The following is a 57671-nucleotide window of genomic DNA, read 5'->3' as shown; positions in this document are numbered from 1 at the left end:
GCCGGCTTCGAGGCGTACGCGGTGGCCAAGGGAAACCAGGCGCTTCTCAACGCGTTGAACTCCGGCTTGGATGCGGTGATCGAGGACGGCACCTGGCCGCAGCTCTACACCGACTGGGTGCCGCGGCCGTTGCCGCCGGACTGGCAGCCCGGCTCCAAGTCGGCGGCCACCCCGCACCTGCCGGACTTCGCCGCGATCGCCGCACGTCACCACAAGCCCGAGTCGGAGCCGTACGCGCCCAAATCGACACTGGCGCAATTGCGCGACTCCTTCTTCGACTGGGAGCTGTACCGGCAGGCGCTGCCGGACCTGCTCAAGACCGGCTTGCCCAACACCGTGCTGCTGACCCTGAGCGGCGGCATCATCGGATTGGTGGCCGGGCTTGGGCTGGCCGTGGCCGGGATCTCACACACCCGATGGCTGCGCTGGCCGGCCCGGGTCTATACCGACATCTTCCGGGGATTGCCCGAGGTGCTGATCATCCTGCTGATCGGCCTGGTGGTCGGGCCGCTGGTGGGCGGGCTGACGCACAACAACCCCTACCCGCTGGGGATCGCGGCGCTGGGGCTGACGGCCGCGGCCTACATCGGGGAGATCCTGCGCTCGGGCATCCAGAGCGTGGAGTCCGGTCAGCTGGAGGCATCCCGGGCGCTGGGTTTCGGCTACTCCGACGCGATGCGCCTGGTGGTGATCCCGCAGGGCATCCGGCGGGTGCTTCCGGCACTGGTCAACCAGTTCATCGCATTGCTGAAAGCCTCAGCGCTGCTGTACTTCCTGGGTCTGGTCGCCGGCCAGCGAGAGCTGTTCCAGGTGGGCCGCGACTTCAACGCGCAGACCGGCAGCCTGTCGCCACTGGTGGCGGCCGGCGTCCTGTACTTGGCGCTGACCATCCCCTTGACGCACCTGGTGAACGTCGTCGACCACCGGCTTCGGCGCGGCAGGCCCGCCGAGGCCGATGATTCCGTCGAGCTGAGCCCGGCTATCTCCAGTCAGGAGATGACGTGACGGCCGGGTCCTCGCGTGAGCCGGTATCGTTGGCGGCCAAGGGAATTCAATTGTCCTTCGGCAAGCATGCCGTGTTACGCGGGATCGACCTCGACGTGCCGGCAGGCAGCACCGCCGCGGTGATCGGGCCCTCCGGCTCGGGCAAATCGACGATGTTGCGCACGTTGAACCGGCTGCATGAGCCCGATGACGGCGACATCCTGTTGGGCGGCCGATCGGTACTGGACGACGATCCCGATGAACTGCGCCAACGGATCGGCATGGTGTTCCAGCATTTCAATCTCTTTCCGCACCGCAGCGTGCTGGACAACATCGCCCTGGCCCCGCGCAAGCTGCTCGGGATGTCCGGCGACGCCGCGCGCGACCTCGCACTGGCACTGCTGGATCGAGTCGGGCTGAAGAACAAGGCGGCGGCACGTCCCTCGGCGCTCTCCGGCGGCCAGCAACAGCGGGTCGCGATCGCCCGGGCACTGGCGATGCAACCGCAGGTGATGCTCTTCGACGAGGCGACCTCGGCGCTGGACCCGGAGTTGGTCAAGGGCATCCTGGCGCTGATCGCCGAGCTCGGTGCGGACGGCATGACCATGGTGGTGGTCACCCACGAAATGGCGTTTGCCCGGTCGGCGTCGGACACCGTCGTGTTCATGGACCGCGGGAAAGTGGTCGAATCCGGCCCCCCGGAGCAGATCTTCGACAACGCCGGGACCGAGCGGCTGCAGAAGTTTCTTTCCCAGGTGTTGTGACAGCAACTTTCGCGACCCATCCCCCCTCGTGAGAGCCACCGGTTAGACTGGCGAACTATGGCGGAGAGCAAAGCCGATACGCCGCAGGTGACGGCGATCGCGGAGGGCTTGCATCGTTCGCTGTCGAAACTGTTCTCGATACTGCGGCGCGGTGAAATCAGCGGCGGTGCGAAGACCGGCGAGCTCACCCTGGCTCAGCTGTCGATCCTGATCACGCTGCTGGATCGCGGACCGATCCGGATGACCGAGCTGGCTGCCCATGAGCGGGTGCGCACCCCCACCACCACCGTGGCGATCCGGCGCCTGGAGAAGATCGGCCTGGTCAAACGCAGCCGGGATCCGTCGGACCTGCGGGCGGTGCTGGTTGACATCACCGAGGAGGGCCTGGCGAGTCACCGTGCGTCGCTGGCCAACCGGCACTCGGCCCTCGCGGCGATGCTGAGCAAGCTCAGCCCCGAAGACTTGGACACCCTGACCCGTGCGCTGGAACCGCTGGAGCGGCTGGCCGCCAGCGGTGCGGTAGGTCCGGCCCCGAACGAGGGGCCGGACTGCCCGCTGGATTGCGGTTGATGCCGACCGCCCTGATCACCGGCGCCGGCGGCGGGATCGGTTCGGCGATCGCGACCGCACTGGCACCCACCCACACGTTGCTGCTGGCCGGCCGGCCGTCGGCGCGCCTGGATGCCGTGGCCGAACGGCTCGGAGCCACCACCTGGCCGCTGGACCTCGCCGACGCCGACGAGATCGAGTCCGCCACCGAGATCGTCGACCAACTCGACGTGCTGGTGCACAACGCCGGGGTGATGCTGCCCGGCCCTGCCGGAGAGTCCTATATCGAGGAGTGGCGAGCCACCTTCGAGGTCAACGTGTTCGGCGCGGTAGCGCTCACACTGGCACTGCTCCCGGCGTTGCGGCAGGCCCGCGGGCAGGTGGTGTTCATCAACTCCGGTGCCGGGCAACGGGTTTCCCCGGGGATGGCATCGTACTCGGCCAGCAAGTTCGCGCTTCGGGCGTTCGCGGACTCGCTGCGCAACGACGAGCCGGCCCTACGGGTCACCACGGTCTACCCCGGCCGCGTCGACACCGACATGCAACACGAGCTGGTCGCGTATGAGGGCGGCGAATACGACCCGGGCCGCTTCCTGCGCGCCGACACCGTCGCCGAGGTGGTGGCCGCCGCGGTCCGCACTCCGGCCGAGGCGCAGCTTCAGGAAGTGGTGGTCCGGCCGCGCTGACCTAACGGCTGCCCTGTCGGCGCACCCGGAAGAGCTCGGTCTCGCCCCCCACGCCCTTGAGTGCGCGAGCGCCGACAAAGGACCAGGCGTATCCCGGTGCATCGCCGATAGCCGCACGGGCTTCGCCCTCCAGCAAGATCGTTCCCGGTTCGGCGACATTGGTGACCCGGCTCGCGACGTTGACCGGACTGCCGAACCAATCTCGGGCCCTGCTCACCGCCCATCCCGAGGCGACGCCGATCCGCAGCTTCGGGAGAGTTTCGTCTGCCGCTGCCGTCTCGAGCAGCGTCAGCGTCGTATCGAGCAGCTTCACCGCATCTGACGAAACCAACATCACGGCATCGCCGATCGTCTTTACCAGCCGGACCGGAGGGTTGACCACTTCGCGTGCCAAATCGGCAAGGCGCTCAACGAGTCCCACCAGTTCCTCCGGCGGCACCGCCTCCCCCAACCGGGTGAACTCGACCATGTCAGCGAAGGCCACTGCGAGCTGCCGCGCCCCAGGGAGCGCCACCCCGGCCGCCCGCTCTCTGGCGTTGACCGCCTCGCCCTCCAGCACGCGCCGCAGCTGAACGAACAAGATGTCCCGGATCATCGGTCCCAGCAACGGGATCACAGCTCGTACCATCTCCTCGTGGGCCTTCGCGACCTCGAGTTCGGTCATACCCGGCCGCATGATCGCCGATATCGTGCTGTACCGGAATGCCGGGACTGCGCGGGAAATGCCGTCGGAGAGCCGGCGGATCATCAGGAACACCTGACCCGGGTCGAGTCCGACCTCGATGAGTTGCTGCAGTCGCAGAGCGGCCTCGGCGTCGGCCTGAAGCAGCAGGGCAGCGTCGGGATCGTCCAGCCGGGGTAGCCCCAGAGCGCGCTCGATGCCCTGCAGAACGGCCAAATCGATGCCGTGGGTGGCGCTCACCTCGCGTTCTGACACATACCTGGCGTCGTCGCCCAATTCACGGTGCGCGGGCATCAGCATCGGGGCGACCTCGGCCCTGATCTGTTCCAAACCGAAGCCCTGCTCCAGCAGCCATGTCACGAGCTCGGCCCGCTCTTCGGAGGCGCTCTCATCGAGACCGGCGAGCAGACCCAGCTCCGCCAATACTTCTCGGAACGCGTCGTTGTCCGCCCACATGCTCTCACCCAAAACCGGTGTCACACCACCAGGTTCACCAGCCGTCCGGGTACCACAATCACCTTCTTCGGGCTGGCCCCGGACAGAAACGCTTGGACTTTCTCATCGGCCAGGGCCGCGGCCTTGATCGCGTCGGTGTCCGCGTCGGTGGCCACCGTGACCAATCCCCGCTTCTTGCCGTTGACCTGTACCGGATAGTCGACGGTGTCGGTGACCAGATACGCCGGGTCGGCCACCGGGAACGGCCCGTGCGCCAGTGAGGATTCGTGGCCGAGCCGCCGCCACAGCTCCTCGGCCAGGTGCGGGGCCAGCGGCGCGAGCATCAACGCCAGCGGCTCGGCCGCCGAGCGCGGCACCCCTGCCCGATGCTGTTTGGTCAGATGGTTGGTGTATTCGATCAGCTTGGCGGCTGCGGTGTTGTTGCGCAGTGCCGCATAGTCCTCCGACACCCCGACGATGGTCCTATGCAGCAGGCGCAGTGTCTCGGTGTCCGGCTCGGCGTCGAGCACCCGCGTGTCGCCGGTCTCCTCGTCGACCACCAGCCGCCACACCCGCTGCAGAAATCGATGTGCGCCGACGACGTCTTTGGTGGCCCACGGCCGTGACATCTCCAGCGGGCCCATCGACATCTCGTAGACCCGCAGCGTGTCGGCGCCGTAGCTGTCGCAGATCTCGTCGGGGGACACGGAGTTCTTCAGGCTCTTACCCATTTTCCCGTATTCGGCGAAAACCTCGATGTCGCCGTCGGCGCCCGGGAGATGGAACTTTCCGTCGCGTTCCACGACGTCGGCGGCGGGCACATATGACCCACGGCTGTCGGTGTAGGCGGCGGCCTGGATGTAGCCCTGGTTGACCAGCCGACGGTAGGGCTCACGCGAGCTGACATGCCCGAGGTCGTGTAACACCTTGTGCCAGAAGCGCGAATACAGCAGGTGCAGCACCGCGTGCTCGACACCGCCGACATAGAGATCCACCCCGCCCGGATCGTCGGGGCCGTGTTCGGCCGGTCGCGGCCCCATCCAATAGGCCTCGTTCTCGGGGGCGCAGAACCGCTCGGCGTTGTGCGGGTCGGTGTAGCGCAACTCGTACCAGGAACTGCCGGCCCACTGCGGCATGACGTTGGTGTCGCGGGTGTAGGGCCGCAGACCGTCGCCGAGATCCAGTTCGACGTGCACCCAGTCGGTCGCCTTGGCCAACGGCGGCGAGGGTTCGCTGGCGGCGTCGTCGGGGTCGAACAGCACCGGCGAGTAATCGCCGACCTCGGGCAGTTCGACCGGCAGCGCCGCGGAGTCCAGCGCGTGCGGGCGGCCGTCGCTGTCGTAGACGATCGGGAACGGCTCACCCCAGTACCGCTGCCGGGCGAATAGCCAGTCCCGCAACTTGTATTCGACGCGCTGCCAGCCGCGGCCCTGTGCCGCCAGGCGCTGCGTCATCGCCGACTTGGCCTCGGTGACGGTCATGCCGTCCAGCGCGCCGGAATTGACCAGGGCACCGTCGCCCGCGTAGGCGGCTTCCGAGATGTCGCCGCCGGCAATGACTTCGACGACAGGGAGGCCGAACTCGACGGCGAACTCCCAGTCCCGCTGATCATGGCCCGGCACGGCCATGATGGCGCCGGTGCCGTAGCCGGCCAGCACATAGTCCGCGATGAAGATCGGCACCTGCTGGCCGTTGGCCGGGTTGGTTGCGTAACTGCCCAGGAACACACCGGTTTTAGTCTTGTTCTCCTGGCGTTCCAGATCTGACTTCGCCGCGATCGCCTTCCGGTAGGAGGCGACGGCCTCGGCGGGCGTGGTGGCACCGAACGTCCAGCGTTGATCGACCGATTCCGGCCACTCGGCGGTGGTCAGCAGGTCGACCAGATCGTGCTCGGGCGCCAACACCAGATAGCTGGCGCCGAACAGGGTGTCGGGACGGGTGGTGAACACCTCGATGTCCACCGCCACGCCGTCGATCGTGTCGGCGCCGAACAGTGCCGCTGCGCCGGTGGAGCGTCCGATCCAGTTGCGCTGCATCGTCTTGACCTTCTCCGGCCAATCCAGCACATCGAGGTCGTCGAGCAGGCGGTCGGAGTACGCGGTGATCCGCATCATCCACTGCCGCAGCCGCTTCCGGAACACCGGGAAGTTGCCGCGGTCACTTCGCCCGTCGGCGGTGACCTCTTCATTGGCCAGTACCGTGCCCAGCCCCGGGCACCAGTTGACCATCGAGTCGGAGCGGTAGACCAACCGGTGACCGTCGACGACGTCGGCCCGCTCCCCCGCCGACAGCGACGCCCAGTCACGCCCGTCGTCGAGTGTGCGTGCACCGGAGTCGAATTCGGCGATCAACTCTGCGATGGGCCGGGCCTTGTTCGCCGCGGTGTCGAAGAAGGCGTTGTAGATCTGCAGGAAGATCCATTGCGTCCACTTGTAGAAGTCGACGTCTGTGGTGGAGAAACTGCGCCGGCCGTCGTGGCCGAGCCCGAGGCGTCGCAGTTGCCGGCGGAAGTTCTCGATGTTGGCCTCGGTGCGGATGCGCGGGTGGGTGCCGGTCTGCATCGCGTACTGCTCGGCAGGCAGTCCGAACGCGTCGAAACCCAGCGCGTGCAGCACGTTGTGGCCGGTCATCCGGAAGTAGCGAGCGTAGACGTCGGTGGCGATGTAGCCCAGCGGATGGCCGACATGCAGGCCGTCGCCGGACGGGTAGGGAAACATGTCCTGGACGAACATCTTGTCGGCCGGGACCGCCGAGCCGTCATCCGGCGCCAGCGAGCCGACCGGGTTGGCGACGTTGAAGGTCCCCGCCCGCTCCCACTGCTCCTGCCAGGCGTCTTCGATACGCCCGGCCACTGCGGCCGTGTAGCGGTGGCGGGGCGCCTGGTCGCTGGGTTCAGGCGACGGTCCCAGCTTCGCCTCTCCTCCGTCGTGCCTCGCTGAACCGCCGGGTTCAAGCGACGGTCCCAGCTTCGCCTCTCCTCCGTCGTGCCTCGCTGAACCGCCGGGGTCGCCGGGTACCTGGGTGGTCGGGGCTTCGTTCACCTCAACAGGGTAATGGGCCTGGCTTTTCGGGCCGCTCGCCACAGCTTGATATCGGCTGCATCGCAGGCTGGTGAGGACTTCGTTCCAGGTCGGTTGCGGCGCTGGCGGGGTGACCGCCCGGCTGGTTACCGTCGAATCGAGGCCGGGGGCACCATGGCTCGGCCCGTCCCGGAAGGACCCCTGAAGATGACGAACACCCTCCGCCGCTGGCGGCTACTGGTCGGCTGCGCGGCTGTCACAGCGGCGGGCTTCGGCGGCCCGATGGGGATCCCGACCGCCATGGGCGACCCGCTGCTGCCGACGCCGCCCAATCCCTACGGCCCCTACGGCCCCGCCGCCCAACCGGCTGCCCAGCCGGCAGCCCAACCGGCCGCAGCGCCGGTGACCCCACCCCTTCCGGCTGGACCGCAGCACGCGGTCCCCCGGCCGGCAGCGCCGGGGCAGGCCTTGCCCGGACCGGCCGTCGTCCCGGGATCTCCGGTGGCGCCGGCGCCGAGCGCCCTGGTTCCGGCCACGTCCGGCACGTTGCGCGAGTACTTCGCCGCCAAGAACGTGCAGTTGGAACCGCAGCAGGCCGCGGGCTTCACCGCGTTGAACATCACCCTGCCGATGCCGGTGGGCTGGACCCACGTTCCCGACCCCAACGTGCCCGATGCGTTCGCGGTGATCGCCGACCGGCGCAGCGGAGCGCTCTACACCCCCAACGCGCAGGTGGTCGTCTACCGCCTGGCCGGGCAATTCGACCCGAAAGAGGCGATCACCCACGGGTTCGTCGACAGCCAGAAGCTGATGGCCTGGCAGACCACCAACGCCTCGTTGGCCGACTTCAACGGATTCCCCTCCTCGGTGATCGAGGGCACCTACCGCGACGCCGACATGACGCTGAACACCTCCAGCCGCCACGTGATCGTGCCGACCGACGACGGCGCCTACCTGGTATCGCTGACCGTGACCACCGGTGCCGGTCGCGCCGTCGGCAATGCCCCGGCGACCGACGCGATCGTGAACGGATTCAGTGTCAGCCCACGCGGCGTCACTCCACACGGCGTCAGTCCGAGCGGCGTCGAGCCGCCCAACGTGGCCCCGCAGCCCGCCGCCCCAGCTGCTCCGGTGCAATCGGGCACGCTGCGGCACCAGGTGGGCTACACCACCGACGATCCGGTGGAATCAGGCACGGTGCGCCACCAAGTGGGCAGCACCACCGACGATCCGGTGGAATCAGGCACGGTGCGCCACCAGGTAGGTAGCACCACCGACGATCCGGTGGAATCAGGCACGGTGCGCCACCAGGTGGGCAGCACCACCAGCTGAACAGCCGCCTCGTATCCTTGAGCCCATGCTGATCATGGGTGTGCTGTGCCTGGTTTTAGCCGTCGTGTCCCTGGTGTTCGGAGTGCGGACCCTGGCGCGGCCGTTCACCGGCGATCCTGAGCAACTGGTGCTGCGCGCCGTCGCACCCGCCCAGGTCGCGGTCGGAGTGATCCTGGCCGTCGGCGGGACACTGGTGCTGGCCGGCCCGCCCGCGCTGGCGCTGCTGGCGCTGATCATCTCGATCACCGGTGCGATGGCCACCCTGGCAGCCGGCGCCTGGCAGGGAGCCCGCTACGCGGCGCGGCAGTCCGCTGGAGGCGGGGCGGCCACCGAATCCGGCTGCGGGTCCGGCTGCGGCTGCGGCGACAGCACTCCCGCAGAGGACCTCGGCTGCGGTCCCGGCTGCGGTTGCGCGGGCAGCGCACCCGCGGAGCCCGCGTCGGGTTGCGGCAGCGGTTGCGGCTGCTCGTAACCGGCTGGGGCTGGGAACCGCCGTTCAGTTGCGGCTGATGTCGATCGGGTGGGTGGCCAGCAGCGCAGTAGGCCAGGGCTGGCGCCGTAGCGCCCTACCCCACAGATCGACCCGAGGCGGCACCATCACGTCAGACGGCAACGCCGACAGCACAATCCAGTCGTCGCGCTCGATCTCTCCCTCGAGTTGGCCGATGGTCCAGCCGGCGTAGCCGGCAAAGATCCGCACCCCCTCCACGTGGGGAGCGATCGTCTCCGGCTCGGCGTCGAGGTCGACCATCACCATCCGGCCGTTGATATGGCGCAGGCCCGGCACGCCGTTGGGTTCCGTGCCGACCCGCAACAGACCGACACACAGTGCAGCGTCACGTTTCACCGGGCCGCCGATGAACATCGTCTTGGGTTTGACGGCCAGGTCGGACCACTGCGGCAGCACGTTGTAGACGGCGGTCTCACTGGGGCGGTTGAGCACCACACCCAGCGTCCCACCGTCGTTGTGCTCGACCACGTAAATCACGCTGCGGCGAAAGGTGGGTTCGAGCAGGTCGGTGTTGGCCAGCAGCAGCGTCCCGGCCCGTACCCGATGCGCGGCGGGCGCGATGTAGTCCTCGGGGTCTTCGGGTTGCGCCACCCTTCCATCATGGCACCCGGACCCGGCGTTCGTCCTGAGCTGTGCCGAACGTCGACCGACCACGAAGATTTGTACTCTGGTCTGGGGCCGGTGCCGCGCCGCCGCCCGCGTCCGGAAGTAGGTCTTGTGGTGGACACCCGCGCACCCGTATCGCTGTGGCGGTCCGCGCGCAGCCTGCCGGAGTTCTGGCGCCTGCTGGAACTGCGCGCCGCAAGCCAGTTCGGCGACGGCCTGTTTCAGGCCGGCTTGGCCGGCGCACTGCTTTTCAACCCGGACCGGGCCGCTTCGCCCTGGGCGATCGCAGGGGCGTTCGCGGTGCTGTTTCTGCCGTATTCCGTCTTGGGACCGTTCGCCGGCGCGCTGCTGGACCGCTGGGACCGACGATTGGTGCTGGTGGTGGCCAACCTCGCCCGCCTGCTGCTGGTGATCGGAGTCGCCGCACTGTTGGCGACCGGTGCCGGTGACCTGCCGGTGCTGTGCGCCGCCCTGATCGCCAACGGGTTCACCCGGTTCATCGCCTCCGGACTGTCGGCGGCACTGCCACACGTGGTGCCACGCGACCAAGTCGTCACGATGAACGCGCTCGCGATCGCGACCGGCGCGGTGGCGGCCTTCCTGGGCGCCAACTTCATGCTGGTGCCGCGCTGGCTGGTGGGCGCCGACGATCGCGGCGCGGCATCGATCATCGCCGCGGTGGCGCTCCCGGTCACGATCGCCCTGGTGCTCTCGCTGCGCTTCCCCGCCCGCGCGCTCGGCCCAGACGACACCAAACGCGCCATCCACGGATCGGTGCTCTACGCGGTGACGACGGGCTGGCTGCACGGCATCCGCACGGTGCGGGCCCGGCCCACCGTCGCGGCGACGCTATCCGGGCTGGCCGCGCACCGGATGGCGTTCGGCATCAACACCCTGCTGGTGCTGGTGATGGTGCGCCACGTCGGTGAGCACGCGGTGGCCGGCCTGGGAACCACGGCGTTGTTCGTCGCCTCGGCCGGCGCCGGATCGTTTCTGGCCACCGTGCTCACCCCGCCTGCGGTGCGACGCTGGGGCCGCTACGCCACCGCCAACGGGGCACTGGCGGCCGCGGCGGTGATACAACTGGCCGGGATCGGCCTGTACCTGCCGGTGCTGGTGCTATGCGGATTCCTGCTCGGGGTGGCCGGACAGGTGGTCAAACTGTGCGCCGACACCGCAATGCAGATAGACGTCGACGACGCCCTGCGCGGACATGTTTTCGCGGTGCAGGATTCGCTGTTCTGGGCGACCTTCATTATTGCCGTGGCCGCCACCGCGGCGGTGGTCCCCCCCGATGGGCAGGCACCGGCGCTGATCGCCGCCGGGACGCTGCTGTACCTGGCCGGCCTGGCCGGGCACAGCCTGATCGGACGGCAGCGCGATCCGGTGGGCGGCATACAGTACGAACATGGCAGAAACTGAACCGATCGTCGCCGATCTGAGTGCCGAAAGCGACGACCTCGACACTCTGGTGGCACCCCTCACCGACGGCCAGTGGGGTGCGCCCACGCCGGCCGCAGGTTGGTCCATCGCCCATCAGATCGCTCATCTGCTGTGGACCGACCGGCTCTCGTTGACCGCCATCACCGACGAGGCCCGCTTCGCCGACGAACTCGCGGCAGCGATGGGCGATCCGACCGGCTTCGTCGACGCTGGTGCGGCCGGTTTGGCGAAGCTCCCGCCGGCTGATCTACTGGCGGACTGGCGGTCAACACGAGCGCAGCTGCACGAGGCCCTGCTGGGTGTCGCCGACGGGCGCAAGCTGCCGTGGTTCGGCCCGCCGATGAGCGCGGCGTCGATGGCCACCGCACGGCTGATGGAGACCTGGGCGCACGGCCTGGACGTCGCCGACGCACTCGGGAGGCGACGGACCGCCACCGCGCGGTTGCGCTCGATCGCGCACCTGGGGGTGCGGACCCGCGACTATGCGTTCGCCGTCAACAACCTGACGCCGCCGGCCGAACCGTTTCACGTGGAACTACACGCACCCGGAGGCGGTGTCTGGGCGTGGGGTCCGGTGAACGCCGAGCAGCGGGTGACCGGGCCGGCCGAGCATTTCTGCTTCCTGGTCACGCAGCGTCGGGCGCTGGCTGATCTGGACATCGCGGCGCACGGGGCCGACGCCCAGCGCTGGCTGGAGATCGCTCAAGCCTTCGCCGGGCCTCCCGGCTCCGGGCGCTGAGCGCGCCAGCGCGAAGAGAGCCGGAGCCAAATCAGCACGGCTCCGGGCGCTGAGCGCGCCAGCGCGGCCCCTCACAGCACGGTGGCCCCGTCAGCGGCGCCGTCGCCGTCGGTGTCGGTTAGCTTGATGTCCCACCGGCCGTCGCCATCGGTGTCGACGTAGGCCGCGCTGTAGCCGCCAGTGCCTTCCAAGTCAGTGCCGATCAAGACCCGGTCGGCGTGCCCGTCGCCGTCGGCATCGAGTAGTCGGTCGTTGAGGCGTCCATCGCCGTCGAAATCCACCAGAGGCCCGCCGGTGTGCTCGACACCGTCGAGCCCCAGCCAACGCAGGCCACCCGACCGCCCCGCTGAGCTCGCCGCGCCACCGTGCCCCCAGGTACCCGAGCCATCGTCGGTGAAGTAGGCCTCCGGGGTGCCGTCGTCGTCGAGGTCCAGCATCAAGTGGTCGGCCACCCCGTCACCGTCGAGGTCGACCAACGCGTCGTCACGCAATCCATCCCCGTCGAAATCGAGGCTGATCGCATCGGCGAACCCGTCTCCATCCAGATCGAGATCGGGAGGACCGGTCCACATCGTCGCCGCGCCGTCACCGTCACCCAGGCAGTAGTCCATACCCGGGTCAGACGTGATGGTCCGGCTATCGGTTCCCCTGGGTCTGCCACCACGCCAGCAGTTCGGCCGTCGCCTCCTCGCGCGTCAGCGGTCCGCGATCCAGGCGCAGCTCCTTGAGATAGCCCCAGGCTCGCCCCACCTGCGGGCCGGCCGGGATACCGAGCAGCGTCATGATCTCGTTGCCGTCCAGGTCGGGCCGCACCCGCTGCAGGTCCTCCTGCTCGGCCAGCACCGCGATCCGCTCTTCGAGCTGGTCGTAGCTGGCCTGTAGCCGCGCCGCGCGCCGCTTGTTGCGGGTGGTGCAGTCGGCGCGGACCAGCTTGTGCAGCCGGCCCAGCAGTGGTCCCGCGTCGGTGACGTAGCGCCGCACCGCCGAATCGGTCCACTTGCCGTCGCCGTACCCGTGGAAGCGCAGATGCAGATACACCAGCTGCGAGACGTCGTCGACCATCTGCTTGGAGTAGCGCAGCGCGCGCATCCGCTTGCGGACCATTTTCGCCCCCACCACCTCGTGGTGGTGAAAGCTCACGCCGCCGTCGGCCTGATGGCGCCGGGTGTCCGGTTTGCCGATGTCGTGCAGCAACGCCGCCCAGCGCAGCACCAGATCGGGGCCGCCGTCCGGTGGATCTCCGGTGCTCTCCAGTTCTATGGCCTGACGCAGCACGGTCAGCGAATGCTGATAGACGTCCTTGTGCTGGTGGTGCTCGTCGATCGCCATCCGCATGGCACCGATCTCGGGCAACACCACATCGCCCATCCCGCTGGCCACCATCAGGTCGATGCCGGCGGCCGGGTCGGCGCCCAACAGCATCTTGTCCAGTTCGCCGGCCACCCGCTCAGGGGTGATGCGGGACAGCTGCCCAGCCATCTCCTCGATCGCCGCGCGCACCCGCGGCGCCACGCTGAACCCGAGTTGAGCAACGAACCGGGCGGCGCGCAGCATCCGCAACGGGTCGTCGCCGAAAGAGTCCTGTGGGGCCGTCGGCGTGTCCAGCACCCCGGCTTGCAACGCCGCCAGACCGCCGAGCGGGTCGAGGAACTCCCCCGGGCCGGCCGGGGTGATGCGGACCGCCATCGCGTTGGCGGTGAAGTCGCGGCGTACCAGGTCCGCCTCCAGCGAATCACCAAAGCGCACTTCGGGATTGCGCGACACCCGGTCATACTGGTCGGCTCGGAAAGTGGTGATCTCCACCCGCTGCCCGCCCAAGGCGGCGCCGATGGTGCCGAACTCGATCCCGGTGTCCCACATCGCCTCGGCGCGGCCCCGCACGATGCGCTGCACCTGCTCGGGCCGGGCGTCAGTGGCGAAGTCCAGATCGGGGCTCGGCCGGCCCAGCAGGGCGTCGCGGACCGATCCGCCGACCAGGTACAACTGGTGGCCGGCCGCATCGAACGTCGCGCCGAGATCGCGCAGCAGCTCGGCGTGCTGGTTCAGCACGACCGCGGCCGCTGTCAGCAGATTGACGTCCTGGTGGGCTTCGGGCACGTTCGATGAGCTTAGCGGCGATCGCGAGGACGGCGAAGCGGGTCACCGCCATCCGGCCCCGCGGCGATCGCGAGGACGGCGAAGCCGGGCGAAGCGGGTCACCGCCATCCGGCCCCGCGGCGATCGCGAGGACGGCGAAGCCGGGCGAAGCGGGTCACCGCAGCCGAGCCCGACCCGGCGAGGGAGGCGAATAGGCCCGCTGGTGCCAGCTACTATCGCATGGGTGTCGGCCGACGGCGGAGAAGCCAATTCCGGACGGCGCCGGAGGCGGCGCCGCGGTCGACGCGCTCCAGGTCCGAAAACCAACCACACCGAAGCCGCAGACACCGACAGCGGCACCGGCGCGGCCGCGCCAACCGCCCGCTCGGCGCAGCGCCGCCCCCGCAGCGCACGACACGGACCGGAGCGCCTGCGCACCGTGCACGAGACGTCCGCCGGAGGCCTGGTCATCGACGGCATCGACGGGCCGCGGGAAGACCAGGTCGCCGCGCTGATCGGGCGCATAGACCGCCGGGGCAGGATGTTGTGGTCACTGCCCAAGGGCCACATCGAAGTCGGTGAGACCGCCGAGCAGACCGCGATCCGCGAGGTCGCCGAGGAAACCGGCGTTCAGGGCGACGTTCTGGCCGCCCTGGGCAGCATCGACTACTGGTTCGTCACCGACGGCCGCCGGGTGCACAAGACTGTGCACCACTACCTGATGCGGTTCTCCAGCGGAGAACTGTGCGACGACGACGTGGAGGTCACCGAGGTGGCTTGGGTGCCGATCCGGGAACTGCCGTCCCGGTTGGCCTACGCCGACGAACGCCGGCTGGCCCTGGTCGCCGACGACTTGATCGACCGGCTGCAGGCCGACGGCCCCGCAGCGCTGCCGCCACTGCCGGTGTCAGCGCCCTGGCGGCGGCCGCAGACACATTCCCGCACCCGCCACTCTCGCCCCGACGAGCCCGCACCGGACCGGAAGAACGGTCGCGGGCTGGACCCGTGACCCGCAACCGTCGACGCGGTGGGGATAGCTCGCCCCCCCTGTCAGGGCCCCGCTCGGCCCCGCTGGCGGTCGTGGCCGCCTTCCTGACGATCCTGGGCCTGGCGCTCGGCTCCGCCGCCGCTCCGCACGCCACGGCAGGCGAGCCCGGCGGAGCATCTTTCGTCCAGATCCGCGTCGACCAGGTCACTCCGGAAGTCGTGACCACCTCCAGCGTCCCGGTCGTCACCGTCGCCGGAACGGTGAGCAACGTCGGCGACCGGCCGGTGCGCGACGTCATGGTGCGCCTCGAGCAGGCCGGCCCCGTCGCATCATCGGCCGGCTTGCGCACCAACCTGAGCGGCACCAACGACCAGTACCGGCCGGTCGGCACGTTCAGCACCGTCGCGACCGAACTGCAACGCGGCCAGGAAGCCCGCTTCACGCTGTCGGCCCCGCTGCGCTCGTCGAGCCAACCGGCGTTGAACGCCGACCGCCCCGGTATCTACCCGTTGCTGGTCAACGTCAATGGCACGCCCGACTACGGCGAGCCGGCCCGCCTCGACGACGCCCGCTTTCTGCTCCCGGTGACCGGCCTGCCGAAATCCGACGCCGACGCCGATCCGCTGTCCGGCGCGGTCGCACCCGACACCTCCCATCCGGTGCGGCTGACCATGCTGTGGCCCCTGGCCGACCGGCCCCGGCTGACACCTGGGGCGCCCGGCGGCACTTTGCCGGTTCGGCTCACCGACGACGAGCTGGCGAGTTCGCTGGCCCCCGGCGGCCGCCTGGACGCCCTGCTGTCGGCCGCCGAGTTCGCCACCAGCCCGGCCGTCGACGGCGGCGGGGTGGTCAACCAGTCACTGTGCCTGGCGATCGACCCCGACCTGCTGGTCACGGTCAATGCGATGACCGGGGGCTACGTCGTGGCGGACTCCCCGGAGGGCGCCACCTCCCATCCGGGCACCGGCCGGGCAGCGGCCACCACCTGGCTGGAGCGGCTGCGCCAGCTCGCGCGCCGCACCTGTGTCACCGCGATCCCGTACGCGCAGGCCGACCTCGACACGCTGGCCCGGGTCGGCGACCCGGGGCTCGATGCGATCGCGGTGAGCCGGCCCGCCGATATCGTCGACCGGATCCTTCAGGTCGCATCGACCCGCGGGGCTGTCGTGCTCGGCGACGGGAAACTCACGACCGGCGCCGCGAACCTGATCGGCGCACAGGGCGACGCGGTGGTGATCGCAGCCGGTGACTGCTCGGCCCAGGATTCCGTAGCCGGCGCGTCGGCCACCGCCGACGTCACCGCGCGGCGGCTGTCCCCACAACTGGTGGCCGCGCCATACGACCCCGCCGTCGGCGCGGCGCTGGCGGCGATGGGCACCGATCCGGCGGCCCCGACCTACCTCGACGGCTCCCTGGCAGTCCGGTTGCACCACGACTCCGCCCTGGCCCGTCGCCAAAATGCCCTCGGATCGATGCTGTGGCGGGGGCTGGAATCCCCGGAAAGTCCCGGTGACCCGCGCAACGAGATTCTGGTGCCGCCGGCGTACTGGAAGCCGCGTGCCGACGACGCCCAGGCCGTGCTGACCACATTGGGCACCGCACTGCGGTCCGGTCTGGCGGTCCCCCGACCGCTGACCGCGGTGATCGCCGAGTCGCGGGGGGTCAGCGCCGCTCCGGCGCATCCGCTGCCGGTCGAGGAGGCGGTAGGCGGTTTCGGCCCGGAGATCGTCGCTGCCGTCGGAGGCGACATCGGCCGGCTGTGGGGGTTGACGTCCGCGCTGACCACCGACATCCGCACCGGCCTGACCGGCGAGGCGTACACCGCACCGCTCGCCGAGGACATGCTGCGCGCGCTGAGCCAGTCCCAGCCGCTCGAGGTGCGCGGCGGCGTGGCGGCGCAGCGATTGGCAATCGTCGGCGCAACCGTCGCGGATCTGATCGGCGCGGTCACCATCGTCAACCCGGCCGGCTCCTACACCCTGGCCACCGAGCACAGCCCGCTGCCGCTGGCACTGCGCAACGACTTGGCGGTGCCCATCCGGGTACGCCTGCACGTCGACGCCCCGCCGGGGATGACGGTGGCCGACATGGGCGATCTGGAGTTGCCGCCGGGTTACCTGCCACTGCGGGTTCCGGTGGAGGTGCGGGTCAACCAGCACTTCGTCGTCGACGTGGCCCTGCAAACCCCCGCCGGGCTGCCGCTGGGCGAGTCGGCGCGGTTGTCGGTGCATTCGAACGCCTACGGCATGGTGCTGTTCCTGATCACCATGACCGCGGCTGCGGCGCTCATAGCGCTGACGGGGCGGCGGCTGTGGCACCGCTTCCGCGGCCAGCCCGACCGCGCCGACTTGGACCGCCCCCGCCCGCCCATGGCCGCCGCGGGCCTGGCCGACCGGGATGCGAAGCGGTGAACGCACCGGCGCCGCAGCCCGCCCGCCCGGAGCTGACCGACGCCGCGGTGGTGTCGCGGTCGTGGGGGATGGCGCTGGCCACCTTGGTCAGCCGGATGACCGGCTTCGTCCGCATCGTGCTGTTGGCCGCGATCCTGGGCGCGGCGCTCTCCAGCGCCTTCTCGGTGGCCAACCAGCTGCCGAACCAGATCGCTGCACTGGTGCTGGAGGCGACATTCACCGCGATCTTCGTGCCGGTACTGGCCCGCGCTGAACGCGACGACCCCGATGGCGGCACCGCGTTCGTGCGGCGCCTGGTCACGTTGGCCACCGCGCTGCTGCTGGCCACCACCGTGGTCTCGGTGGCAGCGGCACCGCTGCTCGTCAAGTTGATGCTCGGCGGTGACCCGCAGGTCAACGAGCCGCTCACCACGGCGTTCGCCTACCTGCTGCTGCCGCAGGTGATCTGCTATGGGCTGTCATCGGTGTTCATGGCAATCCTGAACAACCGCAACATCTTCGGGGCGCCGGCCTGGGCGCCGGTGGTCAACAACGTCGTCGCGATCGCCACGCTGGTGCTCTACCTGCTGATGCCGGGTGAGCTGTCGGTCGACCCGGTGCGGATGGGCAACGCCAAGCTGCTGGTGCTGGGCCTGGGCACCACGGCGGGCGTCGTGGCCCAGACCGCGGTCCTGCTGGTGGCGATCCGGCGGGAGCGGATCAGCCTGCGGCCGCTGTGGGGTATCGACGACCGGCTCAAGCGCTTCGGCGCGATGGCCGCCGCGATGGTGCTCTACGTGTTGATCAGCCAGATCGGCCTGGTGGTGACCAACCAGATCGCGGCCGGCTCCGCCGCTTCCGGCCCGGCGATCTACTACTACGCCTGGCTGCTGCTGCAGCTTCCGTTCGGCATGATCGGGGTGACGGTGCTGACGGTGGTGATGCCGCGGCTGAGCCGTAACGCGGCTGCCGGCGACGACCCCGCGGTGCTCGCCGATCTGTCGCTGGCCACCCGGCTGATGATGATCACGCTGATCCCGATCGTGGCGCTGATGACCGTCGGCGGCCCCGCGATCGGCAGCGCGCTGTTCGCCTACGGCAATTTCGGCGACGTGGACGCCGGGTACCTCGGTGTCGCGGTCGCCATGTCGGCGTTCACGTTGATCCCTTACGCCATGGTGCTGCTGCAGCTGCGGGTGTTCTACGCCCGGGAGCAGCCGTGGATTCCCATCGCGATGATCGTGGTGATCACCGCGGTGAAGATCGTCGCGTCGGTGCTGGCACCGCACCTGACCGACAACCCCGATCTGGTGGCCGCCTACCTCGGTCTGGCCAACGGGCTGGGGTTCCTTGCCGGCGCAGCTGTCGGCCACGTTCTGTTGCGGCGCGCGCTACGCCCGGTGACTGGGCATCTGCTGGGCCCGAGAGTGCTCCGCACGATTCTGGTGACGGTGACGGCGTCGCTGCTGGCCGGCCTGGTCGCCGAGGTGCTCGACCGGGCGATCGGTCTGCGCGGCCTGACCGATCGCGGCGCGGCCGGATCGATGCTGCGCCTGCTGGTGCTGGCCCTGGTGATGCTGCCGATCATCGGGGCGGTCCTGGTGCGCGCCCGGGTGCCCGAGGCTGAGGCCGCTCTGGCTGCGGTACGCCGCAGGTTCGGGGCGCACCGCCCGCGAATCGTCATGTCCAACCCGCCTTCCCGCGATCGCCTCGTCCCGTACGCTGAGCACAATCGTTTGCCCACGCCGGGAGGGAACGTCACAGACGATTCCGCCCGGAACACGCCTCCGGAGCACATCGCCGGTGGCCGGACACCGAAAGGCACCGAGGTGGCCGACAAACCTGCGGAGGGTCCCGGTGCTCACGCAGCGTCGCAATCGGTTGCTCCGCCGAAACCCCAGCGGCCCGTCGCCGGCTCCGCCGACAGCTCCGAGCCGTCTGACGACGGTCCGTTGACGCCCGGCCTGAGCATCGCCGGCGGTCGCTACCGGCTACTGGTGCGCCACGGCGGCACCTCGTTGCTGCAGTTCTGGCAGGCTCTGGACACCGCACTGGACCGGCAGGTGGCGCTGACGTTCGTCGACCCCGACCAGAGGATGCCCGAAGATCAGCTCACCGGCATCCTGTCGCGCACCCAGCGGCTCAGTCAGATCGATCTGCCGGGAATCGCCCGCGTGCTCGATGTGGTGCGCATCGGCGCAGGCGGGCTGGTCGTGTCCGAATGGGTCCGCGGCGCCTCACTGCAGGAGGTGGCCGGCACAGCACCGTCGCCGATCGGCGCGGCGCGCGCGATGCGGGCGCTGGCCATCGCAGCCGAGGCGGCCCACCACACCGGCGTCGCCCTGTCGATCGACCACCCGGCTCGGATCCGGGTCAGCATCGACGGCGACGTCACGCTGGCCTTCCTCGCGACGCTGCCGGACACCAAGCCCGAGGACGACATCCGCGGCATCGGCGCCACCTTGTATGCGCTGCTGGTCAACCGGTGGCCGCTGGATGCCGGGGCCGACTGCGGGCTCGCCCCGGCCGACCGGGACGACGCCGGCAACCCGGTGAAACCCGACTCGGTCAACCCGGACATCCCGTTCCAGATCTCCGCCGCCGCCAGCCACGCGGTCCAGTCGGACGGCGGCATCCGCGGTGCCTCGACGTTGTCGAACCTGCTGCAGCAGGCCACCGCGTTGCATGAGCAGACGGAACTGCTGGGTCCCGTCAGCGATGAGCGCCCCCCGCCGCGCCCGGCGCCGCTGCCGGATGCCGAGATGCGTGCCGAGCGGCGCCGCCGCGTGCTGATCGGTGCCGGTATCGGCGGCGCCGTCATCCTGGTCGCGCTGCTGGTGCTGGCCTCGGTGCTCAACCGGATGTTCGGCGACGTCAACGGGCTGGACAAAACGGAGCTGGGCCTGAGCAGTCCCTCGGCGGCGTCCTCGCAGCCGGGTTCGACCGCACCCGGCAATACCGTGAAACCGGTGCGGGCTACGGTCTTTTCGCCGGGCGGCGAGGCCGACCGGCCCCAGGATGCCGGGCTGGCGATCGACGGAAACCCGGCCACCTTCTGGTCGACGGACACCTACTCCGATCCGGTGCCCTTCCCGAATTTCAAGAGCGGCGTCGGGTTGATCCTGCAACTGCCCAAGCCCACGGTGATCGGCAGCGTCGGAATCAACGTCTCCAGCACCGGGACCCGGGTGGAGTTGCGCTCTTCACCGACCCCGAGGCCGACGCGGCTCGAAGACACCACGGTGCTCGCACCCGCCAAGGCGCTGCAGCCAGGTGCCAATAAGATCTCGGCCGACTCGTCCACGCCGACGTCCAACCTGCTGGTGTGGATATCCACCATGGGGAACACCGGAGGCGAGAGTCGCAGCCAGATCTCCGAGATCACCGTGCAGGCGGCGTCGTAAGCAACCTTGGCGGTCCGGGCGGTGCGCCGGCCCGTCGGCCTGTGCACAACTGAAGTGCCGTCGGGCCGCAGGCTGGTTACTGTCCGCCCATGGGGCACCCGGACCGCAGCGACGCCGAACTACTGGCTGCGCACGTCGCCGGCGACCGCTACGCATTCCAGGAGCTGTACGGCCGCCATCAGCGCCGGCTACACCGGCTCGCCCGGCTCACCACCGGTTGCCCCCAAGACGCCGAAGACGCCCTGCAGGATGCGATGCTCTCGGCACACCGCGGCGCCGGATCGTTTCGCCACAACGCCGCCGTCGGCAGCTGGCTGCACCGCATCGTGGTCAATGCCTGTTTGGATCGGTTGCGCCGCAAAAGACTTCATGCCGCCGAACCACTCGGTGAGTGTCCGGGCGTCAGCGATCGCACCGACCAGGTCGAGACCGCGCTGGAGGTGCACGCCGCGCTACGCCGGCTGCCGGCCGAACAGCGTGCCGCGGTGGTGACCGTCGACATGCACGGCTACTCAGTCGCCGATGCCGCCCGCACGCTCGGCGTGGCACAGGGCACGGTCAAGAGCCGCTGCGCCCGCGGTCGGGCCCGCCTCGCAGTCCTGCTGGGCCGGGACCACATCGGCGCCGCCGCCACGGTCCGGCCGGCCGGCGAGCAGATACCCTTGGCATCTGACGGTGCCATGCCCGGTCGTATCGATGACTGCGCATAGCCACGAAGCGAGCGAAAGCAGCGGCACTCTGCATGGATGCGGGTGATCGAGAAGGCCGGGAACACGCCGGCCGTCCGGCGCATTCGAGCCGGCCGCTGCCCCGGCTCAACCGGATCGCCGCCATTGCCGGGGGCGCGGCCGCACTGCTCGCGATCGGGCTGGGCACCGCGGCCTTGATCGGCGCCCCCGGTGATACCCGCAGCGGCCCGCGCTCCTTCGACGCCATCACGGTGCCATCCGAGCCGTCCCCGGTATTGCCGCTCTCCGAACCGGAGATCCTCGAGTTGCTGGACCGCAGCCCCGAGTACGGGCCGCTGGCCGACCCTGCGCGCCGGACCGGCTGCCTGGCCGCCCTCGGCTATCCGGCCGCGACCCGCGTCCTGGGCGCACGTGAGATCACGATCAACGGTCATCCGGGGGTCGTGCTGCTGCTGCCCGGCACTTCAACCGACACGATCGTTGCGCTGGCGGTGGCCCCCAAGTGCAGTTCCGCCGACACCGGACTGCTGGCCGACACGACCGTCCGCCGTCGGTAGCAGCTCTCCGGGAACCGTCCGTATCGGTTCGGGGAACACCGCCGCCTACGCTGACGTTGGTAGCCCCTGTAACCAACCCGAGCGGAAAGGCCCTCGATGTCCTCGATGTCTGAGACACCGCCCATCCACGACGTGATCATCATCGGTTCCGGCCCGGCCGGGTACACCGCCGCGATCTACGCCGCCCGGGCACAACTGGCCCCGCTGGTGTTCGAAGGAACCTCGTTCGGTGGGGCACTGATGACCACCACGGAGGTGGAGAACTACCCCGGCTTCCGCAGCGGCATCAACGGGCCCGACCTGATGGACGAGATGCGCGAGCAGGCGCTGCGCTTCGGCGCCGACCTGCGCATGGAGGACGTCGAAGCGGTGACCTTGGACGGCCCGGTCAAGTCCGTCGTCACCGCAGAAGGCGAAACGCACCGGGCGCGGGCGGTCATCCTGGCCATGGGGGCCGCCGCCCGCTACCTCAACATTCCCGGCGAGCAGGAACTGCTCGGCCGCGGTGTGAGCTCGTGTGCCACCTGCGACGGATTCTTCTTCCGGGACCAGGACATAGCGGTGATCGGCGGTGGCGACTCGGCAATGGAGGAAGCCACCTTCTTGACCCGGTTCGCCCGCAGCGTGACCTTGGTGCACCGCCGCGAGGAGTTCCGCGCCTCGAAGATCATGCTCAACCGGGCACGCGAGAACGACAAGATCCGGTTCCTCACCAATGCCGTCCCGGTGGCGGTGGAGGGTGAGGGGACCGTGACCGGTCTGCAGGTGCGCGACACCGTGACCGGCGCTGAGACCACCCTGCCGGTGACCGGCGTATTCGTCGCGATCGGCCACGACCCCCGGTCGGAGCTGGTGCGCGGGGCGCTGCAGCTGGACGCCGACGGCTATGTGCTGGTCCAGCAGCCGAGCTCGCGCACCTCCTTGGAGGGGGTGTTCGCCGCCGGCGACCTGGTGGACCGCACCTACCGCCAGGCGATCACCGCAGCCGGAACCGGCTGTACGGCCGCCATCGATGCCGAGCGCTGGCTGGCAGACGCAGCCGACGCCTCGCAGGACACCGTTACCGAAACCTTGATGGGAGCACCTCAGTGACTGACACGACCGAACACAACACGGTGACCGTCTCCGACGCCACCTTCGCCACCGACGTACTGGCCAGCAGCAAGCCTGTGCTGGTGGACTTCTGGGCGACCTGGTGCGGCCCCTGCAAGATGGTCGCCCCGGTGCTCGAGGAGATCGCCGCCGAGCAGGCTGGGCAGCTCACCGTCGCCAAGCTCGACGTGGACGCGAACCCCGAGACCGCGCGGGACTTCAACGTGGTCTCGATCCCCACGCTGATCCTGTTCAAGGACGGTCAGCCGGTCAAGCGGATCGTCGGAGCCAAGGGCAAGGCAGCGCTGCTGCGGGAGCTCTCAGACGTCGACTAGCCGTCAGCTGACCCTCGGGGCCGCCAACTCGATAAGGCACCTTTCTGGCCTCGCCGTTTTCAGTAAATTGGCCAGCATCTGAGACAATGCTGGCTAACCGGCTGGGAATCGCCAGCTACGTTTTCGCTGCCAAACAGCGACGACCGGAGGGCTCAGCAATGTCGGGTCGGCATCGTGGCGCAGAGGATGCGCTGCGCCGCGGCGACCGCAGCGGTGCCGTTGTCGAGATCCGCGCGGCGCTGGCCGCGCTGGGCCTGGTGGACAGCCCCGACGCGGACCTGACCACCGGCAAACACGTCGCGCTGGATCTGTTCGACGACGACCTCGACCAGGCGGTACGCGCCTTCCAGCAGCAGCGCGGCCTGCTCGTCGACGGCGTCATCGGCGAGGCCACCTACCGTGCGCTCAAAGAAGCGTCCTACCGGCTGGGTGCCCGCATCCTCAACCACCAGTTCGGGGCGCCGATGTACGGCGACGACGTGGCGACTCTGCAGGCTCGCCTGCAGGATCTGGGTTTCTACACCGGAATGGTCGACGGCTACTTCGGCATCCAGACCCACAATGCGCTGATGTCCTATCAGCGAGAGTATGGCCTGTACGCGGATGGCATCTGTGGGCCGGATACGTTGCGCTCCTTGAACTTCCTGGCCTCGCGGGTGAGCGGTGGTTCACCGCACGCGATCCGCGAGGAGGAGTTGGTGCGGCGCTCGGGCCCGCGGTTGTCCGGCAAGCGGATCGTCATCGATCCGGGCCGTGGCGGCGGCGACCACGGGCTGATCACCCAGACCCCAACGGGTCCGATCAGCGAAGCAGACATCTTGTGGGACTTGGCAAGTCGTTTGGAAGGTCGGATGACCGCTATCGGGATGGAGACCTTCCTGTCCCGGCCGAACGGCCGCAGTCCGTCGGACGCGGAACGCGCCGCCACCGCGAACGCCGTCGGCGCCGACCTGATGATCAGCCTGCGCTGCGCCACCCACATCAGTCCGGCAGCCAACGGGGTTGCCTCATTTCACTTCGGCAATTCCCACGGGTCGGTGTCCACGATCGGCCGCAACCTCGCCGACTTCATCCAACGAGAAATCGTGGCCCGCACCGGATTACAGGACTGCCGGGCGCACGGCCGAACCTGGGACCTGCTGCGCCTGACCCGGATGCCCACCGTCGAGGTCGACGTCGGCTACATCACCAGTCCGCGTGACCGCGGGATGCTGGTCTCCCCCGCGACGCGCGACGCCATCGCCGAGGGAATGCTGGCCGCGGTCAAGCGGCTGTACCTGCTCGGCAAGAACGACCGGCCCACCGGCACATTCACGTTCGCCGAACTGCTGGCACATGAGCTGTCGGTCGAGCGGACCGGCCAGCTCGGCGGCGGTTAGCGAGGCTCGACGCAGGAGAGGCGAAGCTGGACCGCCGCATCAACCCCGGCGGTTAGCGAGGCTCGACGCAGGAGAGGCGAAGCTGGACCGCCGCATCAACCCCGGCGGTTAAGCGAGGCTCGACGCAGGAGAGGCGAAGCTAAGCCGCCGTACTAACCCCGGTTCCTGACCGTCGGATACCGATCCCGCCGAGGCTCCGGCGCCGACCGGCTGCTGCAGCTGCGCGCTTTCCAACAGTCGCTCCAGCGCCGCCTCCACCTCCGCCTTCCAGCCCAGGCCCTTGTCGAGTTCCAGACGCAGCCGCGGGAAGTAGCGGTGCGGTGACACCACGGTGAACCCGACATCGATCAAAAAGTCCGCCTCGATGATGCAGTGCTCCACCGAGCAGTCGCCGAGAGCCTCGAGCACCGGTGCGACATCCGGCGGCACATTGCGCGGATCCAGCAGCTCCCCGACCGACGAGGTCCGGCCGAATGCCTCCAGCGCCCGGACGCCGCGGCGGACCAGTTCGCCGACCGCGCCGGCGATCAGTTCCCGCGGTAGGCCGTCGGCCATCGGCGCCGGGTCGACGCCTATCGAGGTGAGCAGCACCGCGTCCGCCGAGACCGGTGCCGTCGGGAAGCGGTGCGCGCGCGGCACGGCCCGGGGCGGGGCGTAGAGCACGTAGCCCAGACAGAGCGGGTCCCCGGCTCCGCCGGCGGCGGCCGACGGTGTGGCGACCTGACCGCAGCACCCCCACTCCAGCATCACCATCGACAGCCAGGCTTCTTTTTCGAACTCCGGGTCGGAGAGGTGCTCGTCGCTACCGAGGGTGCCCGGATCCACCTCCCAGAAGACGCACCGGCGTGCGTGCTTGGGAAGCTGCTCGAAGCCCTCGAGCCTCAGCGGTTCGATTCGGACAGACACGCCAACTCCCGGTCTCAACCCGTGCTGCCACCGATGACAGCCCCTTAAGGATAGGAGGGTTGAGCCGACGGATGCCACTGTCGGGCCCGGTCGGCTCGGACTACACCCTGCCGTCTCCTGAAAATACGAAAGGTGTTGTAGCCCAGTATGTTTGACGTCCACCCTCGCCCACGAGGCGCTTTACCGTCACAGTGACGTAATTGCCGCCGGTCATAGTACCTGGCTCGACAGTGGTCTCAGGCGGTCGCGGAGTTCATCAGCGCGACGATGCGCTGCAAGTCGTCGACGGACCCGAATTCCACCACAATCTTGCCCTTGCGCTTGCCGAGGCTGACCGTAACCCGGGTGTCGAAGGCCGTCGACAAGCGCTCCGCGACGTCCTGGAGACCGGGCATCTGGATCGGCTTGCGCCGGGGCGCCACCGGCGTCGAGGCGTCACCGCGGTTAGCCAGGGTGACCGCCTCTTCGGTCGCGCGAACCGACAGCCCCTCCGCGACGATGCGTGCCGCGAGCGCCTCCTGCGGCTCGGACCCACCCTCCAGCGACAGCAGGGCGCGGGCGTGGCCGGCCGACAAGACCCCGGCGGCCACCCTGCGCTGTACCGCGATCGGCAGGCGCAGCAACCGGATCATGTTGGTCACCAATGGCCGCGATCGCCCGAGGCGGGTGGCCAGTTCGTCGTGGGTGACCCCGAACTCCTCAAGCAGCTGTTGGTAGGCGGCCGCCTCTTCCAACGGGTTCAGCTGCACCCGGTGGATATTCTCCAGCAGAGCATCGCGCAGCAGATTGTCGTCGTCGGTCTCCCGGACGATCGCCGGGATCGTCTCCAGGCCGGCCTGCTGGGAAGCGCGCCACCGGCGCTCCCCCATCACCAACTGGTAGCGCGGTGCGCCGGGTGCGGCTCCGGACAGTGCCCGCACCACGATCGGCTGCATCAGCCCGAATTCCCGGATCGAGTGGACCAGCTCGGCCAGTGCCTCGTCGTCGAATACCTGGCGGGGCTGGCGTGGGTTCGGCTCTATGGCGGCCGGGCTGATCTCGCGGTAGACCGCTCCCACGTCGGTGGTGTCCGCCGGGGCTGTGCCCGCCAGATTCCCGCGGCTCCCGAGCACGACGTCGGCCGCGGCGTCACCCATCCGCGGTCCCATCCCGGCTCCGCGGTCCATACCGGATGCGGACGGATCGGCGGGCCCGGTCGGGATGAGCGATGCCAGGCCGCGGCCCAAGCCGCCCTTCTTACGCGACGGTCCGGTCATTTGCGTCGTTCCTTCTTGCTAACAGCGGTCATCACGGCCGCCCTTCGTGGCCACCGGCCGCGTCGCGTTCGACGAGCTCGCGACTGGCATCCAGGTAGCTCATCGCTCCGCGCGAGCCCGGGTCGTAGTCGATGATGGTCATGCTGTACCCCGGCGCTTCCGACACCTTGACGCTGCGCGGAATCACCGTCCGGAGCACGCGGTCACCGAAGTACCGCCGGACCTCGTCGGCGACTTGGTCCGCCAGCTTGGTGCGCCCGTCATACATCGTCAGCAACACGGTCGTCACCTCCAGTCGGGGGTTGAGGTGAGCCTTCACCATTTCGATGTTGCGCATCAGCTGGGACACGCCCTCCAGCGCGTAATACTCGCACTGGATCGGGATCATCACCTCCGGCGCCGCGACCAACGCGTTCACGGTGAGCAGGCCCAGCGACGGCGGGCAGTCGATGAAGACGTAGTCGAAGTCGGAGCCTTCCAGTTCACTCAGCGCGGTCCGCAGTCGGTTCTCTCGCGCCACCATGCTCACCAACTCGATCTCCGCGCCGGCCAAGTCGATGGTGGCCGGGATGCAGAACAACCGCTCATTGTGTGGGCTCTGCTGGAGCGCGGCCTGCACCGGCACCTCCCCGATCAACACTTCGTACGACGACGGGGTGCCGGATTGTCGATCGGCGATGCCCAACGCGGTGCTGGCATTGCCTTGCGGATCGAGGTCGATCACCAGGGTCTTGATTCCCTGGACCGCGAGTGCGGCCGCGAGGTTCACGGCGGTCGTGGTCTTACCGACGCCGCCCTTCTGGTTCGCGACGGTGAACACCCGGCGCCGCTTCGGCCGCGGCAGCCGGTTATGGGTGTGCAGCACCTGCATGGCGCGTTCGGCCGCCGCACCGATCGGGGTGTCGAAGTCTGTCGATGTTTCACGTGAAACCGGCCTGGCGGATGTTTCACGTGAAACCGCTCTGCGCGGGGGGTCGACATGCTTGGCCGAAGCCGGTGGCGTGGCGGCCGGTCCGGCGGGTGTGCTCATGTTGATCTCCTGGTGCTCCGTCGCGCCGGTCTCCTGCCGGCTCGGCCGGGCCCCCGCAGTGCCATCACCACGGTCGCGGGCGGGGTTAAATAATTCACGCCACATCTCACCACCCTCACGTCAGTCGCGCCTAGTCCGATCATCACACGGCGGTGCTCATCAACCTCGGCCTGTGCCCGCTCGCCCTTCATCGCCAACATCCGCCCCTCGTTCCGAAGCAGCGGAAGACTCCACCGGCTGATCTTGTCGAGGCTGGCGACCGCCCGGGAGACGACGGCGTCCCGCTCCCCGACCTCGTCGTGCACAGCCCGGTCTTCGGCACGCCCTCGCACCACTACCACGCCCTCGAGGTCCAGTTCGTTGACCACCTCGCGGAGAAAGTCGCTGCGTCGGAGCAACGGCTCTACGAGCACCATCCGCAGATCCGGTCGAACGATGGCCAACGGTATCCCCGGCAGGCCGGCGCCGCTGCCGATATCGGCAACCCGCTCGCCGGAGTCGAGCAGTTCCCCGACCGCCGCGCAGTTGAGCAGATGCCGCTCCCAGATCCGGTCGACTTCGCGTGGCCCCAGCAGACCTCGCTCCACGCCGGGCCCGGCCAACAGCTCCGCATAGCGCCGAGCGATCGGAAGCCGGTCGCCGAAGACCGAGGCGGCCGCCTGTGGCGGCGCGGGCGCCGGTGCTTCCCCGACATGTTTCACGTGAAACATTCCTCCGGCTCCCCGGGTACTGGCCGCGCCCATAAATTACTCGGATGTAATTCCGCGCGGTGCGTACCCGTTAGTCCCGCCGAACGACGACGCGGCGCGACGGCTCCACGCCCTGACTCTCGCTGTGCACGCCGGCGACGGCAGCCACCGCATCGTGGACGATCTTACGTTCGAACGGGCTCATCGGGGTCAGTTCCTCGTCGGAGCCGCTGTCCAGCACCCGGCGGGCCACCTCGTCGCCCAGCGCGGTCAGGTCGTCCCGGCGTCGCCGCCGCCAACCGGCGACGTCGAGCATCAGCCGACTACGCTCACCGGTCTTCTGGTGCACCGCCAACCGCGTCAGCTCCTGCAGGGCGTCGAGCACCTCGCCCTTGCGGCCCACCAGCTTGCTCAGGTCGTCGCCGCCGTCGATGCTGACGATCGCGCGGCGTCCTTCGACGTCGAGGTCGATGTCGCCATCGAAGTCCAGCAGGTCGAGCAACTCCTCCAGATAATCACCGGCGATCTCTCCCTCGGCGACCAAACGCTCTTCGAGGTCGACGGCGGGTGCCGCGTCGGTGTCTTGGGTTTCCGGCTCCCCCGCAGACTCCACTGCCTCGTGCTCCGTGGTCTCTGCGTCATTCGTGTCGGTCATGTCGGTCATGTCGTCTCCCTCCGTGCCCGGCAACTCGCGCGCCGGTTGGCTTGTGGCGGTGGGATCACCGCTTGCGTTTCTTCGGCTTCGCGCCGGCTCCTGGGCGGCCGCCCCGGGGTGCCGGCGGCCGACCCGGGTTGCGCTTGGCTGTCTCCGCCTTGGCCGGCTGGCCATCACCTGATTCGGCTGCCACCGTCGCGTCCACGTCGGCCACCGGTGCCTCGGCATCGTCTGCGGTGCCGGCGGTGTCGGCGTCCGCGGTAGCAGGGCGCGCGGCCCGCTTGGGCTTCGCCCCGGGCGCCGGGGCATTGGCCGCTCGCCGGCGCAGCGCCTCGTCCTTCTTCTCCTCGTCTTCCTTGGCGATCAAGCCGAAGACGTAATGCTGCTGCGCGAACGTCCAGATGTTGTTTGAGAACCAGTACAAGATGATCGCCAACGGCAGGAACGGTCCGCCGACTACCACCCCGAGCGGGAACACGTACAGCGCCAGCTTGTTCATCATCGCGGTCTGCGGGTTGGCCGCCGCTTCCGGACTCTGCCGCGCCACCGACGCCCGACTGTTGAAATACGTCGCGATACCCGCCGCGATCATGATCGGCACACCGACCGCGATCACCGAGACCCGGTTGAATTCGGTGAAGGCATCCAACCCGGTCCGCTGGATCATCGTCGCGCCCAGGGGCGCACCCATCAGATTCGCGTCCAGGAAGTTAGCCACGTCGGTGGCGTTGAAGAAGTAGTTGCCCAGCTGGCGGTTCACGTCCGGGGACAGGCCCAGCTGTCCGATCCCGGTGCTGGTGCGGTTGAACGAACGCAGTACGTGGAAGAGGCCGAGGAACACCGGGATCTGCGCCAGCATCGGAAGGCATCCCAGGATCGGGTTGAAACCGTGCTCACGCTGCAGCTTCTGCATCTCCAGCGCCATCTTCTGGCGGTCTTTGCCGTACTTCTTCTGCAGGGCCTTGATCTGCGGCTGCAGTTCCTGCATCTGACGAGTGGTGCGGATCTGCTTGACGAACGGCTTGTACAGCAGCGCACGCAGCGTGAACACCAGGAACGTCACCGACAACGCCCAGGTGAAGAAGCTCGCCGGACCGAGTAGAAGGCCAAAAGCCTTGTACCACAACCACATAATTCCCGAGACCGGGTAATACACGTAGTCCAGGCTCCGGGGATCAAAGGACACGTTGTTCACCCTCCGCTCGGTTGTCCGAGGATTTCCCGGACGGGCAGTCGCAACCGGCGCCACCCTGAGGCCGCTCCGGTATCGGGTCCCAGCCACCTTGATGCCACGGTCCACACTTTGCCAGGCGCACACTTGCCAGCCAGGTGCCCCGGATCAGTCCGTACTCGCCCAAGGCGTCCACCGCGTACTGGCTGCACGTCGGCATGAAGCGGCAACTGGGCAGTCGCAATGGAGAGATGAGATGTCGGTAGAGCTGGATGACGAAGATCAGCGCGCGAACCGGAGCCGCCGCCACACCGTGGGTCATCGCGCCGCACCCCCGGATCGATGTACCGACCGCAACCCGGCGCGCAACTGGGTGCGGAGCGCATCGGATTTCGCCTTGTTGCTGCTGGGCAGCGCGCGGATCACCAACTGTTCGCCCGTTCCGAGATCATCCAGCACGTCACAAGCCACATGCCGCAGTCGACGGGCCACCCGGTGCCGATCGACCGCCGAACCCACCGACTTGGCGATGATCAGGCCGACTTGCGGCGGCATCGCCGCGCACGCGCCGGGCGTTTCGGTTCGCCGGTCGCAGACCACTCGGCTGTACACGATGACGTCGGGCTGGACCGCCCTGCGGCCCTGCTTGACCGTCGCACCGAAATCCGCCGACCGCCTCATCCGGTGTTGAGACGGGAGCACGCCGTGCTACCCGTCTCAAGCAGTCAGCGAGCGCCGGCCCTTGCCACGCCGGGCTGAGACGATGGCGCGGCCGGCGCGCGTACGCATCCGCAGGCGAAAGCCGTGCACCCTGGCCCGACGTCGGTTGTTGGGCTGGAAGGTCCGCTTGCCCTTGGCCACGGCACACTCTCCTTGTTGAATCTTGCGCCGCGTCTGCCCGACACACCGGAACCCCGTTGTGCCTGCCGCACGCGACGCACTCGGTAAGCTCGGTGAACTTCTGCGTCTTGCTGGTAACCGGCGCGGTCTCCGGCCAGGAGCCGGTCGCTGCCGTATCGCCGACGTTCGGGCGACTGTTCGAGGGTACTGATGCAGGTTCGCCGGGTCAAACCCCGGTCCCGTCGCCAACCAGAACCTCCCGGGAGGTCCCCTTCAACCCCCCGCCAACCCGGCCCATCATTCACAGTGGTCACACCTGCCACGGACGTTCCGGCGCGCCAGGATTTCGGCCGGTTCATCTCGCAGAAACAAGTAGTCGCCCGCCTCGAAACCTGTTAACTTGCTTGCCAGCGCCGTTTCGCGACTGGAGCGGCCTCGGCCGTGATCGAAGAGGACGAAGCGGCCTGCACTTCAGGTATCGCCCGACTGTCTGGAGTGGCCGTTGCCGAGCAACTGGCCTGGAAGGTCCCACGGGGTATACGCACCTCATCCACACCTGTGGATAACTGTGTGGATAGCATGTCACTGCACGAGCTTCGTGCATCACGATTTCGAGCCAGGGGGAAGACGCCTTGACCGATGACCCCGGGGCGGCGTTCCTCTCGCTGTGGGACGAAGTCGTCGCAGAACTCAACGGCGAGGCCACCGCACCCGATGTCCCCGCTGCCTCAGCCCCGGTGCTGACTCCCCAGCAGAAGGCCTGGCTCAACCTGGTGCACCCGTTGGCGATAGTCGAAGGCTTCGCGCTGCTCTCGGTTCCGAGCAGCTTCGTCCAGAACGAGATCGAACGGCACCTGCGCACCCAGATCACCGCTGCGCTGAGCCGCCGGCTCGGTCACGACATCGAGCTCGGCGTGCGCATCGCCCCGGCGCCCCACGACGACACGTCCCCCTCGTCCGGCACCGACGGGCCCGCCCAGACCCGCACCATCGAAGACGAAGACGACGACGAAACCCCGGACGTCGAATATGACTGGCCCAATTACTTCACTGAGCGGCCCAGCGACGAGTCGGCGACCGCCGACGGTGCAAGCCTGAACCGGCGCTACACCTTCGACACGTTTGTCATCGGAACCTCCAACCGGTTCGCACACGCGGCCTCCCTGGCCATCGCCGAGGCGCCCGCCCGCGCGTACAACCCGTTGTTCATCTGGGGCGAGTCCGGTCTGGGTAAAACCCACCTGCTGCACGCGGCCGGCAACTACACCCAGCGACTTTTTCCGGGCATGCGCGTGAAGTACGTCTCCACCGAAGAGTTCACCAACGACTTCATCAACTCGCTTCGCGACGATCGCAAGGTCGCGTTCAAGCGCAGTTACCGCGACATCGACGTCCTGCTGGTCGACGACATCCAGTTCATCGAGGGCAAGGAAGGTATCCAGGAGGAGTTCTTCCATACCTTCAACACCCTGCACAACGCCAACAAGCAGATCGTGATCACTTCGGACCGGGCGCCCAAACAACTTGCCACTCTGGAAGATCGCCTGCGCACCCGGTTCGAATGGGGCCTGATCACCGACGTCCAGCCTCCCGATCTGGAGACCCGAATCGCCATTCTGCGCAAGAAGGCGCAGATGGAACGTCTGGACGTCCCCGGCGATGTGCTCGAGTTGATCGCCACCAGCATCGAGCGCAATATCCGTGAACTCGAGGGCGCGCTGATCCGGGTCACGGCGTTCGCGTCGCTGAACAAGACTCCTATCGACAGGTCGCTGGCCGAGATCGTCTTGCGTGATCTGATCGCCGACGCCAGCACCATGCAGATCAGCGCGGCGATCATCATGGCGGTGATCGCCGAATACTTCGACACCAGCATCGAGGAACTGCGTGGCCCGGGCAAAACCCGCCCGCTAGCCCAGTCCCGGCAGATTGCCATGTATCTGTGTCGTGAGCTGACCGACCTGTCGCTACCCAAGATCGGCCAGGCCTTCGGCCGCGATCACACCACGGTGATGTACGCCGAACGCAAAATCCGCGGCGAGATGGCCGAACGCCGCGAGATCTTCGATCAGGTCAAAGAACTCACCACCCGCATCCGGCAACGCGCCAAGCGTTGATCCGCGCGCGCCGACTACACGTTTCTGGCAAAAAACTTCCGACACACTCGCATCACCCGTTGCAGCCGCGGCCTGTGGATACCGCTGCGGACAACCTGTCGACGATCCGATGACGAACCGACCCGCGATACACACCGGCAGGTCCATACCCAGCCGGCCCGATGCGTGCCGGCGTGTTATTCACCGTTGGTCCCCAGCACCATCACCCCGCTCAGCAGCGGCGATACCATGCTGTGCCCAGCATGCACAGGACCTACTACTAATACTGAAATCTCTTCCTCGATTCTCTCTAAAAACAGGTCGTTGGGGATTCACGTCGAACCGGGCTGTTCACAACAGCCGGTCGACCCCGCCATGCGGTGCCCCGCGAGGACCCCGGGTGTCATCGATTAACTTTCAAGACAGGCTTCGAGGCTCTACGGTTGGTGACCTACCGCCCTTGCGTTTTGTCGGGGCGTTGCACGGCCGCAGGTGGGACGTTCACCAGTCGCCGCGGGGTAGAGCTCGATATCGGGGTGACGAGAGGACACTATGGACGCGGCGACCACGAACGCGGGTCTGACCGACTTGAGATTTCGACTGGACCGGGATGACTTCGCTGACGCGGTGGCATGGGTCGCGAAATCGCTGCCGGCTCGGCCAACAGTGCCGTTGCTGGCCGGGGTGCTGCTGACCGGCTCCGACAACGGGTTGACCGTCTCCGGTTTCGATTATGAGGTTTCCGCAGAGGTCCAGCTGGCGGCTGAGATCGCTTCTCCGGGAAGTGTTTTGGTGTCCGGGCGACTACTGTCGGATATCACCAGGGCGCTGCCCGCCAAGCCGGTCGAGGTCCAGGTGGAGTCGACCCGGGCAGCATTGACATGCGGCAATGCCAGGTTCTCCCTGCCCACCATGACCGTCGAGGACTATCCGACGCTGCCGACGTTGCCGGAAGAGACCGGGATGTTGCCCGCGGACCTGTTCGCGGAGGCGATCGGCCAGGTGGCGGTAGCCGCCGGCCGGGATGACACGTTGCCGATGTTGACTGGCATTCGTGTCGAAATCTCGGGCAACACGGTGGTTTTGGCTGCTACAGACCGCTTCCGTCTGGCGGTTCGCGAGCTGACCTGGTCGTCGGCGCCGGGCACCGAAGCCGCAGTGCTGGTGCCGGCCAAGACGCTCGCCGAAGCCGCCAAGGCCAGCAGTGACGGTACCGAGGTACATCTGGCTCTGGGCGCGGGTCCGGCGGTCGGCAGCGAAGGCCTGCTGGGCATCACCAGCGCGGGAAAGCGCAGCACCACCCGATTGTTGGATGCCGAATTCCCGAAATTCCGCCAGCTGCTGCCCAGTGAACATCTTGCGGTCGCCACCATCGGCGTGGCTGAGCTGACCGAGGCGATTAAGCGTGTCGCGCTGGTTGCTGATCGTGGTGCGCAGGTCCGCATGGAGTTGTCCGAGGGCACTCTGCGGTTGTCCGCCGGCGCGGAGGATGTCGGCCGGGCCGAGGAGGATCTGGCGGTGGACTTCGTCGGCGAGCCGCTGACCATCGCGTTCAATCCGACATATCTGACCGACGGGTTGGGCTCGCTGCACAGCGAGAAGGTCTCAATGGGATTCACCGATCCGAAGAAACCCGCTGTGCTGCGTCCGGCCGGTGCCGATGATCCTGCGCTGTCCGGCGCCGGCCCGTTCCCGGCCGTGCCGTCGGATTACGTCTATCTGTTGATGCCGGTTCGCCTGCCCGGCTGACCGGCGCGGCCGCCACGACGGGAGGGGTGGTTTCGCGGTGTATGTCCGCCACCTGGGCCTGCGGGATTTCCGGTCCTGGGCGCACGCCGACCTGGACCTGGAACCGGGCGCGACGGTGCTGGTCGGACCCAACGGTTACGGGAAGACCAATCTCGTTGAAGCGCTGTGGTATTCGTCGACACTGGGATCACACCGGGTGGCGACTGACGCCCCGCTGATCAGATCGGGCGCCGAGCGTGCGGTGGTGTCGACGATCGTCGTCAACGAAGGCCGTGAGTTGGCGGTTGATCTGGAGATCACCGCGGGGCGCGCCAACAAGGTCCGGCTCAACCGAGCACCGGTGCGTCACGCCCGTGAGGTCGTCGGGGTGTTACGGGCGGTGTTGTTCGCCCCGGAAGACCTGGCGCTGGTCCGTGGTGACCCCGGCGAGAGGCGCCGGTACCTCGACGAACTGGCCAGCGTGCGTCGGCCGCGGATCGCGGCGGTACGCGCCGACTACGACAAGGTGTTGCGGCAACGCACCGCGCTGCTCAAAAGTGCACCGGGCGCACTGCACCGCGGCGACCGGTCGGTGCTGGACACCCTGGATGTCTGGGATGCCCAATTGGCGGCGCACGGCGCGGATCTGATGGCTGCCCGGATGGAGCTGGTGCGCCAGCTTGCGCCGGAGGTGGAGAAGGCCTATCAACTGCTTGCGCCGGGAACCAGGAACGCGGCTGTGGCCTATCGGCCCAAATTGGAGTTCCCGCCCGAGGGCTCTGATGAAGGCCCCGCTGAGCTGCAGGAAGTGTTGCTGGCGGAATTGGCGCGCCGCCGCCGCGCGGAACTGGAACGTGGCGTGTGTCTGGTCGGTCCGCACCGTGATGAATTGGAGCTTCGGCTCGGTGACCGGCCGGTGAAAGGCTTTGCCAGCCACGGTGAATCCTGGTCGATGGCGCTGGCGCTGCGGCTGGGGGCCTATCAACTGCTGCGTAGTGAGGGTGCCGAACCGGTGTTGTTGCTCGACGACGTTTTCGCCGAGTTGGACACCGCTCGCCGGCGTGCGCTTGCCGACGTCGCCGCCTCCGCAGAGCAGGTGCTGATCACCGCCGCCGTTGTCGAGGACGTACCCGTGGACTGGCAGGCGCGCCAAATCCACATCACGGTCACCGAGGGTGATGCCGGCAGGGAGTCAGAACTGATCGGGAGTGACTCATGAGCGAGCCCGACGTCGAGCCGCCGGCACAGCTGGCCGGGCTGGCCGGCATGGATCTGGTCCGACGGACCCTGGCCGAAGCCCGCGAAGCGGCACGCAGCCAGGGCAAAGACGTCGGACAGGGGCGCCGGGCACCGTTGCGCCGGGGCGCGCCGGGTGGTGGCGGCGGCCGGCGTGCCTGGTCCGGGCCGGGTCCGGATCGTCGCGACCCCCAGAGCCTGGGCAATGCAACCCGCGACCTCGCACAATCACGCGGCTGGTCGGCACAGGTCGCCGAGGGGACCGTCCTGGGCCGGTGGCCTTCGGTGGTCGGCGAGGACATCGCCTCGCATGCGATCCCGACCAGGCTCTCCGAGGGCGTGCTCAGTGTGTCAGCCGAATCGACAGCCTGGGCTACCCAACTGCGGCTGGTGCAGGCGCAGCTGCTGGCGAAGATCGCCACCGCGGTCGGCGACGGGGTGGTGACGAAGCTGAAGATCACCGGCCCGACCGCGCCGTCCTGGCGGAAGGGACCGCTGCACGTCTCGGGACGCGGCCCCCGGGATACCTACGGGTAGGCCGGCTGAGCCGGTGGGCAGCCGGACGATCTGCGCCTTCAGCGCCGCTACGAGCATAAAAATTGCTCCGGCCAGCGGCCGGACACATGGTTGACCGCGATATCGACGCCACGGCGCAACCAGATGGCTGGAAACGCCCCGAGAAAATGCCCGCCGTCGGTTCGTCACGGTAGACTGTTCCGGTATCCCCCGCGCATCGGTGATGTGGTGCGCCGAATGCTTGCTTGCGACTCTGAGGAGAGCTCCCCGACCGTGGCTGCCCAAAACAAATATGGTGCCGATTCGATCAAGGTTCTCGAAGGCCTCGAAGCCGTCCGTAAAAGACCAGGTATGTACATCGGCTCCACCGGTGAACGCGGTCTGCACCACCTGATCTGGGAGGTCGTCGACAACGCCGTCGATGAGGCGATGGCAGGTTTCGCCACCAAAGTGGCGGTGCGCATTCTCGAAGACGGCGGTGTCGAGGTCGTCGACGACGGGCGCGGAATCCCGGTGGCCATGCACTCCACCGGCGTACCCACCGTCGATGTCGTCATGACGGTGCTGCACGCCGGCGGAAAATTCGAAGAAGGCGCCTACAGCGTCTCCGGTGGCCTGCACGGCGTCGGGGTCTCGGTGGTCAACGCGCTGTCCTCGCGCTTGGAAGCCGATATCTTCCGGGACGGCTACGAGTGGTTTCAGACTTACGACAAGTCCGTGCCCGGGACCCTGAAAAAGGGCGAAAAGAGCAGCAAGTCCGGCACCACCATTCGATTCTGGGCCGACCCGGACGTCTTCGAAACCACCAACTACGACTTCGAGACCGTCGCGCGACGTCTGCAGGAGATGGCGTTCCTCAACAAGGGCCTGACCATCGAGCTCACCGATGAGCGGGTGCGCACCGAAGAGGTCGTCGACGAGGTGGTCAGCGACACCGCCGAAGCCCCCAAGTCCGCCGAAGACCAGGCGGCCGAAGCGCAGGCGCCGCACAAGGTCAAGCACCGCGTCTTCCACTATCCGGGCGGTCTGCGCGACTTCGTGAAGCACATCAACCGGACCAAGACATCGATCCACCCGACCATCATCGACTTCGACGGCAAGGGAACCGGTCACGAAGTCGAGATCGCGATGCAGTGGAACGGCGGCTATTCGGAGTCGGTGCACACCTTCGCCAACACCATCAACACCGCGGAGGGTGGCACCCACGAGGAGGGCTTCCGTTCGGCGCTGACCAGCGTGGTGAACAAGTACGCCAAAGACAAGAAGCTGCTCAAGGACAAGGACCCGAACCTCACCGGCGACGACATTCGCGAGGGGTTGGCGGCCGTCATCTCGGTGAAGGTCTCCCAACCGCAGTTCGAGGGCCAGACCAAGACGAAGCTGGGCAACACCGAGGTCAAGTCGTTCGTGCAGAAGGTCTGCAACGAGCAACTCAGCCACTGGTTCGAGGCCAATCCGGCTGAAGCCAAGACGATCATCAACAAGGCGGTGTCGTCGGCGCAAGCCCGGATGGCGGCGCGAAAGGCACGAGAACTGGTGCGCCGCAAGAGCGCCACCGACCTGGGTGGGCTGCCCGGCAAGCTGGCTGACTGCCGCTCGAACGATCCCAGCAAGTGCGAACTGTATGTGGTGGAGGGGGATTCAGCCGGCGGCTCGGCGAAGAGCGGCCGCGACTCGATGTTCCAGGCCATTCTGCCGTTGCGCGGCAAGATCATCAACGTCGAGAAGGCCCGCATCGACCGGGTGCTGAAGAACAACGAAGTCCAGGCGATCATCACCGCGTTGGGAACCGGCATTCACGACGAATTCGACATCACCAAGCTGCGTTATCACAAGATCGTGTTGATGGCCGACGCCGACGTCGACGGCCAGCACATCTCGACGCTGCTGCTCACGCTGCTGTTCCGTTTCATGCGCCCGTTGGTCGAGCACGGCCACGTCTTCCTGGCCCAGCCGCCGCTGTACAAACTCAAGTGGCAGCGCGGTACCGAGGCTGAGTTCGCCTACTCCGACCGGGAACGCGATGGCCTGCTCGAGGCAGGGAAAGCGGCCGGCAAGAAGATCAACGTGGAGGATGGTATCCAGCGTTACAAGGGCCTCGGCGAGATGAACGCCAAGGAACTGTGGGAGACCACAATGGACCCGACCGTTCGGGTGCTGCGCCAGATCACCCTCGACGATGCCGCCGCCGCCGACGAACTCTTCTCGATCCTGATGGGCGAGGACGTCGAGGCACGGCGCAGCTTCATCACCCGCAACGCGAAAGACGTTCGTTTCCTGGATGTTTAGCGATTCATCGCGACACCGGGCTTGCCTGACCGCTGACTGAACGAGGAATAGATGACAGACACCACGCTGCCACCCGGAGACGACTCGGTGGAGCGGATCGAGCCGGTCGACATCCAGCAGGAGATGCAGCGCAGCTACATCGACTATGCGATGAGCGTCATTGTGGGCCGCGCGCTGCCCGAGGTGCGCGACGGTCTGAAGCCGGTGCACCGCCGGGTGCTCTACGCGATGTTCGACTCCGGATTCCGCCCGGACCGCGGCCACGCCAAGTCGGCCCGCTCGGTCGCCGAGACGATGGGTAACTACCACCCGCACGGTGACTCGTCGATCTACGACACCCTGGTCCGGATGGCACAGCCGTGGTCGCTGCGTTATCCGTTGGTGGACGGGCAGGGCAACTTCGGTTCGCCGGGCAACGACCCGCCAGCCGCCATGAGGTACTGCCTCACCGGGGATGCTTTGGTGCGGACGCCTTTCGGTCAGTCCGTACGCATCGGCGATGTCGTGGCGGGTGCTCGGCCTGGCTCCGACAACATCGTCGAACTGAAAGTCCTGGACAGGCACGGCAACCCGGTTGTCGCCGATCGACTGTTCCACTCCGGCGAACATCAGACGCACACGGTGCGGACCACCGAGGGTTACGAAGTCTCCGGTACGGCAAACCACCCGTTGCTGTGCCTGGTCGATGTCGCCGGCATACCGACGCTGCTGTGGAAGTTGGTTGAGGAGATCCGTCCGGGCGATCGGGTCGCACTGCAACGGACTCCGCCGACCGAGTTCGGGCCCGCCGACTGGCACCCCACGATGGAGGCGCTGTTGGCCGGCGCCTTCGTCAGCGAGGGGTTCGTCTCCGAGAACCGTGCTGGCTTCAACAACCTCGACGCCGACTACTTCGGCATGGTTGTCGCCGCCTACGACGCGGTTGTAGGAGGTGCGCGGTATGTGTCGCAGCGCATCATCAAGTCGGGTTCGTTGCTCTATGAGCTGGATATCCAAAACTTGTCGGATCTGAAGCGCTCTCGGCTGGCGGAACTCACCGGTCAACGATCCGCGGCGAAGTCAGTCCCGGAATGGATCTGGCAGTCGCCGGCTGCGGTCAAGCGGGTGTTTCTGCAGGCACTCTTCGAAGGCGATGGTTCCTGCTCGGCCCTGCCGCGCAACACGATTCAGGTTTCATACTCCACCCGCAGTGAACGGCTGGCCAAGGATGTTCAGCAGATGCTGCTGGAGTTCGGCGTCATCTCCCGCCGTTATCGCCACGCTGTCGGCGAGTACAAGGTCGTCATCACCAATCGTGGGCAGGCGGAGCTCTTCGCCAGCCAAATCGGTTTCGGCGGCGTCAAGCAGGACAAGCTCGTCGGAATCCTGTCCGCACTGCCGCCCTGCGCCGGCCTGGACAGCGACCACGTGCCCGGCCTGGCCCGGTTCATCCGCCGGCATTGTGGGAGTCGCTGGGTCGACAAGGACTGGCTGAACCGCCACAACATCGACCGGCTGTCCCGGTGGCGGCGTGATGGCGCAGAGATTCTGTCTCGTATTGCAGACCCGGATGTCCGTGCGATCGCCACCGAGCTCACCGACGGCCGGTTCTACTACGCCGAGGTGGCATCGGTCACCGACGCCGGGGTTCAGCCCGTCTACAGCCTGCGAGTGGACACCGAGGACCACGCCTTCATCTCCAACGGGTTCGTCAGCCACAACACAGAGGCCCGGCTGACCCCGCTGGCCATGGAGATGCTGCGCGAAATCGATGAGGAGACAGTCAATTTCGTCCCGAACTACGACGGTCGGGTCCAGGAACCCACGGTGCTGCCCAGCCGGTTCCCGAATCTGCTGGCCAACGGCTCCGGCGGCATCGCGGTCGGCATGGCGACCAACATCCCGCCACACAACCTGCGCGAACTCGCCGAGGCGGTGTTCTGGTGTCTGGACAACTTCGACGCCGATGAAGAGGCCACCCTGGAAGCGATGATGGAGCGGGTCAAGGGCCCGGACTTCCCCACCTCCGGGCTGATCGTCGGATCGCAGGGCATCGGTGACGCCTACCGGACCGGCCGCGGATCCATCCGGATGCGCGGCGTGGTCGAGATCGAGGAGGACGCGCGAGGCCGCTCCCTGCTGGTCATCACCGAGCTGCCGTATCAGGTGAACCACGACAACTTCATCACGTCGATCGCCGAGCAGGTGCGCGACGGAAAGTTGGTCGGTATCGCCAACATTGAGGACCAGAGCAGCGACCGGGCGGGCTTGCGCATCGTTGTCGAGATCAAACGCGACGCGGTGGCGAAGGTAGTGCTGAACAACCTTTACAAGCACACCCAGCTGCAGACCAGCTTCGGCGCCAACATGCTCTCGATCGTCGACGGGGTGCCGCGCACACTGCGGCTGGATCAGATGATCCGCCACTACGTGGCACACCAGCTCGAGGTGATCGTCCGGCGCACCACCTACCGGCTGCGGAAGGCCAACGAACGGGCGCACATCCTGCGCGGTCTGGTCAAGGCGCTCGACGCCCTCGACGAAGTCATCGCGTTGATCAGGGCCTCGGAGACCGTCGACGTGGCGCGCCAGGGCCTGATCAACCTGCTCGACATCGATGAGATTCAGGCGCAAGCGATTCTGGACATGCAGCTGCGCCGGCTGGCCGCACTGGAGCGCCAGAAGATCATCGACGACCTGGCCAAGATCGAGGCCGAGATCGCCGACCTGGAAGACATCCTGGCCAAGCCGGAGCGGCAACGCGCGATCGTGCATGACGAGCTCGCCGAGATCGTCGAGAAGTACGGCGATGATCGGCGGACCCGGATCATCGCCGCCGACGGCGACGTCGCCGATGAGGATCTGATCGCCCGCGAGGACGTCGTCGTCACCATCACCGAGACCGGCTACGCCAAACGCACCAAAACCGACCTGTACCGCAGTCAGAAGCGCGGCGGCAAGGGCGTGCAGGGCGCCGGCCTCAAGCAGGACGACATCGTCGCGCACTTCTTCGTCTGCTCGACCCACGACTGGATCCTGTTCTTCACCACGCAGGGCCGGGTGTATCGGGCCAAGGCCTACGACCTGCCGGAGGCGCTGCGCACCGCACGCGGTCAGCATGTCGCCAACCTGCTGGCCTTCCAGCCCGAGGAGCGCATCGCCCAGGTCATCCAGATCAAGGGCTACGAGGACGCGCCGTATCTGGTGCTGGCCACGCGCAACGGGCTGGTGAAGAAGTCCAAGCTGACCGATTTCGACTCCAACCGTTCCGGCGGGATCGTCGCGATCAACCTGCGCGACGGGGACGAGTTGGTCGGGGCGATGTTGTGCTCCGCCGAGGATGATCTGCTGCTGGTGTCGGCCCTCGGTCAGTCCATTCGGTTCTCGGCGACCGACGAGGCGCTGCGCCCGATGGGCCGCGCGACGTCGGGCGTTCAGGGCATGCGGTTCAACACCGATGACTACCTGCTGTCGCTCAACGTGGTTCGGGAGGGCACCTATCTGCTGGTGGCCACCGCGGGCGGGTATGCCAAGCGGACCGCGATTGAGGAGTACACCGCGCAGGGCCGGGGCGGCAAGGGCATTCTGACCGTCCAGTACGACAAACGCCGCGGCAGGTTGGTCGGGGCGCTGATCGTCGACGACGACAGTGAGCTCTACGCGATCACCTCCGGTGGCGGGGTGATCCGCACTGCGGCGCAGCAGGTCCGCAAGGCCGGGCGGCAGACCAAGGGCGTTCGGTTGATGAACTTGGGTGAGGGCGACACACTGATAGCGATCGCCCGGAACGCCGACGAAGAGCCGGCCGATGACGAGCCGGCCGATGACGACTCGGGTAGCTGAACCCGACTGGAGTATCCGACCGCCGTGTGGCGCGGATAGGTAAGGAGCGGTGGGTGAGCGCACCGAATGAGCCGGGGCACCCGGGCAACGGCCCGGGCAAGGCCGAGTCCCCGGGCAGCGGTTCGACCGACGCCGCCGGTCAGCGGCCCGCGGCCCGGCCCGGCCGGATCACCGAGACCGGGGAGGCACCGCCCTGGCAGCGCGGGGGCCAGACGCGACCGCCCGCCCCGACCAGGCCCGCCGAACCGACCAGGCCCGCCGAACCGGCACGGCCCGCCGAACCGGTCCGGCCGGCCGAACCCAACGCGGCCGCCCACTCCCCCGGTGTGGACGAGCGGCTGCGCCGCTTCGTCTCCGGCACCGCCGCACCCGGCGCACCGCAGCCGGCGCCGGCGCAACCCGCCCAACCGGCCAAGCCCGCCGCCAAGCCGGCCCAGCCGGTGGCCAAGCCGGCCCAGGCTGCCCAGGCCGCGCCGTCCGAGGACGCCTACGGCAGTGAGCTGCCGGATCTGTCCGAACCGGCCCAGCGTCGGGCCCCGGCCCGGCGCCCGCAGCTGACGGCCGGGCCGCGCGGCCCGGTGCGGGCCAGCATGCAGATCCGGCGGATCGACCCGTGGAGCGCGCTGAAGGTGTCGCTGCTGTTGTCGACGGCGCTGTTCTTCGTCTGGATGATCGCCGTCGCCGTGCTCTACGTCCTGCTGGGTGCGATGGGCGTCTGGAGCAAGCTGAACAGCAACGTGGGCGACTTGTTGACCAATAACAGTGCCGCGGAACTGGTTTCGGGCAGTTCGATCTTCGGCGGCGCAGCCCTGATCGGACTGGTCAACATCGTCGTGCTGACGGCGATGGCCACCCTGGGTGCGGTGATCTACAACCTGAGCACCGACGTCGTGGGCGGTGTCGAGGTGACCCTGGCTGACCGGGACTGACCAGCATTTTGGTCGGGGGGCGTCGGGTGCGGTAATCTCGGCGCTCGGTCGTAGTCGACTACGGGCCTATAGCTCAGGTGGTTAGAGCGCTTCGCTGATAACGAAGAGGTCGGAGGTTCGAGTCCTCCTAGGCCCACGAGTCCCGTCCGGGGCCTTAGCTCAGTTGGTAGAGCGCTGCCTTTGCAAGGCAGATGTCAGGAGTTCGAATCTCCTAGGCTCCACAAGTTCTAAATCTTGTGCTGCGTGTCCACGCTCGGCGGCCGTGGCGAGGGTTCCTCCGGCCGGTCGGACCGGCGGATCAGCACCGCCGCCACACCGCCCACCAGTAACGCCACGCCGGCGGCGCCGACGATCACCCAAGAACGGCGGATACGGCGACGCCGCGGCTCGCCGTAGGCCAGCACGTCCGGCAGCCCGGAAACCAATTCTTGGGCCGCGGCCAACTCCCGCGCGGCGGTGTCGGCGGCATCGGCGACTTGGTCGGCCAGTCGACTCTCCCGGTAGCGCCTGCGCAGTTCCGATGCGCCTCGCTGCACCGCAGCCCCACTGAGCCCGACAGCGCCACGGGCGACATCGACCGGCCCGGCCGCGGTGTGTGCCAGGCCCCGGTTCAGGCGTTCTCGGTGGGTCAGCTGGGTCTCCTTCGACAGTCGCATGAGCCAACGCTACCCGTGACGCAGCGCACCACGCCGCGAATGGCACACTGTCATCCCATGACCACCAGCCCCATCGCCACCGCAACTGCCACGCTGCACACCAACCGCGGCGACATCAAGATCGCGCTGTTCGGCAACCACGCCCCCAAGACCGTCGCCAACTTCGTCGGACTGGCTCAGGGCACCAAGGAGTACTCGACCACCAACGCCTCCGGCGGCTCGTCGGGCCCGTTCTACGACGGTGCGGTGTTCCACCGGGTGATCGGCGGCTTCATGATCCAGGGCGGCGACCCGACCGGCACCGGTCGTGGTGGCCCCGGGTACAAGTTCGAGGACGAGTTCCACCCAGAGTTGGTGTTCGACAAGCCCTACCTGCTGGCGATGGCCAACGCCGGACCCGGCACCAACGGCTCGCAGTTCTTCGTCACGGTTGGTCAGACCCCGCACCTGAACCGCAAGCACACCATCTTCGGCGAGGTCGTCGACCCCGATTCGCAGGCAATCGTGGACGCCATCGCCACCACCCCGACCGACCGTAACGACCGGCCCGCCGAGCCCGTCGTGATCGAGTCGGTGACGGTCTCCTAGCACCCTGGGCAAACCTGGTCAGGGGCCGGTGTAACCGGCCGCTGTCAGGGCATCGAACACGTCGCGGGGGTCGGTCCCGAGGTCCCACCGGGACAGGATCAGCAGCCGATCGTCGGCCGTCTCGATCTCCAGCAGCCGGTGCGTGCGGCCGATTCGCTGGAAGTCGGTGACGCGGACGCGCGTGAGGCTGTCGGGCGCCAGCAGGCGAGTGCTCCACCAGCCACGCACGGCCAGGCCCTGGGCGGTCAGTGCCAGCCTTGGCCGGGACCGCCAGGAGAAGCCGGCAAACACCATCAGGCCGACTCCGGCAATCCCGGCCAGAACTCGCCCGGGCAGGTCTGTGGCGAGCGTCACAGCACTGATAGCTAACACCGCGCCGACAACCGCGCAACCAGCGATTCCCCCGGCAGGTGGCGACCACTGAGTTTGCTGGGGTCGATTCTCAGTCAACGCGACCTGCGGTTTCGAGGTTATCTACAGGGGTTGTCCACAATGGGGATGAATCACATCGATGTGATTGAGCAATCGCTTGGTTCCCCAGCTGGCATCGCCGACGGCGAGATATATCCAAAATCGGGGTCCGGTGCAGCTCAGCGCCAGCGCATGGTGAGCAACAGACCGGTGATCATGAAAGCAAACGCGATCGCGTAGTTCCACGGGCCCAGCTCAGCCATCCAGTTCAGTGCCGCGGGGGTGTCCAACCCGGTGGCCGCCAACTGATACACCATCAGCCACGCCAGCCCGAGGATCATCAACCCCAGAAACAGGGCGACGAACCAAACGCTCGACGGGCCGCCCTTGACCTTGACCGGGGTACGGCTTACCGACGAGGGGGTGAAGCTGGTCTTCTTGCGAACCTTCGACTTGGGCATCGATACCTCGGGACAGTGCGGCGTGAAGCTGCGAGTATGGGTCGGTACGAGATTAACCCAGCCGGGCCCCCAGCCGAGAATTGGCGAGAATTGGAGAGCCGATGCAGCACGATCGGCCGCGGTCCCCCGGCCGCAGCTCCCCATGGCGGTTCGGTGTCCCGCTGGTGTGCCTGTTGGCCGGACTGCTGTTGGCGGCCACCCACGGCGTCTCCGGTGGCAAGGAGATCCGCCGCGGTGATGCGCCCCGCCTGGTCGACCTGGTTCGCGCCACCCAGTCCACGGTGGAAGAGCTCACGGCCAAGCGGGACACGCTGACGACCGCCGTGGGCTCGGTGCACGGCCGGGGTGCCGGTGCGGCGTTGTCGGCGATGCGCAACCGCGCCGATCAAGTGGCCGAGGCCGCCGGACTGGAGGCCGTCCACGGGCCGGGCCTGGTGGTGACCCTCACCGATGCCCAGCGCGACGCCAACGGCCGGTTCCCCAGGGACGCCTCCCCTGACGACCTGGTGGTACACCAGCAGGACATCTCCGCGGTGCTCAACGCGATGTGGAGCGCCGGCGCCGAAGCCGTCCAGATGCAGGATCAGCGGATCACCGCGGAGTCGGCGCCGAGGTGCGTCGGCAACACCCTGCTGCTGGGTGGCCGGACCTACAGCCCGCCCTATGTCGTGACCGCTATCGGCGACCCGGACGCGATGCAGGCCGCGCTGGCCGCCGCTCCCCTGGTCACGCTGTACAAGCAGTACGTGATCCGGTTCGGCCTGGGCTACAGCGAGCAGGTCGGCACGGACCTGCGGGTGGTCGAGACGTCGGGACCCGCCCGGATGCGCTACGCCGTCCCGGCCGGCCCGGTCGACTACTGAACCGTCGCCGTCGACCCGGCGGTAGCCTGTGAGCGTGCGGATTCTGGTCGTCGACAACTACGACAGCTTTGTGTTCAACCTGGTGCAGTATCTGGGCCAGTTGGGTGTGCAGGCTGTCGTGTGGCGCAACGACGACGCGCGCTTGGCCGACCCGGGCGCCCTGGACGAAGTGGTGGCCGACTTCGACGGGGTGTTGCTCAGCCCCGGACCCGGCACGCCGGAACGCGCGGGTGCATCGATCGCCCTGGTCGGCGCTTGCGCCGCGGCTCGGATCCCGGTGCTGGGGGTGTGTCTGGGCCATCAGGCGATCGGCGTTGCGTTCGGCGGTACCGTGGGGCGGGCGCCGGAGCTGCTGCACGGCAAGACCAGCACCGTCTTCCACACCGACACCGGGGTGCTGAAGGGCCTGCCCGATCCGTTCACCGCCACCCGGTACCACTCGTTGACGATCCTGCCCGAGACGCTGCCCGCGGTCTTGGAGGTCACGGCGCGCACCCGCGGCGGGGTGATCATGGCGGTGCGGCACACTGAGCTGCCCATCCACGGAGTGCAGTTCCACCCGGAGTCGATCCTCACCGAGGGCGGCCACCGGATGCTGGCGAACTGGCTGGGCTGCTGCGGCTACCCCTGCGATGACGCCTTGGTGCGGCGATTGGAGGCCGAGATCGCCGCCACGGTGCAGACCGCGCGTCCCGGTTCAGCTCAAGCGATCGCAAGCGCGACGTAGTCGGGCGCTACCGGGTCGCTACTGGCCGAAGCGCAGCGTGACGTTGCCGTCGGTGTTGACGCCCTGGCCGGCCGACGGGCTCTGGTAGAGGATCCGGTTGTGGCCGGAGCCGCCCGCGTCGACGTCGGCGCCCTTGATCAGCATCCCGGTCCAGCCCAAGGCGCGCAGCTGAGGTTCGGCGTCGGTCCAGAACATCCCGGTCACATCCGGCATGACGAACTGGTTGCCGCGCGACACCCGCAGCTCGATCACCGCGTCGACGGGTGTGGTCTCACCGGTGGGCGGACTGGTGGCGATCACCTCGCCGGCCGGGCGGGGGCTGTCCACCGTCACCTCGGTGAACTTGGTGAAGCCGTAGACGGTCAGGTTCTTCTGCGCCAGCTCCACCGTCTGGCCGGTGACGTCCGGGACGGCCTTGGTGGCCGGGCCGCTGCCGATCACGATGACGATCTCGTTGGTGATCGCGGTGGTCTGATTGGCCGGCGGGTTGGTGCCGACCACCTTGTCCTTCAGCTCCGGGGTCGACGGCGAGTCGACCTGCTTGAACCTGCCGAACCCGGCGGAAGTCAGTTTCTTGACCGCGTCGGCATAGCTCAGCGAGGCCACGTCGGGCACCTGGCGCTGCTCGGGCCCGTAGGACACGTTGACGGTGATCTTGTCGCCCTTGTTCGCCGGGGCGCCGGCGGGCGGGTCGGTGCTGATCACGTGGTCCGGCGGGACGTCGGAGTCCGACCGCTGGTCGGTGCGGGTCTTGAAGCCCTTGTTCTGCAGCTCGGCGATCGCGTCGACCGAAGCTCGACCGCGTACGTCGGGAACCTGGATCTGATGGGTGCGGCCGCCGAAACTGTTGATCGACACGGTGACGATGACGGTCAGCACCGCCAGCACGATCGCGGCGATCAGCCACCGGCCCACCGAACCCGGCCGCTCGTGGCCGAAGTCGAGTTCCTGGCGGGGCAGCGGGTCGGTGTGGGCCGCACCGCCCTCGCCGGCCCGGGCGGGCATCATCGAGGCGCGGTCGGCGTCGGTGAGCACCCGGGGGGCTTCGGGCTTCTCCCCGTTGTGGACCCGCACCAGGTCGGTGCGCATCTCGGCCGCCGTCTGGTAGCGGTTATCCGGATTCTTCGCCAGGGCTTTGAGCACCACCGCGTCAAGGTCGGCGGACAGGCCGGGGTGGCGCACCGACGGCGGCACCGGGTCTTCGCGGACGTGCTGGTAGGCCACCGCCACCGGAGAGTCGCCGACGAAAGGTGGGTCGCCGGTGAGGATTTCGTACAACACGCAGCCCAGCGAGTACACGTCCGAGCGTGCGTCGACTGATTCACCGCGGGCTTGCTCGGGCGAAAGATACTGGGCGGTGCCGATCACCGCCGCCGTCTGGGTGACGCTGTTGCCGGCGTCGGCGACCGCGCGGGCGATGCCGAAGTCCATCACCTTCACCGCGTTGTGCTTGTCGATCATGATGTTGGCCGGCTTGACGTCGCGGTGGACGATGCCGTGCTGGTGGCTGAAGTTCAGCGCCTGGCAGGCATCGGCGATCACCTCGATGGCGCGGGTCGGCGGCATCGGACCGTCGTTCTGCACGATGTCACGCAGCGTCACGCCCTCGACGAGCTCCATCACGATGTAGGGCAGCGGACCGGCCGGGGTGTCGGCTTCGCCGGTGTCGTACACCGCGACGATCGCCGGGTGGTTCAGGGCGGCCGCGTTCTGCGCCTCCCGCCGGAACCGCAGATAGAAGCTCGGGTCGCGGGCCAGGTCGGCGCGCAGCACCTTGACGGCCACGTCGCGGTGCAAGCGGGTGTCGACCGCGCGGTGCACCTCCGACATGCCGCCGAAGCCGAGGATCTCGCCGAGTTCATAGCGGTCGGAGAGCCGCTGCGGGGTGGTCATCGTGAAGTCCCCGAGAAGGTCCAGCCGGAGGAGTGCGCGGGCGGTGACTCGGGGCTCGACGACTCGACCGTCGGCCCACCGGTGTCGGTGACGGTGGCCGGTGCCAGCGATCCGCCCGGGCTCTTGGCGTTGACCACGATCAGCACCGCGATGATGATCGCCAGCGTGCCCAGCACCCCGGCCGCCCACAGCAGCGCGCGCTGCCCGGCGGTGAAGGTGCGACGCGGCGCCGGCGGCCGGTGGTTACCGGTGCCGGGCCGGGCCCGCCTTGCCGCGGTGGCCCTTGCCGACACCGGTGGCGCGATCCGGGTCGCCGCCGTCGACGGGATCGCCGACGGCGCGGCACGCCCCACCGGCAACGATTGGCTGGGCCGGGTCGGTCGCCGGCCGGAGCGCACCGCGGCCACCGCGTCGGCGAACGGGCCGCCGCTGCGATAGCGCGAACCGGGATTCTTGGCCAGGGTGATCTCGATGAGCTCACGCACGTTGGGCGGCAGCTCGGCCGGCAACGGCGGCGGCGGCTCCTTGATGTGCTTCATCGCGACGGTCAGGGCGCCGTCCCCGGTGAACGGACGCCGGCCGGAGAGCACCTCGTAGCCGACCACACCCAGGGAATACACGTCACTGGCCGCGGTGGCGTCCTGCCCGAGGGCCTGCTCGGGGGCGATGTATTGGGCGGTGCCCATCACCATGCCGGTCTGGGTGACCGGGGCGGCGTCGACGGCCTTGGCGATACCGAAGTCGGTGATCTTCACCTGGCCGGTGGGCGTGATCATGATGTTGCCGGGCTTGACGTCGCGGTGCACCAGCCCGGTGCTGTGCGCTACCTGCAGGGCCCGGCCGGTCTGCTCCAGCATGTCCAGGGCGTGGCGCAGCGACAGCCGACCGGTCCGTTTGAGCACCGAGTTCAGCGGCTCGCCGTTGACCAGCTCCATCACCAGGAACGCGGTGCGGCCCTCGCCGTCCAGGTCGGTCTCGCCGTAGTCGTGCACGCTGGCGATGCCCGGGTGATTCAGCATGGCGGTGTTGCGTGCCTCGGCGCGGAACCGCTCGATGAACTCCGGGTCGGACGAGAACTCGGGTTTGAGCACCTTGACCGCCACCCGGCGGCCCAGCCGGTTGTCGACGGCTTCCCACACCTGGCCCATGCCGCCGGTGGCGATGAGCCGCTGCAACCGGTAGCGCCCGGCCAGCGCAGCCCCGACCTGCGGACTCATGATCGCCCCTGTAGCGCGGCTTCGATGACGGCCCGACCGATCGGCGCGGCCAGTGCGCCGCCGGTCGCCGCCAAGCGGTCGCCGCCGTCTTCCACCACGACGGCGACGGCCACCTTCGGGTCGTTGGCCGGGGCGAACGCGATGTACCAAGCGTGCGGCGGAGTGTTCCGCGGATCGGGACCGTGCTCGGCGGTGCCGGTCTTCGACGCGATCTGTACGCCCGGGATGGCCCCCTCCTGCTGGGTCACTCTTTCGGCGTCGATCATCAGGTCCGTTAGCTTAGCCGCGACCTGCGAGGACACCGCACGACGTTGTTCGCGGGGTTGCGTTGTCGCGATGCCGGCCAGGTCCGGCCCCTCCAACCCCTCGACCAGGTACGGCTGCATCGTCAACCCGCTGTTGGCGATGGTCGCCGCGATCAGCGCGTTCTTCAGCGGCGTCACCGCGACGTCCTTCTGGCCGATGCTGGTCATCCCCAGCGCGGCGGCGTCGCGGATCGGGCCGACAGTGGACTCGGCCACCTGCAGCGGGATGGGTTCGGGTGTGATGTCCAGCCCGAACCCCTGGGCAGTGGTCCGCAGGGCGTCGGCGCCGGTGCGGATACCCAACTGGACGAAGGCGGTGTTGCAGGATCGGGCGAACGCCACCCGCAGCGGGACGGTCTGCTCGCTGCCCTCGCAGGTGTTGCCGCCGAAGTTCTCCAGCCGGACGGTGCTGTCGGGCAGCGAGATGCGCGCCGCGTTCGTCAGCGGCTCGTTCTCGTTGATGCCCGCCTGCAGCGCGGCCGCGGTGGTGATCACCTTGAAGGTCGACCCGGGCGGGTAGGTCTCGCTGATGGCGCGGTTGGTCAGCGGCGAGTTGGGGTTGTCGCGCAGTCGCTGCCAGGCCCGGCCCTGCTGCACCGAGTCGTGTGAGGACAACTGGTTGGGGTCATACGACGGCGCCGATACCAGCGCCAGGATCTTGCCGGTGGACGGTTCCAGGGCTACTACCGCCCCGCGACAGCCGCCGGAGCAGCCTTTCTGCATCGCCTCCCAGCCGGCCTGCTGCACCCGGGGCCGGATGGTGGTCTCCACGGTGCCGCCGCGGGGGCTGCGGCCGGTGAAGAAGTCGGCCAGGCGCAGCCCGAACAGCCGTGGATCCGATCCGTTGAGCACGGTGTCCTCGGCGCGCTCGAGGCCGCTGCTGGAGTAACGCAGCGAGTAGAACCCGGTGATCGGCGCGTAAATGGCGGGGTCGGGATAGATGCGCTGGTATTTGATCCGGCCGTCGGTGGCGACCGAGTAGGCCAGCAGTTGCCCGGAGGCGGTGATCTGGCCGCGCTGGCGGGAGTATTCGTCGAGCAGCACCCGCTGATTGCGGGGGTCGGCGCGCAGCCCGTCGGCGGCGAAGACCTGGGTCAGTGTGGCGTTACCCAACAGCAGCACGATCAGCGCCATCAGGGTCATCGTGACGCGGCGCAGGGAGGTGTTCATACGCGCTCGATCACCGCCGTGCCGCTGTCGCCGAGCGAGGAGGTGCGCTGCGGCTGGGTGCTCAGCGGGCGCCGGGCGGCGTGCGAGACGCGCAGCAGGATCGCCAGCAGCACGTAGTTGGCCAGCAACGACGATCCGCCGTAGGACAGCCACGGTGTGGTGAGCCCGGTCAGCGGAATCAGCTTCGTGACGCCGCCGACCACGATGAACAACTGGATGCCCAGGGTGGCGGCCAAGCCGGCCGCCAGCAGCTTGCCGAAGCTGTCACGGACCGCGATCGCCGTCCGCATGCCTCGGACGATGACGATCGTGTACAGGATGAGCACACCGGCCAGCCCCACCAGACCCAGTTCCTCGCCGAACGCGGCGATGATGAAGTCCGTCGACGCCGCGGGCACGTAGCCGGGCTGGCCGTTGCCCAGCCCGGTGCCGAAGATGCCGCCGGTGGCGAAGCTGAACAGCGACTGCACCATCTGGTAGCCGACGCCTTCGGGGTCGGCGAACGGGTCCAGCCAGGTCTGCACCCGCACCCGGACATGGCTGAACAGGAAGTAGGCGGCGACGCTGCCGACAGTGAACAGGAGCATCCCGATCACCATCCAGCTGAACCGGCGGGTGGCCAGGTACACCACCACCAAAAACGACGCGTACAGCAGCAGCGAGGTGCCGAGGTCCTTCTCGAACGCCATCACGCCGACCGAGATCACCCAGGCGGCCAGCAGCGGCGCCAGGTCGCGCGGGCGGGGCAGGTTCATACCCAGCACGTGCTTGCCGGCGCTGGTGAACAGCCGGCGCTTGGAGACGAGCACCGCGGCGAAGAAGATCAGCAGCAGGATCTTGGAGAACTCAGCAGGCTGAATCGAGAAGCCGGGCAGGCGAATCCAGATCTTGGCGCCCTGTCGCTCCGACAGCGAGGCCGGCAAGAGCGCGGGGATCACCAGCAGCACCAGACCCGCCAGCCCGCAGACGTAACCGCTGCCGGCGAGCTGGCGGTGGTCCTTGAGCAGCTCGAGCACCAGGGCGAAGACGATGACGCCGACCAGAGTCCACAGCATCTGGGAGCCGGCACCCGGGCGGGCGTCGGCGCCGTCGAGCCCGACGCCCAGATCGATGCGGTGAATCATCACCAGCCCCAGCCCGTTGAGCAGGGCCACCACCGGCAGCAGCAGCGGGTCGGCGTAACGCGCCGAGCGCCGGATGACCAGGTGCGCGAAGGCGAACAACACCAAAAACGCTGTCCCGTAGCCGACCAGGTCCCAGCGCAGGCCTTGTTCGTGGCCGGCCTCCACGATCAGCATCGCCACCGCGATGATCATGGTCGCGAAGCACAGCAGCAACAGTTCGGCGTTGCGCCGATCCGGCAGCGCCGGGGTCAGTGCCACCGGCGGCTGCGGCGCGGTGCTCAATTCGCGCCGCTCGATCTCATCGCTCGGTCCCCCGCGAGCGGGTGGGGGTACCTCCCACTGGTGGGGGCGTGCCCCCACTGCATCGTCGCCGGCGCGGGTCATGAGGCCGCCCGGCAGTCGGTCCCCGGTTCTGACGGGACCGGCGGCAAGTTGGTCAGGGTGGGCAGGCTGGGCGCCCCGGAGGTCGGTGTGGACTGGGACGGGCCGGGCCGCGGACCGGTCGGGGCCGGGCCGGGATCGGGGGCGCGCGAGGTTGTCGAACCGCTGTCGTCGGTCTTCCCGGCGGTGGTCCGCGACTGGCACAGCGGCAGCAGCGAGTCGCGGGTCAGGTTGCGCAGCTGGGTGATCGCGTCGTCGAGGGTGCCGGCCGGCAGGCCGTTGCTGACCTGCTGACGGGCCGGTGCGCGCAGGTCCTGCAACGTCATCAGCCGGCAGTTCAGCTTGTCACCGGACTGGCTGAAGCTGACCTGCACCAGTTCGCCGCGGCTGTCGAGGCAGCCGAGCAGGTAGGGCTCCTGCAGCGGCACGCCGAGGATCGAACCCTGTACGCCGCGCATGATCGCCACGGTGCCGCCGTAGGCGGTGAGGTAATAGTTGGTCCGGATGATCGCCCGTCCGACCAACAGCGCGGCGGCCAGCAGGACCAGCAGCAACACCGCGGCGATGAACATGCGGCGACGGGACCGGGGCGGCTGGGTCAGGGTTTCGATCCGCGGCAGCACCCGCTTGGCGACCGTCTTGCGCGGGGAGATCGCCGAGGCCCGCCCGGCGGCGGTGTTGAGGGCGGCGAGATGGTCGTCGTCGTTGTCGGAGACCGCCCCTGCCAGGATCGGCTGGGTCTGGCCGTAGTCGACGTCGACCACATCGGCCACCACCACCGTCACGTTGTCCGGGCCCCCGCCGCGCAGCGCCAACTCGATCAGCCGCAGCGCGCTGTCGTTGACGTCGGGGATCTCCAGCGCCTCGTGGATGGTCTCGGTGCTCACCGGGTCGGACAGCCCGTCGGAGCACAACAGGTAGCGGTCGCCGGCCTGCGCCTCGCGCATGATCAGCGTCGGCTCCACCTCGTGGCCGGTCAGCGCCCGCATGATCAGGGACCGCTGCGGGTGGCTGTGGGCCTCCTCCAAGGTGATGCGTCCCTCGTCGACCAGGGTCTGAACGAAGGTGTCGTCCTTGGTGATCTGGCTGAGCTCGCCGTCGCGCAGCAGGTAACCGCGCGAGTCACCGATATGGGCCAGCCCCAGTCGCGGGGCGGCGAACAGGATCGCGGTCAGAGTGGTGCCCATGCCCTCGAGCTCCGGGTGCTCCTCGACGTAGGCCGCGATCGCCGAATTACCCTCCTGCACGGCTGATTCCAGCTTCGCCAGCAGGTCGCCGCCCGGCTCGTCGTCGTCGAGATGGGCCAGCGCGGCGATCACCAGCTGAGAGGCGACCTCACCGGCTGCGTGGCCGCCCATGCCGTCGGCCAGCGCCAGCAGCCGGGCACCGGCGTAGACGGAGTCCTCATTGTTGGAGCGCACGAGGCCGCGGTCGCTGCGGGCGGCGTAGCGCAGAACCAGGCTCACCGGCGGAGCTCGATCGCGGTCTTGCCGATTCGTATCGGCGTCCCGATGGAAACCCGTACCGCTGTGGTCACCTTCACCCTGTCAAGGTAGGTGCCGTTGGTCGAGCCGAGGTCCTCGACATACCATTCCGACCCCCGTTGAGATAGCCGGGCGTGCCGGGTGGACGCGTAGTCGTCGGTGAGGACCAGGGTGGAATCGTCCGCGCGGCCGATCAGAACCGGCTGGTCACTGAGCGCGATCCGGGCCCCGGTCAGCGGTCCCTCCGTCACCACCAGGTGGCGGGCGGTGGTGCGTTGCTGGCGCGAAGGCAGCAGCACGCCCCGGATCGACAGGCCGCGGCGCACCATCACCGCGCCGGTGGGCGCGTAGATGTCGGTCCGCAGTATCCGCAGCACCGACCAGATGAACAGCCACAGCAAAGTCAAAAAACCGGCTCGCGTCAGCTGCAGCACAAGTCCCTGCATCCGGCGTCCTCTCCGTCCTTGCGCCGTCCATGTCGTGCTCACGGCGGAGCACTTCGGCAAAGTCACGATACTTGGACGCGGGTGGCCGTAGGGCAAAGCGGGAGGGCTTTGCTGTTCCGGCCGGTTCGGCGTGGGCTTCGGTTGCGCCTAGTGGACCCGGACGATGATCTCGGAGTGTCCCAGCCGGATCACGTCGCCGTCGGCCAGCTGCCACTCCTGGACCGGGGCGTTGTTCACCGTGGTGCCGTTGGTGGAGTTCAGGTCGGACAGCAGAGCCACCCGGCCGTCCCAGCGAATCTCCAGGTGCCGGCGCGACACCCCGGTGTCCGGCAGCCGGAACTGGGCGTCCTGACCGCGGCCCACCACGTTGGTGCCTTCATGCAGCTGGTAGGTCCGGCCGCTGCCGTCGTCGAGCTGCAGGGTGACCGAGGCCGGCGCCGAGTAGGCGCGCTGGCCGTAGCCGCCACCCGGAGCGTCATAGCCGCCCGGGGCCTGCGGCTGGCCGTAGTCGTAGCCCGCCTGGGCCTCGCTGTAGCCACCGGGCACCTGCTGGCCGTAGTCGTAGCCGGCCGGGGCGCCCTGGGACTCGCCGTAGCGGTAGTCGGGCTGGCCGTAGTCCTGCCGACCGTAGGACGGCGCGCCCTGGTCCGGGTAGCTCGGGCCGCCCTGGTCGGGGTAGCTCGGGCCGCCTTGGTCCGGGTAGGAGGGGCGCTGCTCGGGCTGAGCCTCGGGGTAGCCCCCAGGCTGGGAGTAGTCGTCGTGGCGGGCCGGGGGGCGCTCGTAGTCGCCATAGCCGGGCTGGCCGCCCCCGCCCGGGTAGGCCGGCGGCGGCTGTTGCTGCGGGTAGCCCGGTTCATAACCGCCGGGAGCGCCGTAGCCGCTCGGCGGGCGCTGCTCGTAGGACTGCGGGTAGCCGCCCTGACCGCCCGGGTAACCACCCTGCTCGGGATAACCACCTTGCTCGGGATAACCACCTTGCTCGGGGTAACCACCTTGCTCGGGGTAGCCGCCCTGCTCGGGCCGACGGGGTGGGGCATAGCCGCCTTGCTCGGGGTAGCCGCCCTGCTCGGGGTAACCGCCGCCGCGCTGGTCCTGCTGGTAGGGGTCGGGCTCCTGCTGGTAGGGGCCACGGGGATCCTGGCCGCCGCGCACATCGTCGGCCGGCCGACCGTGGCGCGGGTCGTAATAGTCGTCGCCGGGACGGTCCTGCCCGTGGGCACCGCGGTAGCTCGGGTTGTCAGTCATCGGTGGCACTCCTGATTCTGCGGTAAACGCATGAACTGATTGTGGCGGGCGGGATTCACTGACCGTGTGGTCGGGGCGGGCGTCTGGGTTGACAGCGCCCCGCGTGCGGACCTGACCGGTACGCAGACTCGGCGCCTGCTCGAACCGGACAACCACATCACCATACGTTTGCCACCCCTGTTCGCCGATATATCCGGCCAAATGCCGGGCAAAGGCCTTCGATGTCAATTCCTGGTCGGCGCCCACTTTGTCGTAGTCGTCCACACCGAGGGTAATGACGTATTCGTTGGGCGCCAAAAGCTGATTTCCGGCCAATGCCCGCACCCCCGCGGCGGCCTCGCGGCGCAAGGCGGCCTCAACCTCCTCGGGGACGACCTCCCCACCGAAGACCATGGCCATCGCATCCTCCACGGCGGATTCGAGCTTGCGCTCGATGCGCTGAACCAGCCCGCGCTGGCTGTCCATCCGCTGCCCGCCTCACTCGCCGTCGTCAGTTCGTCGTGGTGGGGGACGCGCCGCTGCGGCGTGTCGCTGCGCTGCATCCGCCTTGGACATGGTATCGACCCGGCGTGTCACCGCGGCACCCTTGTACGGCGGAGAATCGGATAAGACCAGGTCACGATGGGGTCACGGGCAGCGGATCGGGCTCTGGCAGCGGCGATGAGCCGACCTCCGAGGGCCCCCGGCGCCCGTGATAGGCTCCCCCGGTCGCTCGGGCGAGTGGCGGAATGGCAGACGCGCTGGCTTCAGGTGCCAGTGTCCTTCGGGACGTGGGGGTTCAAGTCCCCCTTCGCCCACATTGTGATGAGTCGCGTCATAGGTGACATCTGAGTCGCGTCATCGGTTACAGATTGCCCTGGCTTTTGCCGGGGCTTT

The 57671-nt window shown here is 68.3% G+C and carries 50 protein-coding genes and 3 tRNA genes (1 of these 53 running past the window's edge); 29 read left to right on the top strand and 24 right to left on the bottom strand.

Annotated features, from left to right (window positions below; genetic code table 11):
• The 4 genes in view from ACZYY4_RS12325 to ACZYY4_RS12310 are tightly spaced (at most 57 nt apart) and all read left to right on the top strand, a layout consistent with a single transcriptional unit that may run on beyond the window.
• Positions 1-1005, top strand: the 3' portion of a protein-coding gene (locus ACZYY4_RS12325; protein WP_463810268.1) for an ABC transporter substrate-binding protein/permease. It extends 777 nt beyond the left edge of the window; the window shows 1005 of its 1782 coding nt (coding positions 778-1782); its start codon lies beyond the left edge, outside the window; it ends in the stop codon at positions 1003-1005.
• Positions 1002-1748 carry an amino acid ABC transporter ATP-binding protein gene (locus ACZYY4_RS12320; RefSeq protein WP_463810267.1) on the top strand — a complete coding sequence of 249 codons (747 nt, stop codon included), beginning with the start codon at positions 1002-1004 and terminating at the stop codon, positions 1746-1748. The genes ACZYY4_RS12325 and ACZYY4_RS12320 overlap by 4 nt, the downstream gene beginning before the upstream one ends.
• A 57-nt stretch (positions 1749-1805) precedes the next feature.
• A complete protein-coding gene (locus tag ACZYY4_RS12315) occupies positions 1806-2318 on the top strand; it encodes a MarR family winged helix-turn-helix transcriptional regulator (protein WP_463810266.1) in 513 nt (170 codons plus the stop codon).
• Positions 2318-2983 (top strand): SDR family oxidoreductase, encoded by a 666-nt coding sequence (locus ACZYY4_RS12310; protein WP_463810265.1) that lies wholly within the window; start codon positions 2318-2320, stop codon positions 2981-2983. Before ACZYY4_RS12315 ends, ACZYY4_RS12310 begins: the two co-directional genes overlap by 1 nt.
• A gap of 1 nt (position 2984) precedes the next feature.
• Here ACZYY4_RS12310 and ACZYY4_RS12305 read toward each other — a convergent pair whose 3' ends face one another.
• Both ACZYY4_RS12305 and leuS read right to left on the bottom strand, forming a co-directional pair.
• Entirely contained in the window at positions 2985-4121 is a 1137-nt protein-coding gene (locus tag ACZYY4_RS12305; protein ID WP_463810436.1) for an adenylate/guanylate cyclase domain-containing protein, read from the bottom strand.
• A 20-nt stretch (positions 4122-4141) separates the two neighbouring features.
• Positions 4142-7009 carry a leucine--tRNA ligase gene (gene leuS / locus ACZYY4_RS12300; RefSeq protein WP_463810435.1) on the bottom strand — a complete coding sequence of 956 codons (2868 nt, stop codon included), beginning with the start codon at positions 7007-7009 and terminating at the stop codon, positions 4142-4144.
• A 318-nt stretch (positions 7010-7327) separates the two neighbouring features.
• Between leuS and ACZYY4_RS12295 the strand changes: the two genes are divergently transcribed.
• Both ACZYY4_RS12295 and ACZYY4_RS12290 read left to right on the top strand, forming a co-directional pair.
• Positions 7328-8452, top strand: coding sequence for an LpqN/LpqT family lipoprotein (locus tag ACZYY4_RS12295; RefSeq protein ID WP_463810264.1), 1125 nt, complete (start codon positions 7328-7330; stop codon positions 8450-8452).
• Between the two features lie 25 nt (positions 8453-8477).
• Positions 8478-8924: a hypothetical protein gene (locus ACZYY4_RS12290; RefSeq protein ID WP_463810263.1), complete on the top strand. Its 447-nt coding sequence runs from the start codon at positions 8478-8480 to the stop codon at positions 8922-8924.
• Positions 8925-8948: 24 nt separating this feature from the next.
• On the opposite strand, the gene ACZYY4_RS12285 is transcribed toward ACZYY4_RS12290, so the two are convergent.
• The gene (locus tag ACZYY4_RS12285; RefSeq protein ID WP_463810262.1) at positions 8949-9554 is read right to left on the bottom strand and encodes a YqgE/AlgH family protein; all 606 of its coding nucleotides are present in this window, start codon (positions 9552-9554) and stop codon (positions 8949-8951) included.
• A 126-nt stretch (positions 9555-9680) separates the two neighbouring features.
• On the opposite strand from ACZYY4_RS12285, the gene ACZYY4_RS12280 reads away from it, so the two are divergent.
• Entirely contained in the window at positions 9681-10991 is a 1311-nt protein-coding gene (locus ACZYY4_RS12280) for an MFS transporter (RefSeq protein WP_463810434.1), read from the top strand.
• Complete coding sequence (locus ACZYY4_RS12275; protein ID WP_463810261.1) at positions 10978-11751, top strand: TIGR03084 family metal-binding protein; 774 nt, start codon at positions 10978-10980, stop codon at positions 11749-11751. The genes ACZYY4_RS12280 and ACZYY4_RS12275 overlap by 14 nt, the downstream gene beginning before the upstream one ends.
• A gap of 71 nt (positions 11752-11822) precedes the next feature.
• On the opposite strand, the gene ACZYY4_RS12270 is transcribed toward ACZYY4_RS12275, so the two are convergent.
• Positions 11823-12362 (bottom strand): pullulanase, encoded by a 540-nt coding sequence (locus tag ACZYY4_RS12270; protein ID WP_463810260.1) that lies wholly within the window; start codon positions 12360-12362, stop codon positions 11823-11825.
• A gap of 25 nt (positions 12363-12387) precedes the next feature.
• Entirely contained in the window at positions 12388-13848 is a 1461-nt protein-coding gene (locus ACZYY4_RS12265; protein ID WP_463810259.1) for a CCA tRNA nucleotidyltransferase, read from the bottom strand.
• Positions 13849-14071: 223 nt separating this feature from the next.
• Between ACZYY4_RS12265 and ACZYY4_RS12260 the strand changes: the two genes are divergently transcribed.
• The 8 genes from ACZYY4_RS12260 (at position 14072) to ACZYY4_RS12225 (ending at position 24661) form a co-directional block, all read left to right on the top strand.
• The gene (locus ACZYY4_RS12260; protein WP_463810258.1) at positions 14072-14836 is read left to right on the top strand and encodes an NUDIX hydrolase; all 765 of its coding nucleotides are present in this window, start codon (positions 14072-14074) and stop codon (positions 14834-14836) included.
• Between the two features lie 38 nt (positions 14837-14874).
• Positions 14875-17226, top strand: a complete 2352-nt coding sequence (locus tag ACZYY4_RS12255; protein ID WP_463810433.1) for a hypothetical protein — start codon at positions 14875-14877, stop codon at positions 17224-17226.
• Positions 17223-20609, top strand: a complete 3387-nt coding sequence (gene murJ / locus ACZYY4_RS12250; protein WP_463810257.1) for a murein biosynthesis integral membrane protein MurJ — start codon at positions 17223-17225, stop codon at positions 20607-20609. The genes ACZYY4_RS12255 and murJ overlap by 4 nt, the downstream gene beginning before the upstream one ends.
• Before the next feature lie 89 nt (positions 20610-20698).
• Positions 20699-21319 carry an RNA polymerase sigma factor SigM gene (sigM, locus tag ACZYY4_RS12245; protein ID WP_463810256.1) on the top strand — a complete coding sequence of 207 codons (621 nt, stop codon included), beginning with the start codon at positions 20699-20701 and terminating at the stop codon, positions 21317-21319.
• Positions 21320-21351: 32 nt separating this feature from the next.
• A complete protein-coding gene (locus ACZYY4_RS12240) occupies positions 21352-21855 on the top strand; it encodes a hypothetical protein (protein WP_463810255.1) in 504 nt (167 codons plus the stop codon).
• Positions 21856-21960: 105 nt separating this feature from the next.
• Positions 21961-22947, top strand: coding sequence for a thioredoxin-disulfide reductase (trxB, locus tag ACZYY4_RS12235; protein WP_463810254.1), 987 nt, complete (start codon positions 21961-21963; stop codon positions 22945-22947).
• Positions 22944-23282: a thioredoxin gene (gene trxA / locus ACZYY4_RS12230; protein WP_463810253.1), complete on the top strand. Its 339-nt coding sequence runs from the start codon at positions 22944-22946 to the stop codon at positions 23280-23282. The genes trxB and trxA overlap by 4 nt, the downstream gene beginning before the upstream one ends.
• A gap of 158 nt (positions 23283-23440) precedes the next feature.
• Positions 23441-24661 (top strand): N-acetylmuramoyl-L-alanine amidase, encoded by a 1221-nt coding sequence (locus tag ACZYY4_RS12225; RefSeq protein WP_463810252.1) that lies wholly within the window; start codon positions 23441-23443, stop codon positions 24659-24661.
• Between the two features lie 108 nt (positions 24662-24769).
• On the opposite strand, the gene ACZYY4_RS12220 is transcribed toward ACZYY4_RS12225, so the two are convergent.
• The 9 genes from ACZYY4_RS12220 to rpmH all read right to left on the bottom strand — a co-directional run bounded on the left by ACZYY4_RS12220 (position 24770) and on the right by rpmH (position 31229).
• Positions 24770-25567 (bottom strand): acetyltransferase, encoded by a 798-nt coding sequence (locus ACZYY4_RS12220; RefSeq protein ID WP_463810251.1) that lies wholly within the window; start codon positions 25565-25567, stop codon positions 24770-24772.
• A 236-nt stretch (positions 25568-25803) separates the two neighbouring features.
• A complete protein-coding gene (locus ACZYY4_RS12215; protein WP_463810250.1) occupies positions 25804-26823 on the bottom strand; it encodes a ParB/RepB/Spo0J family partition protein in 1020 nt (339 codons plus the stop codon).
• 31 nt (positions 26824-26854) lie between these two features.
• Positions 26855-27853, bottom strand: a complete 999-nt coding sequence (locus ACZYY4_RS12210; RefSeq protein WP_463810249.1) for a ParA family protein — start codon at positions 27851-27853, stop codon at positions 26855-26857.
• On the bottom strand, positions 27850-28563 hold the full coding sequence (rsmG, locus tag ACZYY4_RS12205; RefSeq protein ID WP_463810248.1) for a 16S rRNA (guanine(527)-N(7))-methyltransferase RsmG: 714 nt from the start codon (positions 28561-28563) through the stop codon (positions 27850-27852). The genes ACZYY4_RS12210 and rsmG overlap by 4 nt, the downstream gene beginning before the upstream one ends.
• Before the next feature lie 70 nt (positions 28564-28633).
• A complete protein-coding gene (locus ACZYY4_RS12200; RefSeq protein WP_463810432.1) occupies positions 28634-29197 on the bottom strand; it encodes a Jag family protein in 564 nt (187 codons plus the stop codon).
• A gap of 64 nt (positions 29198-29261) precedes the next feature.
• Positions 29262-30329 (bottom strand): membrane protein insertase YidC, encoded by a 1068-nt coding sequence (gene yidC, locus ACZYY4_RS12195; protein WP_463810431.1) that lies wholly within the window; start codon positions 30327-30329, stop codon positions 29262-29264.
• Positions 30330-30372: 43 nt separating this feature from the next.
• Positions 30373-30690: a membrane protein insertion efficiency factor YidD gene (gene yidD / locus ACZYY4_RS12190; RefSeq protein WP_463810247.1), complete on the bottom strand. Its 318-nt coding sequence runs from the start codon at positions 30688-30690 to the stop codon at positions 30373-30375.
• Positions 30687-31070 (bottom strand): ribonuclease P protein component, encoded by a 384-nt coding sequence (gene rnpA, locus ACZYY4_RS12185; RefSeq protein WP_463810246.1) that lies wholly within the window; start codon positions 31068-31070, stop codon positions 30687-30689. Before rnpA ends, yidD begins: the two co-directional genes overlap by 4 nt.
• 15 nt (positions 31071-31085) lie before the next feature.
• Positions 31086-31229 (bottom strand): 50S ribosomal protein L34, encoded by a 144-nt coding sequence (gene rpmH / locus ACZYY4_RS12180; RefSeq protein WP_073695092.1) that lies wholly within the window; start codon positions 31227-31229, stop codon positions 31086-31088.
• Positions 31230-31840: 611 nt separating this feature from the next.
• Here rpmH and dnaA point away from each other — a divergent pair.
• The 9 genes from dnaA (at position 31841) to ACZYY4_RS12135 (ending at position 44045) form a co-directional block, all read left to right on the top strand.
• The gene (gene dnaA / locus ACZYY4_RS12175) at positions 31841-33325 is read left to right on the top strand and encodes a chromosomal replication initiator protein DnaA (RefSeq protein WP_463810245.1); all 1485 of its coding nucleotides are present in this window, start codon (positions 31841-31843) and stop codon (positions 33323-33325) included.
• Between the two features lie 531 nt (positions 33326-33856).
• Positions 33857-35053, top strand: coding sequence for a DNA polymerase III subunit beta (gene dnaN / locus ACZYY4_RS12170; RefSeq protein ID WP_463810244.1), 1197 nt, complete (start codon positions 33857-33859; stop codon positions 35051-35053).
• A gap of 37 nt (positions 35054-35090) precedes the next feature.
• A complete protein-coding gene (recF, locus tag ACZYY4_RS12165; protein ID WP_463810243.1) occupies positions 35091-36251 on the top strand; it encodes a DNA replication/repair protein RecF in 1161 nt (386 codons plus the stop codon).
• Positions 36248-36805, top strand: a complete 558-nt coding sequence (locus tag ACZYY4_RS12160; RefSeq protein WP_463810242.1) for a DUF721 family protein — start codon at positions 36248-36250, stop codon at positions 36803-36805. Before recF ends, ACZYY4_RS12160 begins: the two co-directional genes overlap by 4 nt.
• Positions 36806-37021: 216 nt before the next feature.
• Entirely contained in the window at positions 37022-39073 is a 2052-nt protein-coding gene (gyrB, locus tag ACZYY4_RS12155) for a DNA topoisomerase (ATP-hydrolyzing) subunit B (protein WP_463810241.1), read from the top strand.
• Between the two features lie 51 nt (positions 39074-39124).
• The gene (gene gyrA, locus ACZYY4_RS12150) at positions 39125-42895 is read left to right on the top strand and encodes an intein-containing DNA gyrase subunit A (protein WP_463810240.1); all 3771 of its coding nucleotides are present in this window, start codon (positions 39125-39127) and stop codon (positions 42893-42895) included.
• Between the two features lie 53 nt (positions 42896-42948).
• Positions 42949-43824, top strand: coding sequence for a DUF3566 domain-containing protein (locus tag ACZYY4_RS12145; protein WP_463810239.1), 876 nt, complete (start codon positions 42949-42951; stop codon positions 43822-43824).
• A 62-nt stretch (positions 43825-43886) separates the two neighbouring features.
• A tRNA-Ile gene (locus tag ACZYY4_RS12140) sits at positions 43887-43960 on the top strand.
• A 12-nt stretch (positions 43961-43972) separates the two neighbouring features.
• A tRNA-Ala gene (locus ACZYY4_RS12135) sits at positions 43973-44045 on the top strand.
• 6 nt (positions 44046-44051) lie between these two features.
• On the opposite strand, the gene cwsA is transcribed toward ACZYY4_RS12135, so the two are convergent.
• Positions 44052-44480 (bottom strand): cell wall synthesis protein CwsA, encoded by a 429-nt coding sequence (cwsA, locus tag ACZYY4_RS12130; RefSeq protein WP_463810238.1) that lies wholly within the window; start codon positions 44478-44480, stop codon positions 44052-44054.
• Positions 44481-44537: 57 nt separating this feature from the next.
• Here cwsA and ACZYY4_RS12125 point away from each other — a divergent pair, with 57 nt between their 5' ends.
• On the top strand, positions 44538-45068 hold the full coding sequence (locus ACZYY4_RS12125) for a peptidylprolyl isomerase (protein WP_463810237.1): 531 nt from the start codon (positions 44538-44540) through the stop codon (positions 45066-45068).
• A gap of 18 nt (positions 45069-45086) precedes the next feature.
• Here the strand turns inward: ACZYY4_RS12125 and ACZYY4_RS12120 are convergent, their stop codons facing one another.
• Both ACZYY4_RS12120 and crgA read right to left on the bottom strand, forming a co-directional pair.
• Positions 45087-45518, bottom strand: coding sequence for a PH domain-containing protein (locus tag ACZYY4_RS12120; RefSeq protein WP_463810236.1), 432 nt, complete (start codon positions 45516-45518; stop codon positions 45087-45089).
• A 140-nt stretch (positions 45519-45658) separates the two neighbouring features.
• Positions 45659-45940 (bottom strand): cell division protein CrgA, encoded by a 282-nt coding sequence (gene crgA, locus ACZYY4_RS12115; RefSeq protein WP_463810235.1) that lies wholly within the window; start codon positions 45938-45940, stop codon positions 45659-45661.
• 101 nt (positions 45941-46041) lie between these two features.
• Here crgA and ACZYY4_RS12110 point away from each other — a divergent pair, with 101 nt between their 5' ends.
• Positions 46042-46803 (top strand): DUF881 domain-containing protein, encoded by a 762-nt coding sequence (locus tag ACZYY4_RS12110; RefSeq protein ID WP_463810234.1) that lies wholly within the window; start codon positions 46042-46044, stop codon positions 46801-46803.
• A gap of 34 nt (positions 46804-46837) precedes the next feature.
• Positions 46838-47530: an aminodeoxychorismate/anthranilate synthase component II gene (locus ACZYY4_RS12105; RefSeq protein ID WP_463810233.1), complete on the top strand. Its 693-nt coding sequence runs from the start codon at positions 46838-46840 to the stop codon at positions 47528-47530.
• An 18-nt stretch (positions 47531-47548) separates the two neighbouring features.
• Here the strand turns inward: ACZYY4_RS12105 and pknB are convergent, their stop codons facing one another.
• The 7 genes from pknB to ACZYY4_RS12070 form a co-directional block, all read right to left on the bottom strand.
• Entirely contained in the window at positions 47549-49423 is a 1875-nt protein-coding gene (gene pknB / locus ACZYY4_RS12100) for a Stk1 family PASTA domain-containing Ser/Thr kinase (RefSeq protein ID WP_463810232.1), read from the bottom strand.
• Positions 49420-50640, bottom strand: a complete 1221-nt coding sequence (locus ACZYY4_RS12095) for a protein kinase domain-containing protein (protein ID WP_463810231.1) — start codon at positions 50638-50640, stop codon at positions 49420-49422. Before ACZYY4_RS12095 ends, pknB begins: the two co-directional genes overlap by 4 nt.
• Positions 50637-52115 (bottom strand): D,D-transpeptidase PbpA, encoded by a 1479-nt coding sequence (gene pbpA / locus ACZYY4_RS12090; RefSeq protein WP_463810230.1) that lies wholly within the window; start codon positions 52113-52115, stop codon positions 50637-50639. Before pbpA ends, ACZYY4_RS12095 begins: the two co-directional genes overlap by 4 nt.
• Positions 52112-53521, bottom strand: a complete 1410-nt coding sequence (locus tag ACZYY4_RS12085; protein WP_463810430.1) for an FtsW/RodA/SpoVE family cell cycle protein — start codon at positions 53519-53521, stop codon at positions 52112-52114. The genes pbpA and ACZYY4_RS12085 overlap by 4 nt, the downstream gene beginning before the upstream one ends.
• A gap of 98 nt (positions 53522-53619) precedes the next feature.
• Positions 53620-55086, bottom strand: a complete 1467-nt coding sequence (locus tag ACZYY4_RS12080; RefSeq protein WP_463810229.1) for a PP2C family protein-serine/threonine phosphatase — start codon at positions 55084-55086, stop codon at positions 53620-53622.
• Entirely contained in the window at positions 55083-55550 is a 468-nt protein-coding gene (locus ACZYY4_RS12075; protein ID WP_463810228.1) for an FHA domain-containing protein FhaB/FipA, read from the bottom strand. Before ACZYY4_RS12075 ends, ACZYY4_RS12080 begins: the two co-directional genes overlap by 4 nt.
• A gap of 147 nt (positions 55551-55697) precedes the next feature.
• Positions 55698-57260 (bottom strand): DUF3662 and FHA domain-containing protein, encoded by a 1563-nt coding sequence (locus tag ACZYY4_RS12070; RefSeq protein ID WP_463810227.1) that lies wholly within the window; start codon positions 57258-57260, stop codon positions 55698-55700.
• A gap of 249 nt (positions 57261-57509) precedes the next feature.
• Here ACZYY4_RS12070 and ACZYY4_RS12065 point away from each other — a divergent pair.
• Positions 57510-57592: transfer RNA gene (locus ACZYY4_RS12065), tRNA-Leu, on the top strand.
• Positions 57593-57671: the final 79 nt, after the last annotated feature.

This window comes from Mycobacterium sp. IDUB_21 (genome assembly GCF_055419425.1).
This window is presented reverse-complemented; position numbering and strand designations above follow the sequence as displayed.

Bases quoted from the DNA above. Each gene is read 5' to 3' on its own strand.
- ACZYY4_RS12315 (WP_463810266.1), top strand. From the start codon at position 1,806: ATGGCGGAGAGCAAAGCCGATACGCCGCAGGTGACGGCGATCGCGGAG.
- ACZYY4_RS12310 (WP_463810265.1), top strand. From the start codon at position 2,318: ATGCCGACCGCCCTGATCACCGGCGCCGGCGGCGGGATCGGTTCGGCG.
- ACZYY4_RS12305 (WP_463810436.1), bottom strand. From the start codon at position 4,121: ATGTGGGCGGACAACGACGCGTTCCGAGAAGTATTGGCGGAGCTGGGT.
- ACZYY4_RS12295 (WP_463810264.1), top strand. From the start codon at position 7,328: ATGACGAACACCCTCCGCCGCTGGCGGCTACTGGTCGGCTGCGCGGCT.
- ACZYY4_RS12290 (WP_463810263.1), top strand. From the start codon at position 8,478: ATGCTGATCATGGGTGTGCTGTGCCTGGTTTTAGCCGTCGTGTCCCTG.
- ACZYY4_RS12275 (WP_463810261.1), top strand. From the start codon at position 10,978: ATGGCAGAAACTGAACCGATCGTCGCCGATCTGAGTGCCGAAAGCGAC.
- ACZYY4_RS12270 (WP_463810260.1), bottom strand. From the start codon at position 12,362: ATGGACTACTGCCTGGGTGACGGTGACGGCGCGGCGACGATGTGGACC.
- sigM (WP_463810256.1), top strand. From the start codon at position 20,699: ATGGGGCACCCGGACCGCAGCGACGCCGAACTACTGGCTGCGCACGTC.
- ACZYY4_RS12240 (WP_463810255.1), top strand. From the start codon at position 21,352: ATGGATGCGGGTGATCGAGAAGGCCGGGAACACGCCGGCCGTCCGGCG.
- trxB (WP_463810254.1), top strand. From the start codon at position 21,961: ATGTCTGAGACACCGCCCATCCACGACGTGATCATCATCGGTTCCGGC.
- ACZYY4_RS12225 (WP_463810252.1), top strand. From the start codon at position 23,441: ATGTCGGGTCGGCATCGTGGCGCAGAGGATGCGCTGCGCCGCGGCGAC.
- ACZYY4_RS12215 (WP_463810250.1), bottom strand. From the start codon at position 26,823: ATGACCGGACCGTCGCGTAAGAAGGGCGGCTTGGGCCGCGGCCTGGCA.
- ACZYY4_RS12210 (WP_463810249.1), bottom strand. From the start codon at position 27,853: ATGAGCACACCCGCCGGACCGGCCGCCACGCCACCGGCTTCGGCCAAG.
- rsmG (WP_463810248.1), bottom strand. From the start codon at position 28,563: ATGTTTCACGTGAAACATGTCGGGGAAGCACCGGCGCCCGCGCCGCCA.
- ACZYY4_RS12200 (WP_463810432.1), bottom strand. From the start codon at position 29,197: ATGACCGACACGAATGACGCAGAGACCACGGAGCACGAGGCAGTGGAG.
- yidC (WP_463810431.1), bottom strand. From the start codon at position 30,329: ATGTGGTTGTGGTACAAGGCTTTTGGCCTTCTACTCGGTCCGGCGAGC.
- yidD (WP_463810247.1), bottom strand. From the start codon at position 30,690: ATGACCCACGGTGTGGCGGCGGCTCCGGTTCGCGCGCTGATCTTCGTC.
- dnaN (WP_463810244.1), top strand. From the start codon at position 33,857: ATGGACGCGGCGACCACGAACGCGGGTCTGACCGACTTGAGATTTCGA.
- ACZYY4_RS12160 (WP_463810242.1), top strand. From the start codon at position 36,248: ATGAGCGAGCCCGACGTCGAGCCGCCGGCACAGCTGGCCGGGCTGGCC.
- gyrB (WP_463810241.1), top strand. From the start codon at position 37,022: ATGCTTGCTTGCGACTCTGAGGAGAGCTCCCCGACCGTGGCTGCCCAA.
- gyrA (WP_463810240.1), top strand. From the start codon at position 39,125: ATGACAGACACCACGCTGCCACCCGGAGACGACTCGGTGGAGCGGATC.
- cwsA (WP_463810238.1), bottom strand. From the start codon at position 44,480: ATGCGACTGTCGAAGGAGACCCAGCTGACCCACCGAGAACGCCTGAAC.
- ACZYY4_RS12125 (WP_463810237.1), top strand. From the start codon at position 44,538: ATGACCACCAGCCCCATCGCCACCGCAACTGCCACGCTGCACACCAAC.
- crgA (WP_463810235.1), bottom strand. From the start codon at position 45,940: ATGCCCAAGTCGAAGGTTCGCAAGAAGACCAGCTTCACCCCCTCGTCG.
- ACZYY4_RS12110 (WP_463810234.1), top strand. From the start codon at position 46,042: ATGCAGCACGATCGGCCGCGGTCCCCCGGCCGCAGCTCCCCATGGCGG.
- pknB (WP_463810232.1), bottom strand. From the start codon at position 49,423: ATGACCACCCCGCAGCGGCTCTCCGACCGCTATGAACTCGGCGAGATC.
- ACZYY4_RS12095 (WP_463810231.1), bottom strand. From the start codon at position 50,640: ATGAGTCCGCAGGTCGGGGCTGCGCTGGCCGGGCGCTACCGGTTGCAG.
- pbpA (WP_463810230.1), bottom strand. From the start codon at position 52,115: ATGAACACCTCCCTGCGCCGCGTCACGATGACCCTGATGGCGCTGATC.
- ACZYY4_RS12075 (WP_463810228.1), bottom strand. From the start codon at position 55,550: ATGCAGGGACTTGTGCTGCAGCTGACGCGAGCCGGTTTTTTGACTTTG.
- ACZYY4_RS12070 (WP_463810227.1), bottom strand. From the start codon at position 57,260: ATGGACAGCCAGCGCGGGCTGGTTCAGCGCATCGAGCGCAAGCTCGAA.